Below are 55,351 nucleotides of genomic sequence, written 5' to 3' on the forward strand. Positions count from 1 at the left end.
GGTCGTTCGCAGCTGCCGCTCGCGCCGCCGCGACGGCGTGGAAGTCGTCGACCCCTGCACTCAATGAGGACGCGCGTCGAGCGGCTCCATATCGGGGCCGTGGCGCGTCGCTGCCCTTTTGCCTCCCGACCGAACACGCCGAGAGCAACCTCTTGCCCGACGCCCGCGAGATCGCCCTCGAGCGGTTCGCCGCGGCGGGGATTCCGTGGCATCAGGGAATCGACGCCGGCCCTTCCAACCACCTCCTGTCCTCCCAGGTCATGTGCGCGAACGCCCTCGCCCCACTCGTGGACCAGCCCGACGCCCTCCGGCGACTGTTCGAACCCCATCTCTCGATTGGCGAGGTGGTTCCCTTCGACGCCAGCACTCCGTCACCCTTCGATGCGACCGACCACGTCGTGTTCGAGTGGAACGGTGCGCACGACCACCTCGGCGAGCGAGGCGGAACCGCCGGCACGCGAGGCGCGCACTCGACCGCAGTCGACGCCGCGATTCGCTACCGCACCGAAGCAGGCGACATCGAGGTCGCGCTGATCGAATGGAAGTACACCGAGCAATACCGGGGGCATCGCCTCTCCGGCGGAGCCGCATCGATGCAGACACGCTACGGGCGGTACCGGCGGCTCTTCGACGACCCCGACGCGCCCATCCGAAACGATGTGGTCGACTACCACTCGTTGTTTCGGGAACCGCTGTATCAGCTGATGCGTCAGCAGCTTCTCGCCTGGCGCATGGAGCAGGCGCGGGAACTGGGCGCCGAGCGAGTGAGGCTGGTCGTCGTTGCGCCGTCTCTCAACCACGAGCTCGCCACGTCCTACGAACCGGAAGCGCTCAAGGGAGCGGCGGAGCTGGGTGATGACCCCACCGTCCACGAGATCTGGCGGCAGCTGCTGCGCCGGCCCGACCGGTTCGTCTACGTCGACGGCACCGACTTTGTGGCTCCCGGAGCCCCGACCTCTGACGAGTTCAAAGCGAGATACGGCCACATCCGAGTCGATGCTGGCCCTCGGATCCCAGGGCCGGCTCCCGAGGATCTGAGAAGTGCCGCGTCGTACGCCCAGATGGTCCTCTCCCGGGTAGGCGGCGAAGGGGGCGTTATCGCGCAACTTGCCGATCTCGATGACCGCCGCCTGCGGTCACTCGATCCCGTGCTTGCTCGGCGACTGGTCGATCGACTCCACCACCTGGCCGAAGACGCCCGTCGGCTCCGCGCCGAGGACGTCTTCGAGGCCCTGCACAGGAGCGAGTGAGCGGACAAGCGCTCACCGAACGACGCGCGCCGACTCGTTCCTTGGGCCAGTGCAGGTTGGACGAATCAGCCCGATCTCGGCGGATCGATCGCCAGCGGGAGCATGTGGTAGCGGCGTTCAGGCTGCTCGGGGTCGTGGAACGACACCCGCACCCGCGGATCGCCGACCTCGATCACGAGCCGGTTGCTCCTGAGTTGCCGTAGCAGCGCGAGGAGCGTCCACATATGCAACCCGACGGTGCAGGCGTCGCCTTCGAGCTCCGCCTTGCATGTCTCGCGGCCGGAGCCGACCTGCCGGTCGAGAGTTCGCACGCCGACGGTGCCAGGCTCGAGATCGAGCCACACCCGAGCCGGACGATCCCCGCCGGAGAAGGGCGACACGTGTTCGACGGCGCGCCGCAGCCGCGCCCGTTGCACGGTGGCCACTCGGGTCGTCGGCGTGGTGCGCAGCGGCTCGTAGTCCGGGAACCCTGAGGGTGTGTGATCGACGCGGATCGAGGTGTCGCCGGCGACGAAGTCGATCTGGTGCGCGCCGATCCGCACCTCGACCCGGCGTCGCTTGGGCATGGGCCGGCCGAGGTCGTCCATAGCCTCGGGCGGGACGATGAGCGGGGCATCGAGGGGGTCCTCTGCCGACCGGTCGCGGAACTCGGCGATCGCCAGCGTCTCCAGATCGGTTGCCGCGAACCGGAGGATGTCGCCACGCGCCGTGATCTCGAGACCGGCGAGGTCGGGCCGCCAACCGTAGCGGTGCGACATCGACAGCACCGTGTGATCGAGGCCCGCTCGGAAGGCGTCGCCGCCGAGACTCGCGCCATGCAGCGGGTGGACCGGGCCGTTGGGCGGGAGGACGAGATCGGCCGGGATGGCGAGGAGTTCGGCGCGATACGCCCGTGACCGGAACTCGATCGACGCGTCATCGCCCTCGAACTCGGCATCACCCGAACGTCTCGACAGGACCACCCGCCGCAGCGGTTCGAGCGGCAGCACCAGCGACCCGCTCCCGGTCCCGTCGATCGGGATCCGCTGCTCCAGCGTGACCGGAGGCCGCGTCACCGTGAGTGTCAGCCAGCCGTCTTCGATCGTCGTCCACACACCGCTGTAGGCGAGTGCTCGGCGGCCGGTCCCTACGACCCGCGCGGCTGAACGCATCGCTCGGGCGAGCGTGTGCCGGCTGCATGAGAACCGATACCCCATCGCCGTCATCCTGTCAGCCATGTCAAGCGGCCGATCACCGCAGGGTCACCAGCACCCACCGGAGCTCCCCCCGCCTGTCCTCACAGCCCGAGCCGGCGTCGATCCTCGCGTTCGAGCACGCCTATGAGCGGGCCCAGCGTCGTCCGGGCAACCCAGGTGGCCTCTGCGCTCACCTGCGACGATTTGCGAAGCCCCGCTTCGCGCCAACGGAGCAGCCGGCGGCCGGAGTCCGACTTTCGCACCGTTGTTCCCGATCCGTAGATCGGGCAGACGCACGCGTGCTCGCCGTCGATCTCGACGACGACACACGGCCTCACCTTGGCGGTTGCGCCCCGGTCACGGCCGGACGTGGCGTACGAGTTGAACGCGATGACCGCGGTGCGAACCTGGCCGACCGCGACCGGCACATCCGGCGGAGACGTTTCCAGTGGTTCGCCGTTGATCGTCACAGGGGGCACATGGTCCGAGTCGATGGGCTGCAGATCGTCGGCCGACAACGGTGGGGCCGGCTCGACGACGCGAGTCACCCGCGCCTTCGCACCGATGATCTCGAGATCGATCACAGCCTCCATCCCGACCACAAGGTGCGACTCGCCGATGGTCGCCTTTCCTCGTGCTCCGGTGACGACGTTGCGGAACTCCAGAGTGGAGTCGCGCAGGTCGAGCACGCGGACTCTGATCACTTCGTTCATCGGGCCCTCTTTCGTTACCGACTCTCGTACCGGACCGCCGTGACGGGCGCTCGCCGCCAGTCTTCGTGTCACGGCGCGACCGTACCTAGAGGGTGACGAGCGAGGGAGAGGCAATGACCAGGATGGAAGAGTCGTGGTTGACGGCAGGACCGGATTGGTACGGATTTCACGGGCGGCTGGTCCACACGCTGGCAAGCCTGGCGGAGGACGAGTTCCTCGTGATCTCGCGGCGTGACGTCAATCGGTACGTGCAGTTCGCGGCGCAGGGGAGCGACGGGATGCGGGTCGAGACCACGGCCAACACCTATCTCGAGCCATGGGAACAGCTAGCCGTGGGCGACCTGTTGGCGCTCGACCGTCTGGGCTGGACGCCCCCAACCTCACCGCTGGCGACGTCGCCCGAACACGACCCGCACGGCTCGCCGAACTACTTCCGTGACTGGCCGACCCCGGTCCCTCACGGCGAGATCGCGTGCCTCGCGGTGGCGACGCTCACGGTGGTACATCGGGTGGACGACTTCGACCTCCTCGCGTACGACGCCTTCCACGCGACCGGGCGTCCCATCGATCTACCCGAGCTCGGACTCGCGAGGCCGGGGACCTGATCTTCGGCGAGCGACGTGACGGGTCCACGCGACCCGGCACGGCACGGCGGCGCCGACACAACGACGATCATGAAAGGCTCACACCATCGACGTCTTCTTCAACACGAACTACACGGGCGCGACGTACGCGTTCGACACAACCCGCAAGTCGGCCCACGTCGCGGACGCGATCCGCACGCGCCGTCCGGCCGGCGTGGAGCTCGTCGAGCCGCCCGGCTGGGCGGTCGACGCGGCGATCGCCGGCATCGAGGCCATGCACACCGCCGACTACGTCGACGCGCTGCGCACCGGCGCCGACGCATGGCTGGCGTCGTCGCAGGGATTCGACTGGGACCCGGGCATCTGGGCGATGGCCGTCCACTCCACCGCGGGTGTGATCGCGGCGACGGAGTCGGCGTTGGCCGATGGCGTCGCCGGCTCGCTGTCGTCGGGGCTCCACCACGCCAAACCCGGCACCGGCGACGGCTTCTGCACCGTCAACGGCCTGGCGATCGCCGCCCAACGCCTCGCCGGGCCGGACAGCCAGGTCGTCATCCTCGATCTCGACGCCCACTGTGGCGGCGGCACCCAGCAGATGCTGGCCGCGCACGACCTCCACGACCAGGTGCGCAGCTACGACCTCTCCACGAGCGCCGTCGACACCTACATCCCCACCCACCCGGACGACCGGTTCGTGCTGATGGACGGCGACGACGACACCTATCTCTCCGCCGTGCAGACGATGCTCGACGACATCGCGTGGGACCGCACCCGCATCGTGCTCTACAACGCGGGAATGGACCCCCATCCCGAGATCACCAAGCTGGCGCTGACGATCCGTGAGCGGATGGTGTTCGAACGGGCCGCGGCCGAGCGGGTGCCGATCGCGTGGGTACTCGCCGGTGGCTACACATGGGGCACGACGACGATGGACGATCTCGTCGACCTCCACTGGTTGACGATCGACGCCGCGGCGACCGTCGCCCGCTGAGCGCCACTCACGGCAGGTCGAGCAGGCGCAGCGAGTCGTCGGTCGCAGCTTGCTCGACGATCGCCCACCAGTCGTCGGCGTTGTAGTGCACGACGGCATGGATCCCGGCGAACGCCCGCAGCAGCTCGGCGTCGGTCGGAGCCGGCGGATCGTTGCTCGCCGTGGAGCGTCGCCGCAGCGTGACCCCCTCGGCGGAGAACTCGACCTGCCACAGCACGTCGACGTCCCACAGGCAGACGTCGCCGTCTCCATCGTCTTCGCGCCGATACGGGTAGCGCTCGAGGAGACGCGCGATCACCGGCTCGGCCCAACCGGCGGGCGGTGTCCAGTCGGACGCACCCGTTTCGACGACCTCGTCGCTCGCTTCCCAGCCGTCGTCCGTCTCGTCCCAGCTGATCCGCAGGCCGCCGCCGCAGATGCGCGCGATCGCGGTCGGCGGGCTCTCGTCCGGCCCGATCGGCGTGATGCTGAACGTGATCCCCATGCCCGTCCTCCGCTGCGTCCCTACCCTCTCTGTACCGGTCGGCCGTGACGCGTGCGGGTGCGGCGGCCGCCCGTCAGGCGGCGTCGAGCAGCATCAGGAGCCGGGTCACCTCGGAGGCCGGCAGCCGGACCCGTTGCCCGGCCGATTCGAAGCGGGCCTCGAGGACGATCGAACCGTCGACGGGGCGCACGGGAGCGGCCCGCACCCCGGCCCAGTGCTCGTCCACGCGCGGGTAGCGGCGACGTTCGGGCGCCTCGGTCACCTGTGCCTCGCGGACCAGCGCGGCCAGCGCACGGGCATGGTTGGGCCGGAGCCGGCAGACCAGCGGCGGCCAGTCGCGCTCCATGAACGTGAGCTCCAGCCCGTCGTCCGTCGGCGTGATGCGGACCATGCTCGCGGCCATGTTGCCGGCACCGTCCGACACGGTCCGGGTGCCGGCCCGCTCCTGGTAGTCGGTGATGCTCCGCAGCCACTCGTGGGTGATCCCGAGCGCGGCGGCGGTCGACTCACCCGCCACCCAGCACCGTTCCAGCGCGTGGTCCTGTCGGCGCCGTTCGATCGCGTCTCGCATCGAACGGCCGCGGTCGAACATCTCGAGCTCGGGGCGACTCGGGTCGTCGGGATCGGGCTCGTCGCGCTCGTGGTCCGGCGGCTGCGCTCGGATCTGGTCAGCCAGGCGTTGGAGGCGTGGGTCCAGGTCGGCGAGCCGGTAGCGGGGCTCGTCGCCGGGTTCGTCGTACTCCGGCGAACGTCCGATCTGGTCGACCAGGTCGTCCCACACCCGGCGGTGGGCGTCGGTCATGGCGACCGTGCTCTCCGATCGACGCCGTCCCGCCAGGATCTCCGCCGCCATGGTGCGGACCTCGTCCGCCGTCACCTCGTCACCTTCGGTCATGCTCCCGCCTTGCCCCGTGGGCTCGGCTGGTCCGAACCCGTCGCGCCGTCCGGTAGGGGCCCGCCGTGACACGCCCGCCGGTCACTGTCACACCCCCTCGGCATCATGGAGACCGTTGGCATCGGCGGATGTCACGGACTTCCCCGACAGAGGAGATGCAATGGCTGAAGAGGCAATGAACGAATCCGACGACCCCCTGAATCGGGTGATGGCCGGCATGGCCGCGGGTGACGCCGCGTTCCTGTTCGCCTTCATCGAGGAGTTCGCTCCCAAGGTGCGCTGGGTCGTGCGTTCGATCCTCGAAGGGATGGGCCGCCACGACATCGTGCGCAACGCCGACGAGCTCGATGGGTTGACGCTCGACGCGTGCGACGTCATCTTCCGTCGGGCCGGTGGCTGGGCTCCCGGTGGCGCGGCGCCGTGGAACTGGGCGTTCAAGGCGATCCGGGCCGAGGTGGCTCGTGCGATCGGCCATCGGGTGGTCGAGCTCGACGACGACTTCGACGGTGAGGTGGGCTCCCGCAGCGACGTTGCGGCGGTCGACCTGAGCGTCGACGACCTGTCGGTCCTGATCAGCCGCCACCCGCGGGTCGGTGTGCTGGACCGGGCGATCCGCTCGGTCGGGTCCGAACGTGACCAGCTCGTCTACTGGGAGTACCGGATCCAGCAGGGCATGGGCGATCCGTCGCCGGCCCACACGGTCGGGGCCCGCTTCGGGTTGAAACCCGACAACGTGCGCCAGGTGTGCCGGCGCCACGGCCGGAAGGTGTGGTTGGTCATCGAGACCGACCCGGCCTTCGCCGAGTTGCGTGACCACGGATGGTTCGCCGCATGACCGCCATCGACCCCACCGTCGTCATCGAGCGCATGGCGCGACGACTCAGATCCGATGGTGTGGCACACCCGGTCGCCGCCGCGATGTCGGTGGCGGCCAGGGGCCACGCGCGGCTTGCGGTGGACGAGTTCGCGGCGGCTGTGTCGCTGCCGGTCGCCGTCGTGCGGTCGGCCGAGCGTGGGGTCGTCGCGTTCGGCGAGCTCCCACCGGCGATCGGATTGCAGGTGGGGGAGACCGGCGCGGATCTGCTGGCGCTCGCCGATCTCGAGGCATCCTGGCGCGACGGTCCACCCGTGCGGGCGACGGGGCCATGAGCGAGCGTCCTGCTCGGTGTCCGTCGTGTGGCGACGACGCGGTCATCCCGATCGAGTACGGCATGCCGGGCCCCGAGATGCAGGCCGCAGCAGAACGCGGCGAGATCGCGCTCGGCGGCTGCGTGATCGGCCCCGAGAACCCGAACTGGCGCTGTGTGGTCTGTGGGCAGAACGGGTGAGAGTAGGTGTGAGCCTGTCCGACGATGAGGTGAAGTTCCTCGACACCTACGCCGAGGAGCAAGGATACGCATCGCGGTCGGCGGTGCTGCGACACGCCGTGCGACTGCTCCGGGCCAACGAGCTCAGCGCCGCGTACGAAGACGCATGGTCGGAGTGGAACGAGGATGGCGATGCCGACGCGTGGGACGCCACCGTGGCTGACGGTGTGGGTTGATGCGTCCAGTTCTCCCGGTCGACCCGGTCAGCGAACTCGACGAAGCGCTCCGCCTCCACCTCGCACTCTGACTCGTTCTGCGTCAAAGAAGAGGTCGCCCGTCGCAACTCCCGAAGATCTGGGCGCCGGTGTCTCAGCCGACGTCTACCGTTGGCTCATGGCCACCACCGACACTCCGCCAGAGATTCGGCGCCGCGTCTCGGCCGTCTTCGGGTCGATGAGCGGCGCCCAGCGGGTGGCCTGTGCAGCGGAGATGGCCGAGGAGAGCAAGGCGATCGCGCTGGCCGGAGTCCGGTCCCGCCACCCTGAGCTCACCGACGCAGAAGTCGCCATCGAGTGGATCCGCCTTCTGCACGGCGACGAGATCGCCGGCTACGCGGCTCGATGCAGCTCGAGTTCCTGAGCTTCATCGTCGCGTCGCTCGACGACGCGGCGATCCCTCACATGCTGGTCGGCTCCATGGCGAGCACCTTCCACGGTGAGCCGCGAATGACCCGGGATATCGACCTCGTGATCGACCCCACGCCCGACGCGATCCAGCGGTTCGCCGATGACCTCGACCGCTCCCGCTACTACGTCGATGACGCCCTCGGAGCGGTCCGCACCCGAGCCATGTGCAACGTCATCGACACCGAGACCGGTTGGAAGGCCGATCTGATCATCCGCAAGGATCGGCCGTTCAGCCGGGAGGAGTTCAGGCGCCGCCAGCAGGTGGTCATCGGCGACGTGGAGTTGTTCCTCGCCACGGCCGAGGACACGGTCCTGGCCAAGCTCGAGTGGCGGTCACGGTCGGGTTCCGAGCAGCAGCTCCGTGACGTTGTCGCGATCTTGACCGAGCGGAACCTCGACACCGACTACCTCCGACGGTGGGCCACCGAACTCGGGATCGGCGAGGCTCTCGACGAGGCGCTGGCGGCGGCCGGCCGCTGACCGTTGTGGTCACCGCTGACTTGTTCCGTGTCAGCGAACGGCACCCGGCGATCGGCCCAGGCCCCACCCGGCGGTGTCACAGGGTGCTGTTACCGTGGCCTCATGGAGAAGTTGCCCAAGCTCAGCGCAGCCGAGATGGAGCAGATGACGCCGGACGAGCGTGCACAGGCTGTTCGGGATCGGCAGCTCCAATCGCTGGACCAACTCGACCCGAAGTTCCGGGACCAGGTTGAAGCGACCGGCCGAAAGCTGCTGGAGGAGCGGGGTCTGCTCGACGTCGAGCCGACCTGACTGGTGAACCCGTCGAGCGAGCGCCGGGAGGTTCGCGTCTCGTCGGCTTTCTTCGAGATGCTCGACCTCCAACTCCGGCCCGACCGCGGGCCGAACGGAGAGCCCTCGGCGACCGACTTCTTGGTGATTGACCTTCCCGAGATCGTCGACGCCTTCGTTGTTGGCTTCGACGAGCTTCCCGAGGTGGTCGAGGGGCTTGGATCGGCGAGGGTCTACATCGGTGCCGGCGCGCTCGTTTCCGGCGTCGCGGTGTACGGCGTCGAAATTGCCGATGGTGTCGTCGAACTCATCGGTGTCGAGATCGACCCGTAGGCTCGACCTGTTCCTAGGGTGAGAACACCTCGCGACCGTTCGTTCCCTGATTTGAGCGGTCTGCGTAGAGGATGAGGTCGCCGGTCGCAACCGCCGAAGATCTGGGCCCCGGTGTCTCAGCCGACGTCTACAGTTGGTCCATGGCCACCACCGACACCTCGCCAAAGATTCGGCGGCGCGTCTCGGCCGTCTTCGGGTCGATGAGCGGCGCCCAGCGGGTGGCCTGTGCGGCGGAGATGGCCGAGGAGAGCAAGGCGATCGCGCTGGCCGGAGTCCGGTCCCGCCACCCTGAGCTCACCGACGCAGAAGTCGCCATCGAGTGGATCCGCCTTTTGCACGGCGACGAGATCGCCGGCTACGCGGCTCGATGCAGCTCGAGTTCCTGAGCTTCATCGTCGCGTCGCTCGACGACGCGGCGATCCCTCACATGCTGGTCGGCTCCATGGCGAGCACCTTCCACGGTGAGCCGCGAATGACCCGGGATGTCGACCTCGTGATCGACCCCACGCCCGACGCGATCCAGCGGTTTGCCGATGACCTCGACGGCTCCCGCTACTACGTCGATGACGCCGTCGGAGCGGTCCGCACCCGAGCCATGTGCAACGTCATCGACACCGAGACCGGTTGGAAGGCCGATCTGATCATCCGCAAGGATCGGCCGTTCAGCCGGGAGGAGTTCAGGCGCCGCCAGCAGGTGGTCATCGGCGATGTGGAGTTGTTCGTCGCCACGGCCGAGGACACGGTCCTGGCCAAGCTCGAGTGGCGGTCACGGTCGGGTTCCGAGCAGCAGCTCCGTGATGTTGTCGCGATCTTGACCGAGCGGAACCTCGACACCGACTACCTCCGACGGTGGGCCACCGAACTCGGGATCGGCGAGGCTCTCGACGAGGCGCTGGCGGCGGCCGGCCGCTGACCGTTGTGGTCACCGCTGACTTGTTCCGTGTCGAGAACGTTCGGTGAACCCGTTCCTCGTCTGGAAATCAGTCGAGATGCTGCAACGAGTCATCGCCCAGTGCCGGCGCAAGCAGGTCAGGAATCGATCAGCCAGGCACTGATTGTTCCCACGTCCATGAACGGCAGATTGAAATTGCCGGTGAACTGAGTGCCAGTGGGGTCCAGCGTGCCGTTGAAAGTCAACGCCTCGTCGCTGTTGCCGAGTCTGACGGACAGGCAATCGATCACACCGGTGATGTTCGCATCAAGTACGACTGGGCTGCCTTCGAGTTCGAGCGTGCCATCGAATCTTTCGCCGTCTCGCTCGATCTCGACACTCAGAGTGCCGGCTAGGTCGGTCTGGTCGCTCTGCCAGGTCCCGGTCCAATGCCCACTCGGTACGGTCGGGCACGGTCCCGCGAGCGCAGGCGTGTGGAGTTCCCCCGTTTCGTGAGGCATCTGAGCCTGGGAGACTGTTCCCGGGAAGGAGTCCACGATGGGCACACATCGATATCCTGAGGAGTTCCGTCGCGAGGCGGTGCAGCTGTATCGCCGCTCGGATCGGCCACGAGTCGAGATCGCGCGATCGCTCGGCATCGCCGATGGGTCGTTGGCCGCCTGGGTCAACGAGTTCGAAGCTCGTGACGCGGGCGGCCTCGATGAGGACGAACGCGCGGAGCTGATCCGGCTCCGCAAACGCGTCGTCGAGGTCGAGGAGGAGAAGGAGATCCTTCGCAAGGCGGCGCAGTATTTCGCGAGAGAGACGAACCGGTGACCCGCTGCTGGTTCGTTGACGACCATCGAGCGGACCATCACGTGAACAAGCTCTGCGAGCTCGTCGAGCTGCCGAGGGCGACCTACTATCGCTGGACCGGCGGCGCCGTGTCGGATCGGCTCGTTGACGACGCCTACCTGGCCAACGAGATCGTCGACATCTACCGGCAGTCCCGCGGCACCTACGGCTCACCGAGAGTCTGGGGTCAGCTCCGCCGAGCCGGCATTCGCGTCGGCGAGAAGCGGGTCGCGCGGATCATGGCCGAGCTCGGCCTCGTCGGCGCGCACAGCCGCAAGAAGTGGCGGCGCGGCGCGAACACGGCACCGGCCGGAGATCTCCTCGAGCGGGACTTCACCGCCGAGGCGTCAGACCTGCGCTGGGTCGCCGACATCACCGAGTTCGGCTGCCTCGATGGCAAGCTGTTCCTCGCGGGGATCGTCGATCTGCACGATCGAGGGATCGCCGGCTGGTCGATGGGCGAACGCCAAACCACCGACCTCGTCGTCAACGCACTCGTCATGGCGCTCGCCCGCAGAGACCCCGACGCCGAGCTGATCCACCACGCCGACCGAGGCGCCCAATACACCGCGGTGGAGTTCTCCAACCGTCTCGCCGACTGGGGCCTGCGCGCCTCGTACTCCTCGACCGGCGATTGCTTCGACAACGCAGCGATGGAGTCGGTCTGGGCCGCACTCAAGCGCGAGATCCGACACCTTCACGGCGACTGGCGCCAGATCACCCGCTCCGAACTGCGCACGATCCTGTTCGACTACATCGAGACCTTCTACAACCGAGCCCGGCACCAGGCCGGGCTCGAGCACCGCACCCCCGCTGAGACCTACGCTGCCTCACGAGCAGCATGAACTGACAACCACCCCTGTCTCACGTAGCGGGGGAACGCCAGTGTGAAAGGTCAGGGTCGACGCAGCCGTCCTCCCATCGGGAGTCCTGACCTCGATGGTGTAACCGTAGTCCTGGTCTGGGTCCAGCAGACCGGTCAGGTGGGTGGAGTGGAGATTCACTCCAAACTCACAACTAGGCGAGCTGAGCGGTGGGGGAGTGACTCTCCCAATCTCGTCTCCGGTGGCATCAAGGAGTCTGTGGGTTCCGTAGCCGCAATTCTCGGAGGTTGTGTTGACCCGACCGCCCTCGGCAGTGAGGGCGAGGAGCTCTGGTTCGGAGAGCGCCAATTCGAGTGGGTTCGACGGTGCCTCGTAGCAATCGTCTCTGTGCGCTGCGGCCACACACCCGAGCGAGGCGACCCCCAAGTCACCCCTGAGGACCGGCGCGGCAAATACCCCAGCGAGCTGGCCTTCCCCCAGGTTGATGGCTTCTAGGCGGAGCCGCTTTGCTCCCGAGACGTCGAGCTCGAGATCGACCGAAACGCCTAGGGAGAGGTCTCGCGTCCATACCTCGGTGTCGTCGAGTAGTACGCGGAAGCGGGCACTCTGTTCCGCGGCAGAGTCGTCCGCGACTCCGACTGTCGCTTCGAAAGTCTGCCACCCTCCGCTCAAGTCGTACTCCCAGAAGGTGAGGCCCCGGTTTGGCGTGATGCCCGTGAGTCCGTAGGAGTAGAGCGCTTTGTCGTAGAGCTGTCCGTTGACCGTCGCCGGACCGGCCGTGGGATCGCCAAACGTGCCGGGCCTCCCCGCCTCGAGCAGGGGAGCGGGATCGGCAACAACGAGCCGCACCGCTCGGTCGACGGTCTCCCCAGGTGCTGGGTCAGTCTCCAGGACCTCTCCCGTGCTGCCCGAACTCAACCGAATCTCTACGGTGTAAGGAACCCCTAGCTCATCGAGACCCGCCTGGGCCTCGAGAAGCTCAGCGCCGACAAGATCAGGCATCGAAATGCCCAGTCCCCACGGAGGGTTCGTGAGGTTTCTGGCGATACAGCCTTCGAAGAGCGTCGAATCGGTTGGGAGATCAGAACAGAACGCTTCTGCCCCAGCGGCATCCGGGTACGGCCCGGCGGCGATCGCAAGGTAGGAGTCGCGAAGTCCCAGGTACTGCCTTGAGTCGTACAGACCCAACGGTCCGGAACGGTCCTCAAGTTCGCTGAGTCGACCGTCCACAGTGCCCGCTTCGGAGACCGGAATACTTGCCACGACTGCGATCCATCCCTCAGCGCGCTCGACGATAGGCCGAGTTGGCTTCCCGTTCGGGTAGTCCCCGCACATCAGGATCGGAAGGTAGGTCTCGATGGCCGTCGCGGAGTCCGTGGTATCGGCGCAATCCGTGACGTCTGTCGTCTCTTCATTGGGGCCGTCCGGCCGGTCAGGAACGGGGGACGTCACGTCCGGGGTTGTGAAGGTATCTGGGTCTCTGCCGGTGTCGTTCGCTGCCCAGAAGGTTGCTCCCACTGCGGCAACGAGGATGAGCGCGGCCGCAAGCGCAAGAACTGTCGACCGGCGGCCAGGCGGGATTGCTGGCGTTGCATCTAGCTCGACCTCGGCGCGGGGGTCACCGGCTACAAGCGATGGCTTCGCGACATGGTTCGCCTCCAACCTTCCTATTCGGCCATCGGAGAAATCCAGTTCACGGGTGGGCTCGGGACGGGCATGTCCCTCCTCTTCTCGCGGGGTGCGGTCGCGGTCCATGCTGGCCCGCAGCCGATTCTCCCAGCCGTTTTCCAAGCCCTGCGGACGGTCCGTGCTGAGTCTGCGGAGCAGTCGGCGCGTCTCGCGACCAGCTCGTAGAGGCACCCATCGCTCAAGAGACCATTTCATAGGTTCTCCCGTTGTGCGCGTCGCACCGCATGTTCCACACGCGGCCGAGCTCGACGAAAGATCGACCGGACCCCGCTCGGGCTGCGGTTCGTGATCTGAGCGATCTCATGGCTCTTGAACTGGCCATCGGCAACCAGGAGGAATATCTCCCGCTCGTCGTCGCTGAGCACACCGGCGAGCACATCCTCGAGCAAGAGTCGGTCATCGACGGAGCCAAAGGCCGCCGGCTCATAGGTGTCGCCATGCCCGAATTGCGGGTCGACTGGCAGCGGGACGACCCTTCGTCGGGAGTTGAGGCCACAGTTGCGGACGATGCGATAGAGCCAGGTATCGAAGCTCGCGTCCGCGCGAAACTCGCGGCGGGCTCGCCAGGACCGAAGCAGTGCCTCTTGGACGACGTCTTCGGCGCCGGACGTGCCATAAGTGCGGCCGATGGCACCGCTGGCGACGCCCAGAAGTCCCTTCTGGCGTCCGGGGTTGAGTAGCGCTGTGAAAGCGCGGATCGCGTCGTCGTCGTCCGCTGTTCTGAAGATCTCAACCAGCTCATCTTCGGACCGCAGCGAAAACGCCCCCTAGCTCCTGTCCTACCTGGGCGCGGCGAGTCAATCACGCAGCCCGGGGTACTGCAACGCGTACGTAGACGCCTGGAGACGGACCTCACAGATCAATAGACACAGATCAGAGACGAACTGACGCAACTTATTGCTCTTCTCGAGACTCACGTCGGCGCCGCCTGTTCGTCGGGTCAAAGGGTGGGCGGTCGATCGTCGGCCGTGTGACAACAGAGGAAAAAGGTGAGTGCGATGAAGAGACTGACGAAACACCAAGGCCAGGTCGAGAGCGAGGAGCGGGTGGAGGGTCAGCCCTCGGTCACTCCCGGTTCGGTACGAGTCAGGTCGAGGCCGAAGGGAGCAGCCATGACCGCAGCCCCAGTTCGCCGGCTGCACAGTTCCGGGCTTGCCGAGAATGCCGGAGCCCCCCCGGACCAGAGGCGACCTCGGCGATCGGCAGCGATACGACAGATTCGTGCGGTCAGCGTCCATGCTGCGGCCGTTCTTGCGACCATCGCAGTCGTTTCCTCCGTGGTGTTCGCCGCCGACGTCGATCGCGCGAATGCGGCGCCGGGTGGCGGAACAAGCATCAACCACACGCTATGCAGTAACGGCGCAAACAGGATTCTCGAGCACGCGCCTTCGCAACTCCCGGTCGACGTGTGCTTTGACGACCAGGCGAGTGTGCTGGTCGTCAAGAACGTCGCGCCCTATTGGATCGACGTCGGCTTCCCACGCGCCGTCGAGCTACGAAGTCGGACGATTCTAGGTGTGTCAGATACGACGGATGCTGCGCTGGCGCTGTTTCTTGGTACGGATGGACGCTCCATCCCGCCTGGCGGCGTCCACGAGTACGACGTGCCATCTGACGACAGCACGCTCACAATGAGTTTCCTATTCTCGACTCGATTGTTCGAAGCGGAGACGGCGGCCTCAGCGATCTTGGGAGTCGTGGGTGGCGATACGACGCAGGCAGCCCAGATCATCGCGTTCGTGATGAACGCGCTCTACGGGGGCGATCTCGCTGCGAGCGTGGCCGACCTCAGCCTCGGCCAGATGCTCGACGCGCTCGTCGACATCGGTATTGTTTCCGCCGAGCATGCGGGACGACTCGCGTCGCAGTACGACTCAGTCGCTCTTCTGCTCAAGTCTGTCGATGACTTCGTATCGGTCGTCAAGCTGGCATGGGTGGCCAAATTCGTCACAACGCTGTCGGAGCTAGCTGCGCGCAACGTCGACTACTACTCCGCTCTCAGCATCTACGACGCTGGCAGTCTGATCGTCCATCCTAGATATGTCGAGGAACCGGTGTTGCCTCCGCCTCCCCCGACCCCAAAGTGCAAGGGAAGGTCGGCGACTATTGTCGGTACGAACGGCGCGGACACGCTCCGCGGTACGAGCGGCGCCGATGTAATTGTCGCGTTCGGCGGTGACGATGTCATCTACGCCGGAGGCGGGAACGACACGATCTGCGCCGGCTCTGGTTCGGACAAGGTGTGGGGTGGCACGGGCAATGACTACATCAATGGCTACTCAGGCAATGACACGCTGCGCGGAGAGGCCGGTCACGACGAGATTCGGGGTGGTGATGGCAACGACGTGATCGCGGGTCATGCCGGCAACGATGTGATCTACGCGGGAGCTGGGGCGGATCGTGTGTCCGCCGGCTCTGGTTCGGACAAGGTGTGGGGTGGCACGGGCAATGACTACATCAATGGCTACTCAGGCAATGACACGCTGCGCGGAGAGGCCGGTCACGACGAGATTCGGGGTGGTGATGGCAACGACGTGATCGCGGGTCATGCCGGCAACGATGTGATCTACGCGGGAGCTGGGGCGGATCGTGTGTCCGCCGGCTCTGGTTCGGACAAGGTGTGGGGTGGCACGGGCAATGACTACATCAATGGCTACTCAGGCAATGACACGCTGCGCGGAGAGGCCGGTCACGACGAGATCTGGGCTGGTTCGGGTCACGACCAAGTCTGGGCCGGATCCGGCAACGACAGAGTGTGGGGCGGCTCAGGCAATGACAAGCTTGACGGTGACGCCGGCAACGACAGGTTGGACGGCGGTTCAGGCGACGACAGTGTGACGGGGGACAGCGGCACGGATACATGCTTCAACCGAGAGTCCGGCAAGGGCTACTGCGAGGGTGGTCTCTCGCACAACACCATCATAGAGCTCACTGGAACTAATCGATCAGTCAACCCGTCGTTCCTAGTGTGGGAAGGCGTGATGTACCACATCGGTTCCGGGGCTGACTACTGGCAGTGCTACGGCCAGACGGGCGGGAAGGTGACCAAGAAGTCGTTGAACTATGCGCGATCACGCGGCTGGGAGATGCACTGGGCCTCATACATCGACCGGTGTTGGTGAGCAATGAGCCGGGGACAGGTCGTGCGTCCCCGGCTCGACGCTCTCGGCAGGGAGCTATGTACAGCCAGTGGTCGCACGGGCTGACATTGAGTGCGCAGCCGACTCTCGGCTGCGCTCTTCGAGCTGCCCTGACGACCCGTTCTTAGGTTGAGAGCAGGTTGCTGTCAGTCACCGGTGACGGCTCGTCGCTCTCGTTAAAGCCCCGCCTCGCCGTGGACGGCGGCCGAACCGTTGTGCGCCCCGCGACTTGAGCCTCGAGCTGACCGCGCGCCTATCGTCCGGCCATGGGTGGCGGACGCAGGGGCAGGACGGGCGGGATTCTCGTCGTGTTCGCGTTCGTCCTCGCCGTTGCTGCGCCGGCGAGTGCGAGCTGGGAGCGCACGTTCGGCGGGACTGATGGCGGCAACGTCTCGTCTGCGCACGGCGTGGAGTTCCTGACCGACGGCTCGACGGTTGTGGTTGGCATCTTCCAGGGGACGTTCCTCGGGCTCACCGCGGTCGACGGCTGGGACTTCTTCATGATGAGGATCGACGTCGATGGTGACGTCCAGTGGTCGCGATCCTGGGACGCCGACAAGGAGTACGACCAGGCCCCCGGCCACGACTTCGTCTTCGCCGTCGACGGCAACGACCGCTCGTACCTGTCGGTTCAGGGCGACGTCGAGAGTGGCACCTGGGTTGTCGAAGGCGACGGCACCGTCGTCGGCGCGCCGCTCGCCAGCTCGTCCGATCCGGCCGGAAGATACCCGGAGGCGATGTTCTCGCGCGACAGCGGCATCGCTGTGCTCGAACGCGTCGACGGCTCGAGCGACGATGCCCCGTACTCCCTCACCTTCCGGGACGAGGATCTCGCTCTGGAGTCGACCATCCGTCTGGACCTGGGTCAGCCGGACTTCGGCGTGATCCAAGGCGGAGACGGATGGGGACGGGACCTCCTGCTCGTTCGTGCCATCGAGACGGACGTCCTCTTCCCGGAGCAGGGCGTCGACCTGGAGCTCACGCGGTTGACCGCTGACGGTGACGAGGTCTGGAGCCGAACCTACGAGGATTTCGCGGAGCGATTCAGCGATCCGTATGTGCTGCTGCGAGCCGACGACTTCCTCGTTCCGACCGAGATCTCGGGCGCCCGCGGCGTGTCGTCGTTCAGCTCCGCGAGCGGCGCCCTTCGAAACGCCGCGTTGTCGGGAGCATCGACCAGTTCCCTCGTCCTGACCCCATCGACGTGTGTCGGCCGCAACGGGCCCGTCTTCGTCGCGGCGACGGCAGCCTGCGACGAGTTCGCCGTCTTCCGCAGGGACTACTGGTCGAACTCCCACATGAGTCGCCATGTCGCCCCGATGCCGGATGGGCGGTTCGCCGTGATCGGGCGTATCGACCGCGGCAACGACTACGAGTCCGACTCGGTCGCGATACTCGACTCGGATGGTGACGACCTCCTCAGCCTGGTTCGCGCCGCGATCGTCATCGAGGAGTCGAGCTCGGCGAGTGTGCTCACCGCGGTCGCGGCCGACCCCGCGACCGGTCGAGTCGTCGCCGTCGGACGCGAAGGCGAGCCGGGTGTGGGTGCGTCGGCGCTTGTCGTGTCGGACCTCTGGGGTCACGGATTCGTGGACGTCACCCTCGACGGTTGGCAGAGCGAACCGATCGAATGGCTCCGGGCCTCCCGGCTGACAACCGGGTGCTCCGCGTCCGAGTTCTGTCCGTCGGACGAGATGCCGCGCGAGCAGTTGGTGACGTTCCTCTACCGGTACCGAGGGGAGCCTCCCCCCGGGTCGAGCGCGCCCTTCGTCGACGTGCCGAACGGCAAGTACTACACCGACGCGATCTCCTGGGCGTACAACAGCGATGTCACGACCGGGGTCGGCGGCGGGCGATTCGGTACGGGGGAGACCGTGACTCGGGCGCAGGCGGTGACGTTCCTGTGGCGCGACGCCGGGAGCCCGTCCCCCGACGCCGACGCCGATTTCTCGGACGTGCCGTCCGGCGAGTTCTACTCCGACGCGGTGGCATGGGCCGCCGAGTCGGCGGTGACGACCGGGTTCCCCGACGGGACCTTTCGCCCCGGCGACCCGGTCACCAGAGAACAATTCGCCGCGTTCTTCCAACGCTACGACCGCGTCGCGTGACGCTGGGGCCGCCGACGTGGCGGAGCAGTTCGACATCCGGCTCGCTCCCCGGCAGGAAGCCGTGCAGGACCGTCGCCGGCGTGGACCCGCGGAGCTCCGGGCCGGCCATCGCGTCACACCCGCTCCCTACTCTCGGTTCCATCAACCGAAGCGAGGAAGTGGAGCTGGAGATGAAGGTGTTGGTGGCGACGACCGAGGGGCAGGGCCTCTTCGACGATGACTACTGCTGGACCGTCGAGGGCGAGCTCGTCTACGTCCAGGCGACGATGTGCTCGAATCCCAGGTGCGGGTGTGACCGCGGCTTCGCAGGCATGAGTAGCAGTCGGGCGACCACGACGGCGAAGGTGGTCGACCGTCCGGATTTCTCGGCCGCCGACTACCAGCGAGCCCTCGTCGACTCCCTGACTCGAGGCGGCTGGATCGAGGCCGGCGATCAGAGCGACGAAACCGTTGGCTTCGTCGCAGAGGTGTTCGCGCTGCTCACATGGATCACGGACCGTTCAGAGGTCGGTTCCCACGTTCGCCGCAACGGTGACGAGGTCTTCTTCGATCGCCCCGCCGATGCTGCCTAGCACTTGTGTATGCATATAGGCATGCATCTGGCGCTTGCCGTACGTCGTCTGCGTCAGGAGCGCATGGGGGCGCAGCTTTCGGCCGATCTGTCCGGCGAGGAGATCGACTGGCTCGATGCTGACCTCGGGTGACGTCATCGATCTCGACCTCGGCTCACCGACGGGACGAGAGGTAGGTTCCCGCATCCGGCCATCGTCGTGACCGCCCAGCGGGTGCTCGAGCCGGACGCTGCCAACGGGCTGTCGGCCCGCTCCGCAGCCCAGTGTCAGCACGTCCGCGCCGTGTCGACCAGCCGGACCGACGAAGTCCGGGGAACGATCGGGGCTGTCGAACTCCGTCAGATCCGGGAGATCATCGGCACACTGCTCGACATCGACGCCTGACTCGTTCTTCCCGCCGGTCAGCCATCGACGAGGAGGAGGTGTCCGCCGCCGAAACTCAGTCGAAGACCACTCGCTCGCGAAGCCAATCGGCGAGCGCTGCTTCGTCGATCTCGCCTGCCGCGACCGCGAGCATGGTCTGCTCGGCGTCGTCGACATCGGGGGGATCAGGATTCCAGTAGCCATCGTTGAGGTCAATGAACATCACGAGCGCGGCCCATGCAGCACGCTTGTTGCCGTCGGGCAGCGGATGATTGCGGGCAAGCCGCCAGCAGAGAACCGCCGCCTTGTCGGCGACGTCGGGATAGAAGTCCTCGTCCCCGAAGCCGGCCATGGGCGCGTGGAGCGCCGAGTCGGCGAGGTCGATCCGGCCGGACTTGGCGAGAACCTCAGCTGACACGCCGGTGACCTGTTCGGAGAGCCACAGATACTCGGCGAGGTCGATGTAGCGGGTCACTTGGCCAGGCGTTCGAGGAGCTCCTTGTCGCGTTCGATGAGTCGCTTGGCCCGCGACGTGAAGTCGTCGTCCGCCCGAACTCGTTCGATCTCCGCGCTCAGGGAATCGATGATGAGTTGGTTCACGCTCGTGCCCTTCACTCGCGCGACGGCTTCCGCCTCGTCTGCGAGTTCGTTGGGGAGTCGGACGGTAGTTTGCTTTGGCATGACATCATGATGTCATGATGGCCTGAAGATGGCAAGCAAGCGCACCGCCGCCGGCACCGGCGGTCAATCCTGGAAGAACGTCTTCGTCGGGGTGATGCGGAGTACGGTGCGCCGCTGCTCGTCGAGCATGGGGACGATGGTCGTCGGGTCCGGCGGGTCGCCGCCGGACAGCACGCCGAACACCGCAGCGGTGAGTTCGGCCCGCAGCGGATCGGCGTCGATCGTCTCAGCGTCTCCGTAGACAACCAGGTGGACCCGCCCGTCGGGGACGGTCAGCGACACCTTCGGTTGCCGCACGGCGTTCTTCCACTTGGCGGTGTAGTCCTTCGCCGACACGACGAGTCGGCCGTCGTCGTCCACCGCGTAGCCGACCATCGACTGCTGCGGGGAACCGTCGCGGCGGCCGGTGGCCAGGACGGCCCAGGTGTGCGACTCGAGGTACTCGCGGTGATCGGGGTCCCAGTCGAAGGTCATGGCGTGCGCGTTCCTGTCGGTCCGGAGTGTTGACGGATCATTGCTCGTTCTCCTGGGTGTCGGTGGCGTGCTTGCCGGGCGTCCATCCCTGCTCGCCGAGGTGACGGCCGGCGGCGGCGGTGGGGGTCGGTTCGAGGGTGGTGGCGAGGGTGTCGTTCCAGCGGTTGAGGAAGCCGAAGAGGGAGCAGACGGCGACGATCGCGGTGATCTGGTCGTCGGTGTAGTGGGTTCGGCAGTTGTCGATGTGGGTGTCGGTGACGGCGTTGGGGTGTTGGCCGGTGTGGAAGGCGAGGGTGAGGGCGGCGCGTTCGGCGTCGGTGAAGTGGTTGCTGGTCTGGTAGGTCCAGAGGTCGGCGAGTTTGTCGGGGTGGATGCCGAGGTGTTCGGCGTGGGCGATGGTGTGGGCTTGGCAGTAGCGGCAGCCGGCGGCGGCGCTGGAGAGGTGGCCGCACATCTGGGCGAGCTCGGGAGTGATGAGCCCGTTCATGGCCGCGGCCAGTGCGGTGCTGGCATGACTCTCCATCAACCCGGGCACCCGCGCCATCGTGAGCACGGTTTGGGGAACGAACCCCATGATCTGCTCGTAGGCCGTGAACAGCCCGTCGTGTTCGGCCAGGTCCTCCCGGGGAACGGGATCGATACGGCTCGGCATGCGGCATCCTTTCACTGGTCGCTCGAACAGTGAGCCTGTCGGAGTCCGATTCGCTTGTCAAGTGACCAGCTACACTGGCGTCCATGAACAGGGCTGATCAACGGGAGCAGACGAGGGAGCGGATCCTCGACGCCGCGGTCGAGGAGTTCGCCGCCCACGGTTTCGAGGCCGCCGGCACGCGGGCGATCGCGGCCCGGGCCGAGGTGACGCAGGGACTCGTCACGTATCACTTCTCCAGCAAGGACGAGCTGTGGCGCGCCGCCGCCGATCGGATCTTCGGTCGGATGAATGAGCTGGTCCCGCCCGAGGAGGGCAGGCCCGGCGCGGCGGCGATCCGCGACTATGTCGAGTTCTCCGCTCGCCACCCGGAGGTGTTCCACTTCATGGTCGACGCCGGCCGCCGCGACGACGACCGGCTCCGCTGGCTGGTCGACACGCATCTCGAGACCCGATTCGCCGCGCTCGCCGGCTCGGGTCTCGGCGCCGCGGCGGCCGCCCACCTGTACTACGCGGTGGTGGGCGCGGCGTCGCTCATCTTCGCCGTTGCTCCCGAGTGCCGGGCCCTCACCGGCCGCGATCCGGAGACCGCGGCGGAGATCCGCGCCCACGCCGACCTGGTCGTCGACCTGTTCGTCCCGCCCGGCTGAGTCGCTGGTCACTTGACAAGGGAATCTGCACTGGGCACAGTTGGCTGGTCGAACGAACAGTGAACTGAGGCAGGCATGGAGACGATCACGACCGATGTGCTGGTGGTGGGGGCGGGCCCGGCGGGGCTGACGGCGGCATCGCTGCTGGCCCGGCTGGGGATCGACGCCGTGACCCTCACCAAGTACGGCACCGCGAATTCCCCTCGAGCCCACATCACCAACCAGCGGGCCGTGGAGGTGCTGCGCGATCTCGGCATCGAGGCCCGGGTCCAGGCCCGGGCGCTGCCCCACCATCTCATGGGGAAGCAGGTGTTCGCGACGTCGTTCGCCGGCCGCGAGCTGTCCCGGATGATGACGTGGGGCACCGGCGACGACCGGATCGGGGAGTACCGGGCGGCCAGCCCCTGCGAGATGTGCAACGCCCCCCAGCACATCCTCGAGCCGATCATGCTCGACCGGGCCCGAGACCTCGGTGCGGACATCCGGCTCCACCACGAAGTGCTGACGCTCGAGCAGGACGCCGACGGGGTCACCGCCCGGGCGCGGCCCCGCGACGGCGGCGAGGAGTTCACGGTCCGGGCTCGCTACGCGATCGGCTGCGACGGTGCCCGCACGGTCGTCGGTCGCGACGGCGGCTTCGAGTTCGAGGGCGAAGCCGGCAAGGGCAACGCGATCACCGTCTGGATCGAGGCCGACCTCTCCCGCTACACCGCCCATCGCTCGGGCGCGCTGTTCGTCACGGTCACCCCGGGGAGTGAGGACTTCATCAGCCTCTGGACCTGCATCGAGCCGTGGGACGAGTGGAGCACGATCTTCGTCCGGCCCGGCCTCGCCCCCAACGACCTCGACGAAGCGACCGTGATCGACAGCGTGCGGGCCGCCATCGGTGACGACGACGTCGAGTTCTCCATCAAGCACGTGAGCCCGTGGGAGTTCAACCATGTCGTGGCGGCGGGCTACCGGCGCGGGCGGATGTTCATCGCCGGCGATGCCGCCCACCGTCATCCCCCCGCCAACGGGCTGGGGAGCAACACGTCGATCCAGGACACCTACAACCTCGTGTGGAAGTTGGCGCTCGTGCTGCGGGGCGCGGCCGGCGACGGGCTGCTCGACTCCTACGACGCCGAGCGGCAGCCGGTCGGTCGCCAGGTGGTCGACCGGGCGAACCTCAGCGTCGACGAGATGATCAGCTGGTTCGCGCCACTCGGCCTGCGGCCCGACATGACCGACGACGAAGCCGAGGCGCGCCTCGCCGAGCTCTACGGTCCCGACGGCGAGCAGGAGCGGGCCGAGCTCCTGGCCGGGCTCGACCTGATGAACAACCAGTTCAACGCGCACGGGGTCGAGCTCGGTCAGCGCTACCGCTCCTCGGCGGTGGTCGACGACGGCACGCCGCCGCCCGAGCCCACCCGTGACCCGGTGCTGCACTTCGAGCCGTCGACCCACCCGGGCAGTCCCGTGCCCCACGCCTGGCTTGCCATCGGCGACGACGACGTCTCGACCCTCGACGTGTGCGGCTACGACCGCTTCACCCTCCTCGTCGGCGCCGGCGGCCAGGCGTGGCTCGACGCCGCCGCCACGGTCTCGGCCGAGTTCGGCGTGGACGTGGCCGGGGTGGCGGTGTCGCTCGGGCTCGACGTCAACGACGTGTACGGCGACTGGATCCGGCGGCGCGAGGTGTCCGACGGGGGCTGCGTTCTCGTGCGCCCCGACCGCATCGTCGCGTGGCGTTCGGTCGGCCCGGTCGAGGATCCGGCGGCGTCGCTGCGGTCCGTGCTCGCCGCGGTGCTCGACCGCGCGTCGTGATCACGACGGTCTCCGTCAGCGGGAGACCGGTTCGGTCCTCGTGAGGTCGTCGGCGTGGAGCATGGCATCGGCCAACCCCGTGACCAGGCCGGACCGCAGGGCCGGATCCGCCCCGAGGACCGACAGGTTGTCGAGCTCGTCGGGGTCGGCGTCGAGGTCGTAGAGCATCTCGAACCCGTCGCTGTCGCGGGTGAACCGGTACTGCTCGGTGACGAGGGTGCGGGTCTTGATCGGCACCGGCCGGCTGTCCTTCGACGACGGGAAGTCGTCCTCCACGAGCACCTGGTCGCGCACCGTCGCCGTCGGGTCGTCGAGCACCGGCACGAGGCTCGTCCCCTGCATGCCCTGCTGTCCGGCCACGCCACACAGATCGAGGAGCGTGGCCGGCAGGTCGACACCGGCCGCGAGCGACGAAGTGCGTTGTCCGCTCCCGCCGGGGGTCCGCACGACGAGGGGCACCCGCAGGCAACCCTCGAAGTGCATCGCCAGCTTCATGATGAGGCCGTGGTCGCCCATCATGTCGCCGTGGTCGCTGGTGAAGACGATGATCGTGTCGTCGAGCGTGCCCAACCGTTCGAGGGTCGCCAGGATGCGGCCGACGCCGTGGTCGATGGCCTCGACCATCCCGTAGGTGGCGGCGATGGCGGCTTGCGCCTGCTCCGGCGTGGGTCCGAACGGCACGACATAGGCGCCGTGGCTGTTGGCATCGGCGGGGAGGCCCCGGATCATCTCGAGGTGGGCGGGCCAGCCGTGACCGGGGTCGTCGTAGGTGGTGGGCAGCTCGATATCGGCCGGATCGTGACGGCTGTACCACGGCTCCGGCGGCGCCAGCGGATGGTGCGGGTCCGGGTAGGAGCACCAGACCATCCACGGTTCGTCGCGGGCCTCGGCCCCCTCGATCACGTCGATGGTGCGCTCGGTGACGAACGACGTGGAGGAGATCTCCTCGGGGTAGGGCGCGGGGAAGAGCTGCCACCACAGCGGTGACCGGCCGGGAATGTCGGCGGTGGGGTCGAGGCCGCAGCGCAGCAGCTCGTGGGACACACCCTTCTCGCGAGCCCAGCGATAGTGGTGCGCGCCCACGGTCGCACCGTGGCCGACGCAGAACTCGACGTGGGCGAAGCCGTAGTAGTCCTCGGGGTCCGTCACCTCGTCGAGCTCGTAGCGCTCGTGGTGTTCGATGGTGTCCCAGCGCTCCCCGAACGGTGAGACCCGGCCGGGAACGGTGCCGAGATCGCGGACCGCATCGCGGCTCTCGCCGTGCTGGAGATGCCCCTTGCCGACGAGGGCCGTGTGCCAGCCCTCGTCGCGCAGCCGGGAGACGAACGTGGTGTGGTGGGGTTCGAGCGAACGATCGTTGAAGATCACGCCGTGGGCCGACGGCATGAGGCCCGTCATGATCGTGGACCGGTTGGGCATGCAGACGGGGTTGTTGACGAAGGCCCGGTCGAACACCGTGCCCTCGGCCGCGATGCGGTCGATGTTGGGGGTGCGCACCACGGGGTTGCCGGCGAAGCCGACGTGGTCGGCCCGGAGCTGATCGCAGATCACGAAGAGCACGTTGGGTCTGGTCGGCTTCGGGTCCATGTCGTTCTCCTCGGATCAGGGCGCCGGGTCCGCGAAGAGCGTGGCGAGCGCCTCGGCGGCACCGGCGGTCGGCCCCCGGAACGCCACGTGCTGGTCGGGGCGCACGATCATGGCGTCGTCCTCGTCGAGCGCGAACGCACCCGTCCAGACGGGGCGGGGCACCGCGGCGACGACGACCGGGGTGGCATCGCCGATCGCCGGGTCCGGGTGGCCCTCGCAGACCATCACCGTCGGCACCGCGGGGTCCACCAGGTCGAGTGTGGAGGTGTCGCCATCGAGCCAGGCGTGGGGCAGCCGCCCGCCCGGGTGGGTGGACGGCACGTACTCCCGGGGCGCGTCGTGCACCGGCGGCGGCTCGGTGCCGTCGTCGAGCACCAACGGGCCGTGGTAGGCGTGACCGAGTTGCAAGCCCAGGTTGTCGAAGTGCATCGCCTGGTCGGCGACGGCGGTTTCGACGGCGCGTCGACGCGTCGGGTCGCCCAGCACCTCGTGCATCGTCGCGGTCGTGCGCCGGGCCGGGTCGTCGAACCCGAAGGCCGCGGGGACCGCCGCCATGGTGAGTGCGTTGTGCAGCGACTGGTCGCAGTTGACCTGCGCCACGGGACGGCGTTCGTGTTCGTACGTGTCGAGCATCGGCGGCGACGCCCACCCGGCCTCGACCGCGGCCAGCTTCCAGATCAGGTTGTGGGCGTCGGCCACGCCGCTGTTGAGCCCGAGCCCGCCGGTGGGTGGGAAGCGGTGGGCGGCGTCGCCCACCAGGAAGACCCGGCCGCGGCGGTACTCGCGCGCCACCTGGGCGCTCATGTGCCACGTGGCGGCCTCGAGCACCTCGAACTCGACCTGCTCCGCGGCGTGCGGGTCGAGCGCTCCGGTGACCAGGGCGCGGCAGCGGGCGTCGTCGAAATCGTCGATCGACTCGCTGTCGGAGTCCCACTCGTGCATGTAGACCCATTCACGGTCGGGCCCGTGGCTCACGAACACGCCGCCGTGTTCGGGATCGACGAGGAAGTAGAGGACGCCCGGCTGCGGGCCGAGGAGCGGACGGAAGTCGGCCGCGAGGTGGATCATCACGAACGACTGGATGGTGCGGGGTCCGTCCATCTCGATGCCGACGGATCGCCGCACCGCGCTGGCCGCCCCGTCGGCGCCGAGCAGGTAGCCGGCATCGATCGTGACGTCGCCGTCGGGGCCGGCGGCCTCCACCGTCACCCGGTCGTCGGCCTCGGTCGCCCGTACGAACGTGTGGCCGAGCCGCACGTCGAGATCCGGGTCGGCGAGGATCGGCTCGAGCCGGTGCTGGCTGAGGTTGCGCAGCGGGAAGGGCGTGACGTCGTACATCTCATCGCCCTGCCGTTCGTAGGGCAGGGAGCCGACGAACTCGCCACCGAACGTCGTGACGAAGTGCGCCCAGCCGGCCTCGGCCGGGTCGAGCGTCGCGGCCAACACCGGGTCCATGGGCACGCCCGCCTGGCGCCAGATCTCGAACGTGCGGGCGTTGACCACATGGGCGGCCGGTGCTCGTTGCGGCCCGTCACGACGCTCGAGCACCACCGCCGAGAGGCCCAGCCGACGGCACAGGTGGGCGGCGGTCAGCCCGGTGGGTCCGGCACCGACGATGGCGACGTCGACCCGCTCGGTCGTCATCAGAACAGGCCTTCGTAGCTGCCACCGTCGAGCTGCAGACTCTGGCCGCTCAGGTAGCCCGCCTGGGCCGAGCAGAGGAAGGCGAAGGCGTCGCCGAACTCCTCCGGTCGACCGAGGCGGCCGGCCTTGATGCTCGCTTCCTGCTCGGCGCGGGCCTCCTCGTAGGTGATGTCGCGCAGGGCCATCACGAGTTCGGCCATCTGCTGCTGGCGGCCGGTGTCGAAGCGCTCGGGGAGAAGCTGGTTGATCGTGACGTTGTCGCGCACCGCCTCCTTCGACATGCCCTTGAGCACGCCGGCCAACCCGAGCCGGGTGCCGTGGGAGAGGCTCATGAGCGGGTTCGGCGACTTCACCATCGCCGAACTGATCGCCACGATCCGACCGAAGCGACGTTCGCGCATGCCCGGCAAGACCCGCTGGAGGAGGGCGAGCGGGCCGAGCAGCGACTGCTGGAGTGCGGCCTGCCACGCGTCCTCGTCGATGCGGTCGAACGGCGTGGGCGGCGGTCCGGCGCCGTTGAGCAGGAGGATGTCGGGGTCGGGACAGGCGGCGAGGAGGGCGTCGTGCACCTCTGCGGTGGACGAGTCGCCCACGACCGCGGTGGCGCGCACGCCGTGCTCGGCCTCGATCTCGGCGGCCGCGGTGTGCACGTCGTCCTCGGTGCGGCCGTTGACCACCACGTGCACGCCCTCGCGGGCGATGCTTTCGGCGCAGGCCCGGCCCAGTCCGCGGCTGGAGGCGAGCAGGATGGCGGTTCGACCGGTCAGTCCGAGATCCACGGTCCGCTCCTCAGACCAGGCCCCGGGTGGCCCGGGCCGCGGCGATGGCATCGAGGTCGGTCGGGGCGAAGAACTCGGGGGGCGGGTCGGTGGGGCCCCACACCGAGAACCCGGCGGGGCCGTCGCTGCCTTCCCAGTCCCGGCGACAGTGGTCCCGCTCCCACGCGTCGTCATCGACGATCTGGTCCATGTCGGTGAAGAACTCGAACGTGTTGCCGGCCGGGTCGGTGAGATACCAGAACACGTTGGATCCGAGGTTGTGGCGCCCGATGCCGACCACGCTGGCGTCCGGCCGCTCGGCCACGACCGCGGTGCCGGCCGCACCGACCGCGTCGACGTCGTCGACCTCCATCGCGTAGTGGTTGAGGTAGCCGGTGGGGGCGGGGTGGATGAGCAGGTTGTGGTGGTCGGCCTCGATCCGGGCGAAGGTGGCGAAGCCGTTCAAGACCGAGTCGGAGATCTTGAAGCCGAGCCCGTCGAGATAGAAGCGCACCGATGCCTCCGGGTCGGGAGTCCCGAGCACGACATGGCCCAGCCGGCGGGGAGCGCGGGGCGTGTGTCGTTCGTCGACCGCTCCGGCCCGGGCGGTGGTGCGGCCCTGCTCGCCGGGGCGGTTGGCCGGCCGGACGGGGACGGGGGTGAGCGGAGCGGGCGCGCCGACGTCGATCACCACCGTGTGGCCGAGCACCGGATCCGTGCACGTGAGCGTGGTGTCAGCCGTGGTCGCGGCGACCCCGAGGGTGTCGAGCCGGGCGGCGATCGCGGCGAGATCCGCTTCCTCGGCGCAGCTCAGATGGAGCTCGGCCAGGTGGCGGTGGTCGCCCTCGGCGATGCGCAGCTGCACCGGCCGGTCGACGGTGCCGTAGACGCCGTCGGCGCTGCGTTGCATGCCCCGCCGTTCCCAGAAGTCGCCGAGTTCGGCGGGGTCGGGGACCCGCAGTTCGATGTCGAGGAGTCCGTTGAGAGCCATTCTGGACAAATTAGATCAATTGATAGAGAATAGTCAACACGATGGCCGACACGACCGAACCAGCGCCGCCGCGCCGCCGCCAGGCCCGAGCCGACGCCACCCGGCTGGCCCTGCTCGACGCCGCCGTGCACGAGTTCGCGGCCCACGGCTTCGAGGGCGCCACCACGCGGGCCATCGCCACCCGGGCCGGCACCCACCAACCGCAGATCAACTACCACTTCGCGTCCAAGGACGAGCTGTGGCGGGCCGCCGTCGACCACGTCTTCGGCAAGCTCGACGCCGCACTGTTCGCCCAACTCGGGGACGAGGCGACCGAAGGACTGGACACCCGGGAGGGTTTCGCCGCGCTCCTACGCGCCATCGTGCGGGCGGTCGCCGGACTGCCCGAACTCAATCGGATCATGATGCAGGAAGCGACCGCCGACTCCGAGCGGCTGGCCTGGATCGTGGAGCACCAGACCCGGGCGCGCTACGACCTGCTCGCGGGGGCGTGGCGGGACCTGCGAGCCCGGAAGTTGGTGGCGGATCTCGACGAGACGGTCGTGTACTACGCCCTCATCGGGTCCGCCTCGCTGGCCTACGTGAACGCGCCGGAGGCGCGGAGGCTCCTCGATCGTGACCCGATCGACGACGGGTTCGTCGAGGCCCACGCCGAGGCGATGGTGACGATGTTCCTCGGTCCGGATCCGGCGTAGCGAGCAGAACGAGCGGCGCCGCCCTGTCGGGCAGGATCGGTCCGTTGATCTTCCCCGATCCGCGCGAACTGCGAGGTTGACCGGCAAGGAGCTCGCGGCGTGAGGGTCCATCGGCCGGCGGGAGATGGGATAGTTGACGCATGGCCGATCCACTCCCTCCCGCCCCCTCGTGGCGGGGTATCAATCACCTGGCCCTCGTCACGCCCGACATGGAGGTGACCACGCGCTTCTATGCCGGGGTGCTGGGCATGCCGTTGGTCATGACGCTCATGGCGGGGCCCATGCGCCACTACTTCTTCGAGATGGCTCCGGGCAACACCGTCGCCTTCTTCGAGATTCGCGATGCCGAGACCTTCCGGAAGGGCGCCGGGTCGCCTGCCCCCCATCCCGTGCAACTCGACCACCTGTCGTTCAACGTGGCCGACGAGGACGCACTCCATCAGTTGCGGGAGCGGCTGGTGGCGGCCGGCACGGAGGTGACCGAGATCGTCGATCACGAGCAGATGAAGTCGGTGTACTTCACCGATCCGAACGGCATCGCCCTGGAAGCCTCGTACTGGGTTATCGACGGAACCGGTCGGCCCATGAACATCCATGATGCTCGGGTCTTCGCCGACCCCGACCCGGTCCCCGCGGTCGCCGAGCTCGCGGCGGGTGCCATTGCGGCGCTTCCGACGACATCGCTGGTCTGACGCGGTGTCGCGTCGGCCGGCTCGACGACGCGACGAGCCGCTCAGGGTGGCGGCAGGCTGTCCATCCCCAGGAGGTCCGGGTCGGTCGAGGGGTCGTAGTCGTTGTCGGCACTGAAGTCGATGCCGGCCGTCTGCTGTTCCCGATATTCGACCTCTTCCTCGAACGACGAGAACGTGCGGCGTTCGGGCGGGGGCAAGTCCGCGCCGTCGGGCGTCAACCCGGGTGGCCCGTCGCCGGATCCCTGCTGCGCCGCCGCCTCGGCGTAGGCGCTCGACGGGGGACCGGTGCCGCTCGCGCCGTCGTAGGCGTCGTTGTACATGTCGAGTACGGCTTCCAGGTCGGCTGCGCCGCGGCCCCCGAGGACGCTGTCGGCGCTCAGGTCGGCGCCGTTCAGCGCGTTCCCCAGTTCGGTGAGGGCACTGAGGGCGTCGCGATGGGCCTTGGCGAGCTCCTCGAAGTCGTCCCCGTGGTTCTGCCGCAGATCCTCCATCAGATCCTGGGCCCGCCACGTGAACTTCGTCCGCTGGTACTGCTCGAACGGCGAACTGAACCACGCCAGCATCTGGTCGGCCGCCCACGGGGCGAAATCCCCCCATTCCGCGTCGCCGTCGATCGAGCCGGTCATGCCGAACTCGGCGACGAAGCCGGAGACGTTCACCTGGGTGCCGAGCGGGCCGACGGCGTCGTAGATGCCCGCCGCCGCGGAACCCGTTGCCGGTGGCGGGCCGGATCCTCCCGCACCCGGATTGAGGACCGACCCGAACGATGCGTCGAGGGCGGCGCCGACGCTCATCAACCGAACGTAGATCTCGGGATCGAGGTAGTCCATGTCCAGACGGACGTTCCCGTCCTCGCCGGTCTGCAACGAGTGCAGCCACTCGTACTGGCGGCTGAGGTTCTCCCGCATCTCCTCGATCGCAGCCTTGATCCGCGCCAGTTGAGCCAGCTTCTGGGAGATGTGCGCGTGCTTCTCCGCGATGTCGAGCGCGTGCTCGGCCTTCCATCCCGTCCGGGTGTCGCTCATGTTTCCCCCTCGATGTGGAGGCCCTCGAGGACGGCGACGCGCAATGGGCCGATGTCACGGGCGACCCCGGAACCGTCACCCCGGTGGGCGACGATCGCGCGCAGCAGATCGATGTCGGCCTCCTCGAACGGACGCACCACGCCGTGCGGTGACACGATCACGCCGTTGGCCAGTTGTGCCCATGTGCCCGGAGCGGCTGCGAGTTCGTCGAGTTGCGCCAACGTCGGTGCAGCGCAGGCGCGCCGGTGGGCGACGCACCCCCAGGCTTCGGTGATGGCTGTGTCGACGGCGGCGACGAGGTCGGCCGGAAGCGGCACCCACCCTCTGCGCAAGCCGATCAGCTGGATGAACTCGGCAAACGAATCGTCGATGCTGCTGCCGATGCGGGCGATCAGCCAGAGATCGAGGTCGATCCCGACCTCGGCGGCGTCTTCCCAGAGCCCGCCTCTCGCGTCGGCGGTCGGGGGGCCGACCTCACGGAGCAGTCGGGCGAGCTGATGCTCACTGCCCCGGAGCGCCCGAGCGGCGATGGTCAGCTCCTCGCCGTGGGCCCGGCCAGACCCGACCCCGCACGGGACCGTAGGCCACGAACCGACCTCATCCGCGAGCGGTCCGGCCACGTCCGACCTCACCACGACCACCGGTGTGGGTTCACGACCGGCCAGCGCGGCCTGCCCGACCGCGTTCGCCACGCGCAACACCTGGCCGACCAGATCGTCCTCACAGACCACCACGCCCTGACCAGCCCCCACCTCCGCGGCCGCCTCGAGGACGACCGCGCTCGCGCCGGCGCGGGTTGCCGCCGGGCCGACGCGATCGACCTCCCCTTCGTGCACGATCACCGCGTCGGCAGTCACCCCCCGCAGCGGGCGCTCGGCCATGACCGCTGACGCGTCGCCGCCGACCGCCACCGCGCAGACTCCGGCGCCGGTCAACGCCGCCTCGTCGCCCACCATCCGGGCCGGCCCCGACCCGACGGCGACGACCGCGTCAGCGGCGACGCTGTCGGGACGGCCGTCGAGAACCGGTCGGACCACCACGGCCGACCCGTCGATCGGATGTGGTCCGCTCGACACTGCGACGGGCAACCCGTTGTCGTCCTGAGCTTCACCGAGGTGATCGTCCACGCCGGGCGCGACCCGGCGCATCACCAACACGGCCGGATCGACCGAGCTCAAGAGGTCGGCCGACCACAGCTCGACGGCGTCGTGATGGTGGCCCGCCGCCGAGTCGAGGAGCAGCCGCAGGAGCGAGAGGTCCCGGCGGGTGTATCGCTGCGCCACGAGCGTGCCGCCTGGATCCACGCTGCCGACGGCGTCGGCGAGGTGACCGAAGAACGCCGGATCGACGGCCCAACGCCGGACTCGGAGCACGTCGGCGAGAGCCACCCGTGTCGAGTCCTGGCCGCGTTGCACCGCAACCCGCATGGCGCGGACGATGCGATCCACCGGTCCGGCAATGGCAGCGGAGAGCGAGTGGCCGCCTCGGTGGCGGACCAGCCTTCGGGCGAGGGCACGGCCCGCCGCCGCGGTGTCGCCGTCGAACCGGGCAGTCCACTCGGCGGGCGACACGCCGGCTTCGGCCGCGAGCCGGAGGTAGGCCTCGTCTGTTCGCTCCTTCCACGCGTGCTCGAGGGCCTCGTCCCGAGCGAGCGGTGTCTCGGTCGTGCTCATGGCGCGGCGTCCTCCTCGCCAAGTCCCGCATCGAAGTCGAACGTCATGTCAGGATCGGACGGCTCGCTCATGGCCAGGGCTCCGGACTCGAAGAACGCGGCGCCGGCGTCGCCGAGCTCCTCGTCGGAGAGATCGGGCACCCGCCACTGGTTGGCGGCCATGTGGGCGACTGCGGCCTCGTCGACAGTCATCGGATGGCGGCGAACCAGCCCTCCCAGCTCGGCGGGCCAGCACCACACGCCGTCGGTCAGCACGCCTGCATCGAGCGGGAGGGGCCGATCCGGTTCGAACGGGTCGAAGCCCGGTGCGGGGATGTGGGCCAGGCGGTGACCGGCGTCGAGGTAGTCCGCGATCCTGGCGCGGTCCGGGTGGACCTGTGCGGAGAGCGCCATCGCCGCCGGCGGTTCTGTGCCGCCCAGCTCTGCGTAGAAACCCATCGTCTTGGTCATGGCAGCTTCATCCATCCGAACCCATAGTTGACATAGCGCAGCACGCCGTTGGGATCGAAGGCCCGGTAGAACCCTGCTCCCTCGTGGGCGATGTAGCCCCGACCTTGCTGTGAGATCCCGATGATCAGGCGATCGGTGGGTGCCACCACCCACGTCTTCAGGTTCGCGGCGAGCGCTGCGCCCGTACCGTTGGATCCGCTGAAGCACGACATCAGCTGGATCGGCTGGCCCTCGCGCCAACCCGACCGCCGGACCTGGGCCGCAACCTTGCCGACAGTTGTCGGAACCCACGACGCATCGGCCGACCGCTGGACCACGAATCCGCTGTTCCTGGAACCGTGGATGACCACCGGGTGTTGGCCACCCTTGGCCGTGTAGTAGCCGCCCATGTACATGCGGACGAAGCTCTGTTCCTCTGCGGCGGTGACCATCGCCGGCGTGGGGGTTCGGGCTGCACCGGCGGTCACGTCGTCGGCCAGCGTGGCCACCCCCCGTCCGCCGACCGCCGTGGCGCCGGCCCGAGCGGGACCTTTCCCGCCGGTGGCGATCATCCGGCCGGTGAGCGTCGACCGGTGCCAGGGCACGTGGGCGGCGCGGTTGATCCAGCCCGACAGCTTCCCCGCAGCGGCACCGCCGCTCAGTACGAGGCTCACGATCGCGAACGCGATGTCCTGCTTCTGGGCGATGTCCTGCACCTCCGCCCACTGTCGGAGCATCCCCTGGAGTTCGGTGGAGGCCGACATCACCTTCACGAACTTCTCGCGGAACAGTTCGACGGCCTCCAGATAGTCCTGGTACGCCTCCATCGCCGGTTCGAGCGCTTCGCGGACGGCCGCCTCGATCTGCTCCTGCACCCGGGTCTCGGCTGCCGACGCCTGCGCCCAGAGCTCGGAGGTCTCCTCGTCGCTCCGGCCGTCCACGGTCGCGGCGGACGGCGCGCCCAACGAGAAGAACGCGTCGAGGAAGTCATCGGCCGGGCCGCGATCGGTCGTTGCGACGGGCGCGGATGGTTCCTCCGGTGTTGTTTCGTGCCGCGACCACCACCAGCCGAGTCCGGCGAGCAGTCCGCCGATCACGCCGACCGTGGGAAGCACCGGGAACCCACCACCGGCGTCTCCGCCATCGTCCGAGGTGGTGGCCGCACCGCTCGTGTCGCCGGTGGTGTCGGACCCACCGTCATCCGCTTCGGTCTCGGTGCCCCCGCTGTTCGTCTCGCTCCCACCACCCGGCACGAGGACGACGCTGGTCTGGTCGTAGTAGCCGGAGGACAGCGGATCCGTCGAGGCGGCAGCGAACACCGTCACGGTCGATCCCGGCGGCACGTCCACGCCCGAGGCCGAGATGCATGCGGTCTGTCCGTCCTCGGACCAGTCCAGCGCAACGGCCGCGCTCTCCGAGATGCTCTCCGCGCCGTTGTTGGCGCCGGCGTCGAACGAGCCTTCGTTGTTGCGTACGGAAAGCGAGTACGAGGTGCCCTCCGGGGTCGTCACGGAGACCGACATGTCCCAGCGCGATGGCCCGCTGTCGAACAACTCCCGGCCGTTGCCCACCATTCGGACCTTGAACGTCGCGCGTCCGTCGACGAGTCCGGCGTACGAGATCGAACTGATGTCGATGCCGGCGAAGTCTGCCGATATCTCCGGTCCGGCCTCGTTGCCCTCGTACGCGTCGATGACATCGAGTGAAGCGTCGCTCTCCTCGGCGCTCGGACCGATGTCACCCCCGCCCGCCGCGTAGGGCACGACGGGCGGAGGAGGCGGATTGTCGGAGCTGAACTCGACCGTCCCGTAGCAGCCCTCTGCGTCGCAGATCGTGGCGGTGGTCTCGCCCGCGGCGGTGGGTGTGACGGTGAACGTCACGTTGCCGTCCGCGTCGGTCACCCCCTCGAGGCGTTCCGTGGAACCGTCGGCGTGAACCACATCCAGGTAGACCGCTCGCCCCGAGATCGGTCCGTCGGAGTCGGTGAAGCACGCCGCCACGTCGAACGGGCTCGCGGCGGAGTTGCGCAGGACGTCGCTGCCGTCGCTACACGTTTGGCCCGGAATGAAGACGATGCCGACGTCCACCTCGTGGTTCGACGCCGCGGCCGGTGATCCGAGCGCCAGCAGCGCGAGCCCCGCCCCGGCAGCAATGATCGACCGGTGCCAGATTCGTACGGTGAGTGTGCGCCTCGACCCCATGATCCCCCACGCGAGCGCGTCGATCGACGGTACCACTCATCCCTGAACCGGTCTCCGGAGCCCCTTCCGTGTCCCCGTCGAGAAGCGCGGGCAGCGTGGTCGTCAGCCGAGCTCGGCGGACAAGGCGGTGAGGATGTCTGTGGCGACGGCCGCGCCGGCGGCGGCGTCCATGCGTTCTTCGAGCTCCTCCGCACTGTCCGCGAGGCCGCCGGACGCGAAGTCCGGGGAGACCTGCACGGTGATCAGGTTGGTGCCGTCGTGGGTGATGGCCCGGTAGGAGTTGGTGGTGGCCCGGCTGCCGCCGTCGTCGACGAAGCTCCGGAAGTAGATGACCAGCGCGGTCCGTCCGGCGAGCTCGACCGGACCGATCTCCTCGATGAGGTCGGGGTTCTCGATGTGCACGGTCGCCAGGAGACTGCGGGCGTTCTCGCGGCGCTGCTCGTCGATCTCGGCGGTGAGGTCGGTGCAGACGAACGGGTCGCACGCCTGGAAGGTGACGAGCGCGGACAGGGCGACCGGCCCGGCCGGCGTGTCCTCGATGTGCTTCACGGTGGCGTTGCCGAACTCGGACACGTTGCCGCTCTCGAGCGTGTAGCCGTCGATCTCGATGGCCACCGGCCGTTCGAGGTCGGCGTCGGTCCACGCCGTGCCCGTCGCGTCGGCGTCGCCGCCATCACCGGTCGGTTCGACCGTGCCGTCGGTGTCGGCGGTGCTGTCGTCACCGCCGCAGGCACCGAGGGCGAGGCCGCCGATGGCGACCATCGCCACGAGTCGGGTGAACGGTGATGTTTTGCGCTGCTTCTCAGTCATCGCCTGAAGGTAGTCCCGACGGTGACGGGTGCGATCGATGCCGGATGAGCGCCGGCGAGTTCGCGCTCAGCGGCGGCCCTCCACGCACGACCTCGAGTAGTCCGCCAGCCGTTCGGCCCCGCTGACCAGACCCTTCACGCGAGCTCGTGCGCCGGCGAACAGTGAGACCGCCTCCGCCACCACGTCCTCCTCGGCCCGGCCCCGTCCGGCCTCGATGTTGCCCCGGATCGTCGCGGTCATCTGCTCCTCTTCCTCGCGCTCGTCGGTGGCGGTGCGGCGATCCGGCTGGGGGACCCACTGGCCGTCGACGCAGCGTTCGAGCCGCTCGCAGCTGGCGAGGACGTGGCGGACCCGAAACGTCAGCGTGATCGTGATCTGCTGGACGGCGCCGGCCCCGACCGTTTCCCAGATCGCGGCGAGGCCCCGCTCGCCGGAGAACGCGTCGCGGAACTCCTCGTTCGTGGTCGACGCGAGCGTGTTGACCGTCACCGAGCGGGACTGTCCCCGCGGGTCGAGGGTGGTGAAGCTGCTCGCATCGAGGCTGCCGAGACGGTCGAACCGCCGGGTCCCCGCGATCAGAGCGAGCCGGATGTCGACCCGCCCGTCGCGGCCCGGCACCTGGAACGGGTGGGGACCGTCGTAGGCCATCCACCGCTCGTCCCCCTCGGTGCACCGCCGGTCGGGGTCGGACGGATCGGGGTCGGGCTGACCGCGGCCCACAGGCGCGGGTTCGCCGACGGGCGCGGGCTCGTCGCCGGGCGTCGGCGTGGCCGGCTGTTCGGCCGGTGGGGCCGGCGGGGGAGCGGCGGCGTCGGCGGCCTGGCCGAGGCATTCGTCGAGCTGACGCTTGGTGTCGGTCGCTCGCGCGCAGGCGTCCTGCTCGGCCGTCCGGGCCTCGGCCAGGCGCCGTCCGAGGTCCTCGGTCTCGGCCTCGGCGGCCTGTGCGGCGCGCTCCAGGTTCTCCACCCGTTGCCGATGGGCCCGGCGCCGCTCGTCGCGCCATTCCGGAGTCGCCTGTTCGTTCCACGCGTCCTCGGCATTCTTGGCCGTCTCGGGGGAGGGGTCCGCCAGATAGGCGTCCCACGCCGCCCCGGCCGCCTCGCGCCGGAACTCGAGGTCGAGTTGGCTGAGCGACGTGCCGTCGGGAAGCTCGACCCGGGTCTCCTCCGAGGGGAGCCCGTCGAGCTCGCGGCGGGCCCGATCCCTTCGTTCGACGGCGTCGTCGAACTGACGGCTCAGCCCCTCCGACGCCGTACGACGCCGGTCGCAGTCCCGCTGGGCGGCCTTCCAGGCCGCCATGAGCTCCTCGCAGCCTCCCGAACGGGTGAGCTCCTCGATGTCCTCCCCGGCCAGCGGCGGCGGGGCGACGTATTTCGGCTCGGGGTCGCCGTCGCCGGGCGGCTCGCCCCGGTCGGACCCGCCGATGCGAGGCGTCTTGCCCCGTCGCCAGAGGTAGATCACGGGCACGGAACCCGCAAACAACACGATGACGATCACGGCCCACGGGAACCCGCCGCTGTCGTCGCCGCCCGTCGTGGGCTCCGTGGTCGCGACGTCGCCCGTGGTGGGCTCGTCGGGCGGGAGCGAGCTCGTCCGGTCCTGCGGGTCTTCGACCGGGCCAGGTTCCGGGGGCGCCAGGAGATCGAGGATCGCGGGGTCGACGGCCAGCTCGAACTGGAGCGGCGGAATCTGACTCGTGATCGTGCCCTCGGCGCGGTCGAGGCGGGCGACGAATCGTCCCTCGTCGGGGTCGAAGGTCCGGGTGAACTCGACGTTCTCGCAGGCGCCGACCGTCTGCTCGACGACCTCGAGGTACTCGCCGGTGAACTGTCCGGTCGCCGGATCGAACTCGCCTGCGACCGTCCACTCGTGGCTGGAGTCGAAGCGGCACTCCCGGTCGCGGAAGTCGTGGCCGATCGACAGCGACACCGAGGCCTCGAACGGCCCCCCGGCGGTGTCGAATCTCAGCGTCACGATGTTGGTCGTCACCGATTCGTCGACCACGGAAGTCGACAAGGGCTCGTACGCGAGCGGGCCCTCGACCACCGCTGGGTCGGCGGCGGCCGGCTTCGCGGAGGCGAGGATCGCCGCGATCGCGACCGCCGTCGCCAGGGCGGCCCGGCCGGACGTGCGCAGAACGCGGCGTGGACGCAACATCGATCCTCCCGAGTGGTTGCGTCCCGCCAGACTAGTGACATCCGTTCGCGGCGTCCGGGCCGGTCTGCCTGCTTTGTGAGTGAGCGCTCACTCACTAAGGTGTTGGTCATGTCGCCCGCCACCTCTGTATCCGCACGGCGGGCCGCGGCCATGCCGGCGGAGCAACGACGAGCCGCGATCGTGGAGGCGGTTCGGCCCCTGCTGATCGAGCACGGCGAACGAGTCACCACCCGCCAGATCGCCGAAGCGGCGGGCATCGCCGAGGGCACGATCTTCCGGGTGTTCGCGGACAAGGACGAACTGCTCGCCGCCGCCCTCGACGCGGCCGTCGATCCCGCCGTGCTGGAAGCCGCCCTCGCCGCGATCGACGCCGACGCGCCGTTCGAGCAGCGGATCATCGAGGCCACGGCCGCCGTGCAACGCCGCGTCGCCGACGTCTGGCTCCTCGTCTCGAACCTTCCGCCCCGATTCCATGATCGCCTTCCCGGTCCGTTCGGTCCCGCCGACTCGCTCACGTCCCTCTTCGTCGGGGAGGAGGATCGGCTGTCGGTCGAGCCCGCCGCCGCGGCCCGCATGCTGCGGGCGCTGACGCTGTCGCTCAGCCATCCGATGCTCGCCCAGGATCCGACCTCGGCCGAGGAGATCGCCCACGTCCTGCTGCACGGGATCGAGAAGACCCCGTGAGCCTGCGCCGGCTGCTCGTCCGCAACCTCGCGCCGTACCGGAAGATTCTCGGGCTCGTCGTCGTGCTCCAGACGATCCAGACGTTCGCCAGCCTCACCCTGCCGAGCCTCAACTCCGACCTGATCAACAACGGCGTGCTCACCGGCGACAACGGCTACATCCGCCGCACCGGCGTCGTGATGATGGGGTTCACCGCCCTCCAGATCGTGTTCGCCGTCGTCGCGATCTTCTTCGGGGCGAGGGTCGCAATGCGGTTCGGACGCGATCTACGGCGCGACCTGTTCGGGCGGGTCAACGCGTTCTCGACCCGCGAGGTCGGCACGTTCGGCGCGCCCTCGCTCATCACCCGAATCACCAACGACGTCCAGCAGGTGCAGATGCTCGTCGTGCTGACCACGACGCTGATGATCACGGCCCCGCTGACGATGGTGATCGGCATCGTGCTCGCCACCCGTGAGGATGTGGGCCTCTCGTGGGTTCTCGTGGTCTCGATGCCGGCCGTGGCTGTCGTGCTGGGCTCCATCGTCAGTCGGATGGTCCCCGCCTTCGACCTCATGCAGGTCCGAATCGACCGGGTCAACGGCGTCCTGCGCGAGCAGATCACCGGGGTCCGGGTCGTGCGGGCGTTCGTGCGCGAGCCGGAGGAGGCCGAGCGCTTCGCCGGCGCCAACGCGGACCTGACCGCCACGTCGTTGCGGGCCGGGCGCCTCATGGCGGCGATGTTCCCGACCATCATGTTCACCATCAACGCCGCGAGCGTCGGCGTGCTGTGGATCGGTGCCGATCGCGTCGGCGCAGGCGAGACCCAGATCGGCTCGGTCGTCGCCTACCTCAGCTACCTCGTGCAGATCCTCATGGCGGTGGCGATGTCGACCTTCGTCCTCAGCCAGGTGCCCCGGGCGTCGGTTGCTGCCGGCCGCATCATGGAGGTGCTGGAAACCGACACGACGGTGACCCCGCCGAGCGACCCGGTCACCGCACTCCGCGAACGGGCCACGCTCGAGTTCCGCGACGTGGGCTTCCACTACGCAGGCGCCGCTCGGCCGGTGCTCCACGATCTCGGTTTCCGGGTCGGCCCCGGCGAGACCACCGGCATCATCGGCAGCACCGGCGCGGGCAAGACCACGCTGATGAACCTGATTCCTCGGCTCTTCGATGCGACGTCCGGATCCGTGCTCGTCGGGGGTGTCGACGTGCGTGAACTCGACCCGGGCCTCCTGGCCCGCACCGTCGCCTACGCACCCCAGCGGCCCTACCTGTTCTCCGGCACGGTTGCGTCCAACCTCCGGTTCGGTCGCCCCGACGCCACGGACGAGGAACTCTGGGCCGCGCTCGAGGTCGCCCAGGCGGCCGACTTCGTCCAGGCCATGCCCGACGGCATCGACAGCTCGATCAGCCAGGGCGGCACCAACGTGTCCGGCGGACAGCGTCAACGGCTCACCATCGCCCGGGCCCTCGTGGTCGATCCGCAGATCTACGTGTTCGACGATTCGTTCTCGGCCCTCGACGTGGCCACCGCGGCTCGGCTCAACGCCGCGCTCCGTCCCCACACCGCCGACGCCGCGGTGGTCGTCGTCGCCCAACGCGTGTCGACCATCGTCGACGCGGATCAGATCCTCGTGCTGGAAGACGGCGCCCTGGTCGGTCGGGGTACCCACGACGAGCTGGTGGCCGACTGTCCGACCTACGCAGAGATCGTGGAATCGCAGCTCGGCGAGGGGGCCGCGGCATGAGCGACCACCCCGCCGAGAGCAACGGTCGCACCAGCGAGGAAGACCGCAAGATCATCGCCAGTGCCGGCCCGGCCGCCAATCGTGGCGGCGGACGGTGGGGCGCGATCGGCGTGCCGACCGAGCAGAGCGGCGATTTCAAGGCCGCGTTGCGCCGGCTCGGTGAGCTCCTCGGGCGCGAACGCATCCGACTCTGGTTCGTGCTGTTCCTGACGGTCGGGAGTGTCGTCCTCATCGTCGTCGGTCCGCGGCTCCTGGGTCAGGCGACCGACATCATCGTGCGCGGCGTCGTCAGCGGGCAGGGCATCGCCTACGGCGAGCTCCACGACAAGCTCCTCTTCATCGTCGGCCTCTACATCGGCTCGTGGGTCCTGTCGTTCGCGCAGGCCTACATCCTCGCCGGGATCGTCCAGCGCTCGATGTACTCACTACGCGAGCAGGTCGAGACGAAGCTCAACCGACTCCCGCTCAGCTATATCGACAAGCAGGCCCGCGGCGATCTCCTCAGCCGGGTGACCAACGACATTGACAACCTCGCCCAGAGCCTTCAGCAGACAATCAGCCAGATCCTCACCTCCGCGCTCATGCTGATCGGCGTCGCGGTGATGATGTTCACCATCTCGCCGCTGATGGCGGTCATCGCCCTCGTCACCGTGCCGGTCTCGGTGTGGCTCATGAAGATGATCGGCGGGCGCGCCCGACCCCGTTTCATGTCGCAATGGCGACACACCGGCGAAGTCAACTCCCAGGTCGAGGAGGTCTTCACCGGCCACATGGTGGTGCGCAGTTTCGGTCGCCAGGACGAAGTGGAGGCGCGCTTCGCCGAGGAGAACGAGGAGCTCTACGAGGCAAGCTTCGGCGCCCAGTTCATGTCGAGCCTGATCCAGCCGGCGATGCTCTTCACCGGCAACGTCCAGTACGTCCTCATCGCCGTCGTCGGCGGACTCCGCATCTCCAGCGGCGCCATCACGGTGGGCGACATGCAGGCGCTCATCCAGTACGCCCGTCAGTTCTCCCAGCCCCTCACACAACTCGCCTCGATGGCGACGGTCTTCCAGTCCGGCATCGCCTCCCTCGAGCGGGTGCTCGAGCTGATCGACGCCGAGGAGCAGAGCGCGGAGCAGGAGCCGACCGCCGAACCGCCGGCAGTGCGGGGCCGGATCGTCTTCGACCGCGTCGACTTCTCCTACGACCCGACCAGTCCGCTGATCGAGGACCTCTCGGTCGTGGCGGAACCCGGGCAGACGATCGCGATCGTCGGTCCGACCGGCGCGGGCAAGACAACCTTCGTCAATCTGCTGATGCGCTTCTACGACCTCGACGCTGGGACGATCAGCCTCGACGGACGCGACATCGCGAGCTTCCCGCGCAACGAGCTGCGTTCCCGGATCGGCATGGTTCTGCAGGACACCTGGCTGTTCGGTGGCACGATCCGCGAGAACCTCGCCTACGGCAACCCGATGGCCACCGAGGAACAGATCCTCGAAGCTGCGAAGGTCACCTACGTGGACCGTTTCGTCCACCACCTTCCGGACGGCTACGACACCCTCATCAACGAGGAGGGCGACAACATCAGCGCGGGCGAGCGCCAGCTCATGACGATCGCCAGAGCCTTCCTCGCCGATCCCGCCATTCTCATCCTCGACGAGGCGACGAGTTCGGTCGACACCCGCACCGAGGTGCTGATCCAGACCGCCATGAACCGACTTCGCCAGGACCGCACCAGTTTCGTGATCGCCCACCGGCTCTCCACCATCCGTGGCGCCGACGTGATCCTCGTGATGGAAGCCGGCCGTATCGTGGAGCAGGGATCACACGAGCAGCTGCTCGAGCAGGGCGGTGCCTACTTCCGGCTCTACAACTCCCAGTTCGAGGGCGCCGCCGTCGATCTCGCCTGATCCGGGCCGTTGCCGCGATCAGCTCGCCTCGAACACCACCGCGGATTCCTGGAAGTTCACGACAATCCGGTTGTTGGGTGCCCAGGTCAGAGGATCGAGCGTGAGTACGAAGTCGTCGGTCCGGTACAGAACGTCGAGGTCGTGCGGGTTGACCGGTCCCGTGAAGTTCGCGAGATCGATCACCGAGAACACCGTCGACGCGATTGCTTGACTGGTGCGGACTCGCGGATCGCGCCACGCGAAGAAGAGAAGCCGATTGTCGGGCGAGACCGCGTGCGCAACGGGACCGATCCAGCCGTCCGCTCGTGGTGATGTCTCGAGGATCGGGGTGAGTTCGTCCGCTCCCGCGTCGTAGAGGAAGAGACCGGACGGCCCGCCCGACTGGTGGCCATTGTTGATCACGTGCCGGACGCCCTGGTTGAAGAGAAGGAAGCGGCCTTCACCGAGGCTGGCCACGGGGGGAAGCGTCACCGGATCGGGCATCGCGCTCCCGAGGCTCGGATACAGCTCGGCGTATGGCGCGAACTCCTCGTTGTAGTCGCCGAGAACCTCCACGCCGGAGCGGTCGCGGAGAACTCGGTGGAGTTCTCCTTCGCCGGACACGACCACGGTGCCGTCGGCGAGCACGAGCGGGCGGAGCCAGTGTTGCATCCACTTCGCACGGTGACGCTGCTCGTCGCCGCGGGTGTAGTCGAAGCTCGGGGAAGGGACCGATGAGCGCACCGTGCCATCGAGGGTGATGTCGACGAGATTCGTCCAGCCGTCGTTCGACACGCCCGTCCGCATGAACGCCAACGTGTCGGGGCTCGCCCATGCCGGCGCGACATCACTGTCGGTGTTGCCGATCCCGTCGGGACTCTGATCGACGAACCCGTCATCCGTCACGTTCGTGACCGTGCCGGTGCCGAAGTCGAACAGATAGATGTCGCCGAGTGCGGTGAACGCGACGGCTTCGCCATCGGGATGCCAGACGGGCGGAAAGTTGGTGAACAGGCCGCCGACTTCCGGGATGTTGCCGGAGACACACGAGCGGTCGTCCGTCGCGAGCTCGACGACGCACCACGCGACAAGCTCCGTGCCGTCTTCCGTCGTGCCGAACTCGTCGTCGAGGCCCACCACCCGCAGGCCGTCCGGTGACAGCGAGACGTCGATCAGATCGATCGTGCCGATGGAGACCAGCTCGAGGTCATCGGCGTCGAGTGTGCCCACCGCGTTGCCGTCGCTGCTTCCGGACGGGTCGACCGAGTCGCCGGTCTCGCCGCCGCCGCCGGCGCCGTCCACGCCGCCGCCGTCGCCGCTGCAGGCGCCCAACGCGAGCGCGCCGATGACGAGCATGACGCCGAGCCAGATGAACGGGGACGCCGTCTGCTTCTCTGCCATCGCCCGGGGTTGTTCAGACGGCGATGAACTCGGCGAGGGCGCTGTGGTCCTCCGCGAGCAGCGGGGCGACGTCCTCCTGGCTGACCTCGGCGACGATGACCTCGCCGACCTCGTCGGTGACGTTGCCGAAGATGCCGTTGTTCCGCATGCCCTCGGCCTGCTTGAGGTTGTCGGCCGTGGGGCTGAGGAAGTGGATCGCCGCGATCTTGTAGCGATGGATCAGGAACAGGTGCATCAGGGTCATCAGCCGCTTGCGGCGCATCTCCTGGCGATAGTTGTTCTGGTCCCGCACCAGCAGGATCGGCCGGTTCCGCCGGTCGTGGATCACCGAGAACACGACATTGGCGTAGGTCTCGTCGTCCGCGCCGTTGATCTGGAGCTCGAGGATCTCCGAGCCCGGCGTGTGCGGTCGCAGCTGCACCGAGAGAGGACCGTCGATCCCGTGCACGCTCACCCATTCGGTGAGCCACTCCTCGAGCAGTCGGGGCGGCACCTCGGTCTGCACGAGGTGCTGGAACTGGGTGGAGCCCTTGCCCATCGCCTTGGTGGTGGCCGTGCGGCCGGAGGAGCCCATGAGCGCGGCGTCGAGGCGAGGCCCGCCGACCAGGGTCTGCGGGGTCGAGTAGGGCGACTCCACCAGGCGGAACTTCCGCTGGAGGCGGGCCAGTGCGAGCATCCCGTCCTCCTGGAGCGACGCGGAGAACTCCTCGCTGGCCAGGCCGTCGATCTGGTGGCCGCCATAGGTGATGAAGTTGAAGACGAAGCCGAGCTTGCCGATCTCGGCCGGGAAGTCCCGCATCTCCTCGTCGGTCATGCCGGTGGTGTCCCAGTTGAACGACGGCGAGAGGTTGTACGCCATCATCTTGTCCGGGTAGACGGCCTTGATTGCCTCGGCGAACACCCTGGCGTCCTCGAGGTCAGCGGTCTTGGTCTCCATCCAGATGATGTCGCAGAACGGAGCCACCGCGAGCGACTTGGCGATGGCGAACGGGATGCCACCGCGGATCTGGTAGTAGCCCTCCGGGGTCTTGGCGAGACGGCCGTCCCAGTGGACCTCCAGCCCCATCTCGTCGGCCTTGGCCTCGGCTTCGTGCCACGACGCCCGCTCGGAGAAGACGGCCCATTCCTCCTGGGTCATCGGGAGCTCGGCGCCCTCCTCGGAGCGGAAGGCCATCGCCTCGGCCACGGCCTCGCCGTAGGTCATCAGGCCGGCCGCCGACTGCCACGCGTCCACGAAGGCGTTGCCGACGGTGTCGAGGGCCTGCTCGGCGGTGATGGTGCCGGCGTTGGCCGCCGCCGCGGCGTCGGCGATGTCGGCCGTGAGGCCCCGCGACTCCAGCCACGCCATCGCGTCGGCCTTCTGGTCGTCGGGGATGTTGTAGAGGAGGTGGCCGTTGAGGTCGGTGACGCCGGCGTCGTGGAGGCTCTCCATGATCGCCAGGAAGACGTTCTTGTAGCTCGGCACATCGAGCTTGGTGGCGCCGAGAATGAAGGCCTGGTCGCGCTCGTCACCCGAGCCGTCGAGCAGGGTCGCCGCCTCGGCGTCCGTGCGGGCGACGATGATGCCGCCGACGCCCATGATGTCGAGCTGGAAACGGGCTGCGTTGAGGCGCTTGATCTGCTCGTCGACCGGCACGAGCACCTTGCCGCCCTGGTGACCGCACTTCTTCACGCCGGGCTTCTGATCCTCGATGTGGTAGCCGGGCACGCCGACTTCCACGAAGCGGCGCACGAGATTGCGCACATGGGCGTCGCCGCCGTGGCCGGTGTCGGCATCGGCGATGATGAACGGCAGGAAGTCGACCTCGGGCGTGTTCTCCCGCTCCTCGTCGGTCATCCGGCTGCGGGCGAAGCGCTGGTTCTTGTCCGCTGCGAGCAGGGCCCGCACGATCGGGGCCGCCTCGTCGGGCACCGCGCTCAGCGGGTAGCTGGCGAGGTCGGCTCCCGGGTCCTCCGACATCGAACCCTTGGCCGACGTGGCCCAGCCGCCCAGGTAGATGCCCTCGATGCCGGATCGCTTCATGGCGACGGCCTGACCGGGCGAGTACGGGCCGTAGGTGGTGATGCTCTTGCCCTGGGAACGAAGCTCGCGCAGCCGGGCGTGGAATCGCTCGGCGGCGACGCGGGCCACGCTGTAGTCGTGCTCGATGGTGCCTCGCTGCTCCACGACCTGACGGGCGGTGAAGAGTCGGGTGATCTCGGAGAATCGGTCGGACGCAAACCACGCCTCGGTTGCTTCGACTTCGGAATCGAGAAATGCCATGGATCTGCCTCTTGGGTGCGGGGGCCAGCGAGGGGAAAGGTACGCCAGCGGGCGGGCCGGTGTCGCCTCGGACATCATGCCTCTCGTAGTCTCCCCGCGTGGACGTGCCGGAGATCCGATTCGCCGAAGCCCGTGGCGCTCGCCTCGCCTATCAGACGTGGGGCGACGGCTCCGAGCCCGTGCTCGGCGTCCCGCCGCTCGCCCAGAACATCGAGCATGCGTGGGAGCTACCGATGCTGCGGTCGATGTTCGAGCAGCTCGGCTCGTTCTCCCGCTACGCCCATTTCGACAAGCGCGGCACCGGGAGCAGTGACCGCCACGTGGAGGTGCCCGGGCTCGACGAACGGGTCGAGGACCTGCGCGCCGTCATGGACGCCGTCGGGTTCGAGAGCGCTCACCTCTTCGGGGTGTCCGACGGTGGCTCGATGGCGATCATGTTCGCGGCCACCTACCCGGAACGGGTCCGGTCGCTCGTGCTGCACGGCACCGGCCCGTCACTCACCCCGGCGGATGTGACCGACGAGGAGCTCGAGGCCCGTCGGGGTCTCGCTGCGATGGTGGCCGACCTCTGGGGCACGCCCGACTCGCTCGTCACGTCGATCTTCGCGCCGAGCATGGCCGATGACGCCGAGTACCAGCGTTGGCACCAGCACTACGAACGGATGTCCGCGGATCGGGCGGCGTTGCGGGATCTCCTCGACCTCGGGCTCGACGTGGACGTGCGCGACGTGCTGCCCACCCTCGACGTGCCGACCCTCGTGATGCACAACACCGGCGACCCGCTCATCGACGTGTCGCTCGGCCGCGAGCTCGCCGCCTCGATCCCCGGCGCGACCCTGATCGAGCACGACATCAACGACCACTTCAACTATCTGCACCCGGACGCCTGGATACCGGACATGGAACGCTTCATCACCGGTCGGGTGACGGAGCGGCCCGTGCAGTCGGCCCCGACCACCGCCCGCATCATCACTCTCGGGCGCTTCGCCGTGGAGATCGACGGCGAGGAGGTCGCGGCGTCGGACTGGGGCTCCCGCAAGGCCCGTCTTCTCTGTATGCGCCTCGTTGCCGCTCGCGGTTGGCCGATCACCCGCGAGGCGCTGTTCGACATGCTCTGGCCCGACGAGTCGGACATGCGCCGACTCGGCGCCCGCCTCTCGGTGCAGCTCTCCGCCGTTCGGCGCGTACTGGGCGGGGGAGTGATCGCCGACCGCCGCACGGTCGGGCTCGACCTCCACCAGGTGTCCGTCGACGTCGAGGAGCTTCTCACCGCCGACGACCCGGACGCCGTCGTCGACGCCTATGCCGGCGAGTTCCTTCCCGCCGAGCACGACCAGGCGTGGACCGCCGGCGTCCGTGACGAGGCGCGACTGCGGTTCGTCACCGCCGCGCCGGAGGCCATCGCCCGCGCCATCACCGCCGACGACCCGGATCGGGCCGTCAGCGTCGCCCGGCGCGTGGTCGATGCCGACCCCTACGACGTGGCCGCTCACGAGCAGTTGATCACCACGCTCGAAACCGTCGGTCTGGACGGCGAGGCTCGCCGCGCCCACGCCGCCTACGTCGCGGCCATGGCCGAACTCGACATCGAGGTTGCGCCCTACCCGAGCGCCTGACCGGCGGCCGAAAGGGTTTCGAAAGGGTCGTCCGGCACCGTCCGGACATGCGATCCACCAACCGACCCACGTTCTTTCGGACCCGCCTCGTCGCCCTCGTGGCAATCGCCTCGGTGCTGGCGGCCGCGTGCGGCGACGACGCCGATCTGACCGTCGAGGCCGAGTCGCCTCCCACCACGGTCACCACCGAGGCCGCGCCGCCTGCGCCCGTCGCGCCGCCGGTCGTGCCCATCGTCGTGGCCGACTATCTCATCGACGGCCTGCCGTTCCCCGTGCCGCCCGGTGCGGTCACCCTCGAGCTGACGAACAACGGTGAGGACTTCCACCATCTCCAGCTCTGGCAGGTCGATGACGCCGACGCGGCCGCCGAGGCGATCCAGGCCGGTGACCTCAGCAGCCTTCAGGGCGGCGTCGCGATCGGTGGGGTCGGCGCCATCGAGGGTCTCGGCACGATCGGTCAGGTGTCGACCGTCCTCGACCCCGGTGAGTACGTGCTGTTCTGCCTCATCCACACCCCGGCCGGCGCGCACAACGAGCTGGGCATGGTCGCCCGCCTCGATGTCGCCGGCGAGCCGATCGCCACCGATCTCCCCGAGACGGCCCACGAGCTCTTGATCTCGCCCTACGGCTTCCAACTTCCACAGGACTGGGACGGACGCGCGCCGCTCACCGTCGTGAATGCCCTCGAATGGGCGGCCGACGCGGAGTTCCTCCGCCTCGCCGACGGCGCGACCCGCGACGACTTCCTCGCCTTCATGGACGGCTCCCGGCCCGGCCCGCCTCCCTTCACCGTCGCCGGCGGTGTCGCCGGGCTCGGCGCCAACCGCACCGCCGTCGTCCTCGATCCCCTCGATCCGGGCGACTACCTCGTCGTGTCCTTCTCGCCCGATCCGACCGCCGACATGGCACCCCAGTTCTCCACCGGCCTGCTCGCCGAGCTGGCCATCCGGTGACCCCGGCTCGCGATCAACCAACCAACCAAACCAACCAACACCACAACCAAGGAGCAACCATGACCCTCGACACCCCCCAGGTGATCACCCGGGATGCCGGCGATCACTTCCACTTCCTGAACCAGCTCGCTGTCAACAAGGTGGCCGGCGACGACAGCGGCACCATGACCGTCGTCGAGTTCTACTCGCCCGCCGGGTTCGCCCCGCCGGTGCACTCCCACCGCTACGAGGACGAGCTCGTCGTCATGCTCGACGGCGAGATCGACTTCCTCGTCGGCGACGAACGCACCACCGCCCGCACCGGTGAGCTCGCCTACCTGCCCCACGGCGTGCCTCACTCGTTCGTCGTGCAATCCGACCATGCCCGCTATCTGTCGATCACCACGGCGCGCAGTCGGGTCCCCGAGTTCGACGCGTTCATCGCCGACATGGGTAGCCCGGCGCCCACGGCCGAGCTCCCCGAGGAGGCACCCATCGACGGCGCGCTCGTCGCCGACGTCGCCCGCAGCCACGACATCGACATCCTCGGCCCGCCGCCCGCGTGAACACCCGGTCAGGGGAGGGTGAAGCCCTTCCGGAGCGGGACGAGCGTGAACTCCTCGACGAACCCGAGCCGGGCGTAGAGCGCTCTCGCCGCCGCGTTGGCCTCCCGTACGGTGAGGTGGATGCGCCCGCATCCGCGCTCGCGCAGCGCCGCCACGCCGGCGGCGACCAGGCCGCCGCCGATGCCGGCGCCACGGTGCGACTCCTCGACGCCGACGAAGTCGACATAGCCGGACCCGTCCGCCTGCTCCTCGAGTGCGACATAGCCGACCACGGCGCCGTCGACCTCGGCGACCAGGCGGATGTGGCGCGGGTCGGTGGTCTCGACGATCTGGCGGCCGGTGGTGTGGGTGTCGGGGAAGAGCCGGTCGTGCAGCGCCCCGACGGCGTCGAGGTCGCCCGGCCCGGCATCGCGAGTGTCGATCGCGGCGCCGGCCACCGGCCCGCCGAGGGCGATGGCGATCGAGCCGGGGTCGGCGTGGAAGCCGTGGGTTTCGCTCCAGGTGACGAGGTCGTCGAACCGGCCATCGACCGCGAACTCCTGCTCGGTGATCGCTCCCGGGAGCTGCGCCTCCGCATGGCTCAGGAGCGCATCGGCGACGGTCGACCAGTCGGCGGTGGTGGCGAACGGCCCGAGCCACCACACCCGACCGATCTCCGCGTCGATCTCGCCGACCAGCCACCCGACCAGTTCGCCGTCGAGGTGGGCCACGGCCGACACCGCCTCCCATGCGGTCAGGTCGGCGATCTCGGTGGTGATGCTCGGGGCGTCGACGGACAGGTACGCGATGTGGCGATCCGGCCGGCGCTGGAGCGGTTCGGCCAGCGCCGCCATCGCCGACAGGTCGTCGACCACTGCGCTGCGAATGTCCATCGGCCGATGCCGGGGGGACTCAGGCAGCCTGCGGCTGGGTGACCTGGGCGGCGAGCCGCTCGGCCTCCGCTCGGCTGAGCACGACCTCGCAGTGGTCGCCCCGGAAGAAGCGGCACTGCACGACGATGTGGTCGCCGGCGTCGTCGATGCGCTTGGCCCGGAGTCCGCGCCACGGCAGCTCGCTCTTGATGCGGCGGTCGCCGAGGTCCACCTGTTGTGCGCTGTCGAGGGCGCGTCGGACCGAGACGGAGAACGCGGCGGTCTGCGCGGCGGTGAGATCACACGACATCGGTGCGTGTCCGGGAGTCGAGAAGACGAGGTGGGTGCCGCCGCCGGCACGATGACCGAGCAGCAGGCCGGGCTCGTCCTCTCGGGCATAGCCCGCCGGGAAGGCCGCGACGTCCGCGAGGAGCTCGAGGTGTGCTTCGGCCAGTGTCTGATGATGGTGGTCGATGATCGCGATCTCGCGATTCTGGAGGTTCGGACCCAACCGTTCCCAGGGTTCGGCGATCGGATCGACCAATTCCATGGTGTCGTACATACCGCTCACGACATCCTCTCTACCACGCGCGTGAGACAAGTGTCTCGATGGTCCGACGTGACATGTATCACGGCGTCCCGCGGGCCCCTTCAGCGGTGCGTGATCCTCGCCGGTACGCCGCCGGTCGGGCGGTTCACGACCATCCCGTGGGGCGGGGGGACGGTGTCTGACGCGAGGGTGACGTCGAGCCGCTGCGCCATGCGGGCGAGGATGAGGACCAGCTCCATGTGGGCCATCGCGAAGCCGATGCAGTTCCGGGCGGGTCGACCGAACGGCACCCACGCCGAGTCGTTCGCGGCGCGCTGCTCGTCGGTCGGATCGAGCCAGCGGTCCGGTCGGAACGCGAGCGGTTCGTCCCACACGTCTACGTCGCGGCCGGCGAGATAGGGAGACCACATGACGAGCGTCCCCTTCCGGATCGTGTGGCCGGCGACCTCGATGTCCTGCGCGGCCTCGCGCGGGGAGAACACGCCGGCGGGATGCAGTCGAAGCGTCTCCCGCACCACGCGATCGGCGAGCTCGAGTCCGGCGAGCTGGCTCGTGGAGAGGGCCGCCGTGTCCTCGTCCCCGAGGACGGCGTCGGCCTCGACCCGCAGGGCGTCCCAGACCCCGGGCGTCGACGCGGCGAGCCAGATCGTCCACGCCAGCGACGCGGCGGTCGTGTGGAACCCGGCCCCGATGAGGGTCAGCACCTGGTCGCGGATCTCGGCATCACTGAGCACCCCATCGGCCACCAGTGCCTGGAGCACGTCGCCGCGGTCGTCGGCGATGCTTCCGCTGCGCAGGCGGGCGATCTCGCCGTCGAGGATGTCGTCCATCGCCTTGCGGTCGGCTCGAACCCGGGCCCGACGGGTGAAGGGGAACGGGTGGGGAAGCTGCCGGAGGGCGGATGACTCCAGATAGGCCTGCGACGTGTCGAAGCGGGCCTCCAGCTCCGGGATGTGCTGCACCAGGCCCTCGCCGAAGAAGGCGCGCACGGCGATCTCGAAGACGAGGGAGCGGCCGGCCGGGTACAGGTCCGTGTCGCCGTCGGTGAGGTCGTAGATCACCGCATCGGCCTGTTCCACGATCATGGGGATCCAGCCGTTCAACCGACGGCGACCGAACGCCGGTTGCACGGCACCACGCCGACGGCGGTGGTCGTCGCCGTCGGACACGATCATCGAACTGTCGCCGACGACGAAGCCGAGCACGTTGAACTTGTGTCCCCACCGGAAGTGATCGGTCGGGAGGGCGTGGACGTCCGCGATCGCCGCCGCCGAACCGACGATCGCCAAGCGAGCGGGTCCGCCGCCGAGCCGCACGACGGGACCCCACCGTTCGCGGAGCTCGTCCAGCGCGGGCGCGGGGTCGTGGAGCAGGCGGCGAGCGAGACGGATGTGGTCGCGCAGGCCGGGGCGGGGTGGGGCGGGAGCGGTCACGTCCGAACCTCCTCGGGGTGGGATACGTCGAACGCCTCGGCCTCGGCGTCGAGGTCGGCGTAGTCAGCATCGTCGATCGCGGAGGCGTCCGCCTCGGTGGGCGGGCTCCAGTCCGTGGACATCGTCACCGAGGCGGCCAGCACCAGCAGGGTCGCCGCGACGGCCAAGCCGGCGAGCAGGCGAGCGCCGTCGTACTGCACGCCGGGTGCGCCCGCGAACTGAAGGGTGACCGGCCGGGCCCGCACGCCGACCTCGTCGCTGGCCACGACGATGCGGCACACGGTGCGGCGAGCGCACGACACGCCATCGGCACCGACCTCGTCGACATCGAGCGTGAGCCCGACCTCCGCTCGCCCATCGCCGTCGGTCGTGAACGTCTGCTCCGGACCCGGCGCGCCGCATCGGTCGCCACTCGTCGCCGGCCAGGCGCAGACCATGACGGTGATGGCGGCGTCGGCCGGGAACCCCTCGGCTGTCACGATCACCTCGTCGCCCGGCCGGACGTCGCCCGACGGGCCGATTGTGAGCCGCCCGAGCGGCGGGGCGGCGTCGACGAACACCGTGTCGACGACCGCCGTGCCGTCGCCGGCGACGACTTCGAGGGTGCACCGGTCGCCGCCGAGCCGGCACCCCGTCTCGCTGATCGCGTCGGACACGAGGTACTGGATCGTGGCGGAGCCGTCGTCGTCGAAGCGAACGGGAATCCGGTTGTCGCAGACCCGAAGCGCGCCGAGTACGCACTGCATCACCACCCCCGTCGTGTCCGCGTCGAAGCCGACGATGCGAAGCGTGAGCACCGTTGACGGGGCGAGTTCGTCGACGAGCGGCGGCACGTCGATGACGTCGGCGTCCTCGCGCTCGATGACGAGCGCCGCGGTCGACACCTCCTCGGGCTCCTGGCCGGATGCGCCCGTTGCGAGCACGGCGGCGGCGATGAGGAGGACGAGGAGAACCGCGAAGGCGACGCCGGTGCCGACGACGATGCGCTCAGTTCGAGACACCGACCGCGTCCTCGTCCAGCTGCCGGTTCAGCGTGAAGATCCGACCCATCACGGGCAGGGTCAACACGTTGAGACCGTGCAACAGCCCGACGATGAGCAGGATGCCGCCGGTCCGCACGGTCGACGCCTGCAGCTGGTTCGCGTTGACCGTGTTCTCCCAGTCGCCCGCGGGCTCGAACTGCACCGTGAAGAGGATGTACGCCGTGAAGATCAGGTAGTACGCCACGTCCATCAACACGATGAAGCTCTTGCCGGTGCGCGGGTTCGCCCGGAAGACGTCGGCCGCGTAGGCCTTGCCGAAGCGGCGAATGAACGGCCCGAGCCACACGGCCAAGCCGGCCATGACGCCGAACCACACCAGTTCCAAGATCCACCAGTCCATGTTCCATTCTCCTTGTCGTCGTTCTGTCGTGCCGAGCGCGACCGCCAGGGCCGCGCCGACAAAGGCCGCGACCACGGTGGTGCGGGCCTGTCGTTGTCGTCGGATTCGTCGGTCGTCGTCGATGCTCGACCGGACCCGGATGAAGAGGTCGGCGGCGGGTCCGGTCCGCGCCATGCCGGTCCGCAGCGCGTCCGTGAGCCGTTCGGCGATGCTCATGGCGCGTCCTCGGTCGGGGCGAGCAGCCCTTCGAGCGCTCGCATGCCGCGGGTCAGATGGGTCTTCACGGAGTTGCGGGAGATCCCGAGGGTGGCGGCGATGGCGTCGATGTCGAGTTCGTCGTAGTAGCGAAGGATGAGGCAGTCCCGCTGACGGCCCGGCAGATCCCGCAGCGCATCGAGCACGGCGGCGTGCTCCTCGGACAAGACGATGGTGTCCTCGACCGACGCCACGGCGGGGTCCGTGGGGAGCCGGTGGCGCAGCGAGACCAGCCCGCGGCGATTGTGGTCACGCGCCAGGTTCAGCGCGATCGAGCGCAGGTAGGCGGCCGCCTTCGACGGATCCTTGATGCGATGGGCCGAGCGGGCGAGCCGGATGAAGGCCTCCTGCACGACGTCCTCCGCGGCGTTGCGGTCGTCGACGAGGAGACGAACGAGCCGGACGAGCCCGGCGCCGTGCTCCTCGAACATCGTCGCGACGAACGCGTCGACGTCGACAGGCCGCGCCGCGGTGGCCGGGGGTGCCGTGATCGGCGTGACCTCGACCATCGCGAAGAGCGACGGCAGGCTGCCCACCAGGGTGGGCACGGCGGTCATCGTCATCAGCCTCCCACGCGTCCGTCCGGCTCGTCAGCCGTCCTGCCCGCAGACCAGGAAGCCGTAGTTGCGTGCTCGACTGTTGACCCCGGCCATCGGATCCGTGTCGTCCAGTTGGATACGGGCCAGTTCGTCGCCGGCGACGGCGGCATCGACCAACCGGTCCATCTCGTCGACCGCGTCGCGGAGATCGTCGACCAGGTCGGCGATCAGTTCCTCGTCGTCCTCCGGCACGCCCAGGCTTTCGACGTCGTCGGCCATGTCGCGCCAGATCGGTGCGACGACTTCGATGACCTCGTCCATTCCCTCGAAGATGCTCTGTTGTCCCGCCTCGGTGTCCGAGTCGACGTCGCCGAGCGACGTCCAGAACGCGTCGAACGTCGGTGCTGCTTCGACGTCGGCCGCCTGGCAGATGGCGTCGGCCTGTTCGATGAACTCGGCCTTCGTCAGCGCCGGCGTGTCGTCGTCACTGCAGGCGGCGAGTGTCGTGGCTGCCAACATCACGGCTCCGGTGATGATGAGTTGCGTCCGCATGGTGTCTCCCTCGCAGGCCGGGATGGCCCTTTCATGGAGACAGACGAGCGGGGCCGCCCCGCGGGTGACTGCGGTGCGGGGATTCTCAGCGGCGGTCGGCGGCGGCGAGCACGGCGCGGCTGAGGCTGACGACGCGGGCATCGCCGACGGGTGTTCCGCCGCCCCGGTTGCAGGTCATCGCCATGGTGAGATTGCGCCCCGGATCGGC

General features: G+C 68.7%; 60 protein-coding genes (2 of these 60 running past the window's edge). 30 read left to right on the forward strand and 30 right to left on the reverse strand.

Going from position 1 to position 55,351, the window contains the following annotated elements; genetic code table 11:
- Positions 1-1,250, forward strand: the 3' portion of a protein-coding gene (locus R8F63_00750) for a hypothetical protein (GenBank protein MDW3217111.1). It extends 1,054 nt beyond the left edge of the window; 1,250 of the gene's 2,304 nt are visible here — the last part of the coding sequence; its start codon lies beyond the left edge, outside the window; it ends in the stop codon at positions 1,248-1,250.
- Positions 1,251-1,315: 65 nt separating this feature from the next.
- Here R8F63_00750 and R8F63_00755 read toward each other — a convergent pair whose 3' ends face one another.
- A complete protein-coding gene (locus R8F63_00755; protein ID MDW3217112.1) occupies positions 1,316-2,401 on the reverse strand; it encodes a hypothetical protein in 1,086 nt (361 codons plus the stop codon).
- Between the two features lie 125 nt (positions 2,402-2,526).
- Positions 2,527-3,138, reverse strand: a complete 612-nt coding sequence (locus R8F63_00760) for a hypothetical protein (GenBank protein ID MDW3217113.1) — start codon at positions 3,136-3,138, stop codon at positions 2,527-2,529.
- A gap of 113 nt (positions 3,139-3,251) precedes the next feature.
- On the opposite strand from R8F63_00760, the gene R8F63_00765 reads away from it, so the two are divergent.
- The gene (locus R8F63_00765; GenBank protein MDW3217114.1) at positions 3,252-3,743 is read left to right on the forward strand and encodes a hypothetical protein; all 492 of its coding nucleotides are present in this window, start codon (positions 3,252-3,254) and stop codon (positions 3,741-3,743) included.
- 193 nt (positions 3,744-3,936) lie between these two features.
- Positions 3,937-4,713 (forward strand): hypothetical protein, encoded by a 777-nt coding sequence (locus tag R8F63_00770; protein ID MDW3217115.1) that lies wholly within the window; start codon positions 3,937-3,939, stop codon positions 4,711-4,713.
- A 7-nt stretch (positions 4,714-4,720) separates the two neighbouring features.
- Here R8F63_00770 and R8F63_00775 read toward each other — a convergent pair whose 3' ends face one another.
- Both R8F63_00775 and R8F63_00780 read right to left on the reverse strand, forming a co-directional pair.
- On the reverse strand, positions 4,721-5,197 hold the full coding sequence (locus tag R8F63_00775) for a hypothetical protein (GenBank protein MDW3217116.1): 477 nt from the start codon (positions 5,195-5,197) through the stop codon (positions 4,721-4,723).
- Between the two features lie 73 nt (positions 5,198-5,270).
- Positions 5,271-6,092, reverse strand: coding sequence for a hypothetical protein (locus R8F63_00780; GenBank protein MDW3217117.1), 822 nt, complete (start codon positions 6,090-6,092; stop codon positions 5,271-5,273).
- A gap of 160 nt (positions 6,093-6,252) precedes the next feature.
- Between R8F63_00780 and R8F63_00785 the strand changes: the two genes are divergently transcribed.
- The 10 genes from R8F63_00785 (at position 6,253) to R8F63_00830 (ending at position 10,081) form a co-directional block, all read left to right on the forward strand.
- Positions 6,253-6,927, forward strand: coding sequence for a hypothetical protein (locus R8F63_00785; protein ID MDW3217118.1), 675 nt, complete (start codon positions 6,253-6,255; stop codon positions 6,925-6,927).
- On the forward strand, positions 6,924-7,241 hold the full coding sequence (locus R8F63_00790) for a hypothetical protein (protein ID MDW3217119.1): 318 nt from the start codon (positions 6,924-6,926) through the stop codon (positions 7,239-7,241). Before R8F63_00785 ends, R8F63_00790 begins: the two co-directional genes overlap by 4 nt.
- A complete protein-coding gene (locus R8F63_00795; GenBank protein MDW3217120.1) occupies positions 7,238-7,420 on the forward strand; it encodes a hypothetical protein in 183 nt (60 codons plus the stop codon). The genes R8F63_00790 and R8F63_00795 overlap by 4 nt, the downstream gene beginning before the upstream one ends.
- Before the next feature lie 8 nt (positions 7,421-7,428).
- A complete protein-coding gene (locus tag R8F63_00800) occupies positions 7,429-7,635 on the forward strand; it encodes a ribbon-helix-helix domain-containing protein (protein ID MDW3217121.1) in 207 nt (68 codons plus the stop codon).
- Between the two features lie 157 nt (positions 7,636-7,792).
- Entirely contained in the window at positions 7,793-8,038 is a 246-nt protein-coding gene (locus tag R8F63_00805) for a hypothetical protein (protein ID MDW3217122.1), read from the forward strand.
- Positions 8,020-8,565, forward strand: coding sequence for a hypothetical protein (locus R8F63_00810; GenBank protein MDW3217123.1), 546 nt, complete (start codon positions 8,020-8,022; stop codon positions 8,563-8,565). Before R8F63_00805 ends, R8F63_00810 begins: the two co-directional genes overlap by 19 nt.
- A 102-nt stretch (positions 8,566-8,667) precedes the next feature.
- Entirely contained in the window at positions 8,668-8,856 is a 189-nt protein-coding gene (locus tag R8F63_00815; protein ID MDW3217124.1) for a hypothetical protein, read from the forward strand.
- 3 nt (positions 8,857-8,859) lie between these two features.
- Positions 8,860-9,168 (forward strand): hypothetical protein, encoded by a 309-nt coding sequence (locus R8F63_00820; GenBank protein ID MDW3217125.1) that lies wholly within the window; start codon positions 8,860-8,862, stop codon positions 9,166-9,168.
- A gap of 140 nt (positions 9,169-9,308) precedes the next feature.
- On the forward strand, positions 9,309-9,554 hold the full coding sequence (locus tag R8F63_00825; GenBank protein ID MDW3217126.1) for a hypothetical protein: 246 nt from the start codon (positions 9,309-9,311) through the stop codon (positions 9,552-9,554).
- Positions 9,536-10,081 carry a hypothetical protein gene (locus R8F63_00830; protein ID MDW3217127.1) on the forward strand — a complete coding sequence of 182 codons (546 nt, stop codon included), beginning with the start codon at positions 9,536-9,538 and terminating at the stop codon, positions 10,079-10,081. Before R8F63_00825 ends, R8F63_00830 begins: the two co-directional genes overlap by 19 nt.
- 116 nt (positions 10,082-10,197) lie before the next feature.
- Here the strand turns inward: R8F63_00830 and R8F63_00835 are convergent, their stop codons facing one another.
- On the reverse strand, positions 10,198-10,605 hold the full coding sequence (locus R8F63_00835; GenBank protein MDW3217128.1) for a hypothetical protein: 408 nt from the start codon (positions 10,603-10,605) through the stop codon (positions 10,198-10,200).
- Here R8F63_00835 and R8F63_00840 point away from each other — a divergent pair.
- A complete protein-coding gene (locus R8F63_00840; protein MDW3217129.1) occupies positions 10,598-10,876 on the forward strand; it encodes a transposase in 279 nt (92 codons plus the stop codon). The genes R8F63_00835 and R8F63_00840 overlap by 8 nt on opposite strands.
- A 41-nt stretch (positions 10,877-10,917) precedes the next feature.
- Positions 10,918-11,739: an IS3 family transposase gene (locus R8F63_00845; protein ID MDW3217130.1), complete on the forward strand. Its 822-nt coding sequence runs from the start codon at positions 10,918-10,920 to the stop codon at positions 11,737-11,739.
- On the opposite strand, the gene R8F63_00850 is transcribed toward R8F63_00845, so the two are convergent.
- Positions 11,725-13,473 carry an NPCBM/NEW2 domain-containing protein gene (locus tag R8F63_00850; protein MDW3217131.1) on the reverse strand — a complete coding sequence of 583 codons (1,749 nt, stop codon included), beginning with the start codon at positions 13,471-13,473 and terminating at the stop codon, positions 11,725-11,727. The two genes, R8F63_00845 and R8F63_00850, sit on opposite strands and share 15 nt — an antisense overlap.
- Before the next feature lie 236 nt (positions 13,474-13,709).
- On the opposite strand from R8F63_00850, the gene R8F63_00855 reads away from it, so the two are divergent.
- The 5 genes from R8F63_00855 (at position 13,710) to R8F63_00875 (ending at position 19,611) form a co-directional block, all read left to right on the forward strand.
- Positions 13,710-14,087 (forward strand): hypothetical protein, encoded by a 378-nt coding sequence (locus tag R8F63_00855; GenBank protein ID MDW3217132.1) that lies wholly within the window; start codon positions 13,710-13,712, stop codon positions 14,085-14,087.
- A gap of 432 nt (positions 14,088-14,519) precedes the next feature.
- Complete coding sequence (locus tag R8F63_00860) at positions 14,520-16,529, forward strand: calcium-binding protein (GenBank protein MDW3217133.1); 2,010 nt, start codon at positions 14,520-14,522, stop codon at positions 16,527-16,529.
- Between the two features lie 284 nt (positions 16,530-16,813).
- On the forward strand, positions 16,814-18,655 hold the full coding sequence (locus R8F63_00865; GenBank protein ID MDW3217134.1) for an S-layer homology domain-containing protein: 1,842 nt from the start codon (positions 16,814-16,816) through the stop codon (positions 18,653-18,655).
- A gap of 182 nt (positions 18,656-18,837) precedes the next feature.
- Positions 18,838-19,227 carry a hypothetical protein gene (locus tag R8F63_00870; protein ID MDW3217135.1) on the forward strand — a complete coding sequence of 130 codons (390 nt, stop codon included), beginning with the start codon at positions 18,838-18,840 and terminating at the stop codon, positions 19,225-19,227.
- Positions 19,228-19,425: 198 nt separating this feature from the next.
- The gene (locus R8F63_00875; protein ID MDW3217136.1) at positions 19,426-19,611 is read left to right on the forward strand and encodes a hypothetical protein; all 186 of its coding nucleotides are present in this window, start codon (positions 19,426-19,428) and stop codon (positions 19,609-19,611) included.
- A gap of 55 nt (positions 19,612-19,666) precedes the next feature.
- Here R8F63_00875 and R8F63_00880 read toward each other — a convergent pair whose 3' ends face one another.
- The 4 genes from R8F63_00880 to R8F63_00895 form a co-directional block, all read right to left on the reverse strand.
- Positions 19,667-20,065 carry a Fic family protein gene (locus R8F63_00880; protein ID MDW3217137.1) on the reverse strand — a complete coding sequence of 133 codons (399 nt, stop codon included), beginning with the start codon at positions 20,063-20,065 and terminating at the stop codon, positions 19,667-19,669.
- Positions 20,062-20,271 carry a YlcI/YnfO family protein gene (locus tag R8F63_00885; GenBank protein MDW3217138.1) on the reverse strand — a complete coding sequence of 70 codons (210 nt, stop codon included), beginning with the start codon at positions 20,269-20,271 and terminating at the stop codon, positions 20,062-20,064. The genes R8F63_00880 and R8F63_00885 overlap by 4 nt, the downstream gene beginning before the upstream one ends.
- 63 nt (positions 20,272-20,334) lie before the next feature.
- Entirely contained in the window at positions 20,335-20,745 is a 411-nt protein-coding gene (locus R8F63_00890; protein ID MDW3217139.1) for a TIGR03618 family F420-dependent PPOX class oxidoreductase, read from the reverse strand.
- A gap of 37 nt (positions 20,746-20,782) precedes the next feature.
- Positions 20,783-21,397, reverse strand: coding sequence for a carboxymuconolactone decarboxylase family protein (locus tag R8F63_00895; GenBank protein ID MDW3217140.1), 615 nt, complete (start codon positions 21,395-21,397; stop codon positions 20,783-20,785).
- A gap of 83 nt (positions 21,398-21,480) precedes the next feature.
- Here R8F63_00895 and R8F63_00900 point away from each other — a divergent pair, with 83 nt between their 5' ends.
- Complete coding sequence (locus R8F63_00900; GenBank protein ID MDW3217141.1) at positions 21,481-22,044, forward strand: helix-turn-helix domain-containing protein; 564 nt, start codon at positions 21,481-21,483, stop codon at positions 22,042-22,044.
- Positions 22,045-22,119: 75 nt separating this feature from the next.
- On the forward strand, positions 22,120-23,850 hold the full coding sequence (locus R8F63_00905; protein ID MDW3217142.1) for an FAD-dependent monooxygenase: 1,731 nt from the start codon (positions 22,120-22,122) through the stop codon (positions 23,848-23,850).
- Between the two features lie 15 nt (positions 23,851-23,865).
- On the opposite strand, the gene R8F63_00910 is transcribed toward R8F63_00905, so the two are convergent.
- Genes R8F63_00910 through R8F63_00925 form a run of 4 tightly spaced genes read right to left on the reverse strand, consistent with a single transcriptional unit; the run spans position 23,866 to position 28,830 of the window.
- Positions 23,866-25,437: a sulfatase-like hydrolase/transferase gene (locus R8F63_00910; GenBank protein ID MDW3217143.1), complete on the reverse strand. Its 1,572-nt coding sequence runs from the start codon at positions 25,435-25,437 to the stop codon at positions 23,866-23,868.
- 15 nt (positions 25,438-25,452) lie between these two features.
- Positions 25,453-27,081: an FAD-dependent monooxygenase gene (locus R8F63_00915; protein ID MDW3217144.1), complete on the reverse strand. Its 1,629-nt coding sequence runs from the start codon at positions 27,079-27,081 to the stop codon at positions 25,453-25,455.
- Positions 27,081-27,860 carry an SDR family oxidoreductase gene (locus R8F63_00920; protein MDW3217145.1) on the reverse strand — a complete coding sequence of 260 codons (780 nt, stop codon included), beginning with the start codon at positions 27,858-27,860 and terminating at the stop codon, positions 27,081-27,083. The genes R8F63_00915 and R8F63_00920 overlap by 1 nt, the downstream gene beginning before the upstream one ends.
- Before the next feature lie 10 nt (positions 27,861-27,870).
- Positions 27,871-28,830: a VOC family protein gene (locus tag R8F63_00925; protein ID MDW3217146.1), complete on the reverse strand. Its 960-nt coding sequence runs from the start codon at positions 28,828-28,830 to the stop codon at positions 27,871-27,873.
- A 41-nt stretch (positions 28,831-28,871) separates the two neighbouring features.
- On the opposite strand from R8F63_00925, the gene R8F63_00930 reads away from it, so the two are divergent.
- Entirely contained in the window at positions 28,872-29,525 is a 654-nt protein-coding gene (locus R8F63_00930; protein ID MDW3217147.1) for a TetR/AcrR family transcriptional regulator, read from the forward strand.
- 140 nt (positions 29,526-29,665) lie between these two features.
- Entirely contained in the window at positions 29,666-30,217 is a 552-nt protein-coding gene (locus R8F63_00935) for a VOC family protein (protein ID MDW3217148.1), read from the forward strand.
- Between the two features lie 41 nt (positions 30,218-30,258).
- Here R8F63_00935 and R8F63_00940 read toward each other — a convergent pair whose 3' ends face one another.
- From R8F63_00940 to R8F63_00965, 6 genes are all read right to left on the reverse strand, one after another.
- Complete coding sequence (locus R8F63_00940) at positions 30,259-31,242, reverse strand: hypothetical protein (protein ID MDW3217149.1); 984 nt, start codon at positions 31,240-31,242, stop codon at positions 30,259-30,261.
- Positions 31,239-32,915, reverse strand: coding sequence for a hypothetical protein (locus R8F63_00945; protein ID MDW3217150.1), 1,677 nt, complete (start codon positions 32,913-32,915; stop codon positions 31,239-31,241). The genes R8F63_00940 and R8F63_00945 overlap by 4 nt, the downstream gene beginning before the upstream one ends.
- Positions 32,912-33,364 carry a hypothetical protein gene (locus R8F63_00950; GenBank protein MDW3217151.1) on the reverse strand — a complete coding sequence of 151 codons (453 nt, stop codon included), beginning with the start codon at positions 33,362-33,364 and terminating at the stop codon, positions 32,912-32,914. Before R8F63_00950 ends, R8F63_00945 begins: the two co-directional genes overlap by 4 nt.
- Entirely contained in the window at positions 33,361-35,580 is a 2,220-nt protein-coding gene (locus R8F63_00955; GenBank protein MDW3217152.1) for an Ig-like domain-containing protein, read from the reverse strand. Before R8F63_00955 ends, R8F63_00950 begins: the two co-directional genes overlap by 4 nt.
- 66 nt (positions 35,581-35,646) lie before the next feature.
- The gene (locus R8F63_00960) at positions 35,647-36,354 is read right to left on the reverse strand and encodes a hypothetical protein (GenBank protein ID MDW3217153.1); all 708 of its coding nucleotides are present in this window, start codon (positions 36,352-36,354) and stop codon (positions 35,647-35,649) included.
- A 66-nt stretch (positions 36,355-36,420) separates the two neighbouring features.
- Positions 36,421-38,511: a hypothetical protein gene (locus R8F63_00965; GenBank protein MDW3217154.1), complete on the reverse strand. Its 2,091-nt coding sequence runs from the start codon at positions 38,509-38,511 to the stop codon at positions 36,421-36,423.
- Positions 38,512-38,619: 108 nt separating this feature from the next.
- On the opposite strand from R8F63_00965, the gene R8F63_00970 reads away from it, so the two are divergent.
- From R8F63_00970 to R8F63_00980, 3 genes are read left to right on the forward strand one after another with little or no spacing between them, the layout of a single operon-like run.
- Positions 38,620-39,195: a helix-turn-helix domain-containing protein gene (locus R8F63_00970; GenBank protein MDW3217155.1), complete on the forward strand. Its 576-nt coding sequence runs from the start codon at positions 38,620-38,622 to the stop codon at positions 39,193-39,195.
- The gene (locus tag R8F63_00975; protein MDW3217156.1) at positions 39,192-40,928 is read left to right on the forward strand and encodes an ABC transporter ATP-binding protein; all 1,737 of its coding nucleotides are present in this window, start codon (positions 39,192-39,194) and stop codon (positions 40,926-40,928) included. Before R8F63_00970 ends, R8F63_00975 begins: the two co-directional genes overlap by 4 nt.
- Positions 40,925-42,823 (forward strand): ABC transporter ATP-binding protein, encoded by a 1,899-nt coding sequence (locus tag R8F63_00980; GenBank protein MDW3217157.1) that lies wholly within the window; start codon positions 40,925-40,927, stop codon positions 42,821-42,823. The genes R8F63_00975 and R8F63_00980 overlap by 4 nt, the downstream gene beginning before the upstream one ends.
- An 18-nt stretch (positions 42,824-42,841) precedes the next feature.
- On the opposite strand, the gene R8F63_00985 is transcribed toward R8F63_00980, so the two are convergent.
- Both R8F63_00985 and aceA read right to left on the reverse strand, forming a co-directional pair.
- Positions 42,842-44,203 carry a hypothetical protein gene (locus R8F63_00985; protein ID MDW3217158.1) on the reverse strand — a complete coding sequence of 454 codons (1,362 nt, stop codon included), beginning with the start codon at positions 44,201-44,203 and terminating at the stop codon, positions 42,842-42,844.
- 13 nt (positions 44,204-44,216) lie between these two features.
- Complete coding sequence (gene aceA / locus R8F63_00990) at positions 44,217-46,466, reverse strand: isocitrate lyase ICL2 (GenBank protein ID MDW3217159.1); 2,250 nt, start codon at positions 46,464-46,466, stop codon at positions 44,217-44,219.
- Between the two features lie 98 nt (positions 46,467-46,564).
- On the opposite strand from aceA, the gene R8F63_00995 reads away from it, so the two are divergent.
- Genes R8F63_00995 through R8F63_01005 form a run of 3 tightly spaced genes read left to right on the forward strand, consistent with a single transcriptional unit; the run spans position 46,565 to position 49,580 of the window.
- The gene (locus R8F63_00995) at positions 46,565-48,082 is read left to right on the forward strand and encodes an alpha/beta fold hydrolase (protein MDW3217160.1); all 1,518 of its coding nucleotides are present in this window, start codon (positions 46,565-46,567) and stop codon (positions 48,080-48,082) included.
- Between the two features lie 47 nt (positions 48,083-48,129).
- Entirely contained in the window at positions 48,130-49,035 is a 906-nt protein-coding gene (locus R8F63_01000) for a hypothetical protein (GenBank protein ID MDW3217161.1), read from the forward strand.
- Between the two features lie 59 nt (positions 49,036-49,094).
- Positions 49,095-49,580 (forward strand): cupin domain-containing protein, encoded by a 486-nt coding sequence (locus tag R8F63_01005; protein ID MDW3217162.1) that lies wholly within the window; start codon positions 49,095-49,097, stop codon positions 49,578-49,580.
- An 8-nt stretch (positions 49,581-49,588) separates the two neighbouring features.
- Here the strand turns inward: R8F63_01005 and R8F63_01010 are convergent, their stop codons facing one another.
- The 8 genes from R8F63_01010 to R8F63_01045 form a co-directional block, all read right to left on the reverse strand.
- Complete coding sequence (locus tag R8F63_01010) at positions 49,589-50,452, reverse strand: GNAT family N-acetyltransferase (GenBank protein MDW3217163.1); 864 nt, start codon at positions 50,450-50,452, stop codon at positions 49,589-49,591.
- 19 nt (positions 50,453-50,471) lie between these two features.
- Positions 50,472-51,002, reverse strand: a complete 531-nt coding sequence (locus R8F63_01015) for a hypothetical protein (protein ID MDW3217164.1) — start codon at positions 51,000-51,002, stop codon at positions 50,472-50,474.
- Between the two features lie 80 nt (positions 51,003-51,082).
- A complete protein-coding gene (locus R8F63_01020; GenBank protein MDW3217165.1) occupies positions 51,083-52,414 on the reverse strand; it encodes a cytochrome P450 in 1,332 nt (443 codons plus the stop codon).
- Entirely contained in the window at positions 52,411-53,415 is a 1,005-nt protein-coding gene (locus R8F63_01025; GenBank protein MDW3217166.1) for a hypothetical protein, read from the reverse strand. The genes R8F63_01020 and R8F63_01025 overlap by 4 nt, the downstream gene beginning before the upstream one ends.
- Complete coding sequence (locus tag R8F63_01030) at positions 53,402-54,013, reverse strand: hypothetical protein (protein MDW3217167.1); 612 nt, start codon at positions 54,011-54,013, stop codon at positions 53,402-53,404. The genes R8F63_01025 and R8F63_01030 overlap by 14 nt, the downstream gene beginning before the upstream one ends.
- Positions 54,010-54,609 (reverse strand): sigma-70 family RNA polymerase sigma factor, encoded by a 600-nt coding sequence (locus R8F63_01035; GenBank protein MDW3217168.1) that lies wholly within the window; start codon positions 54,607-54,609, stop codon positions 54,010-54,012. Before R8F63_01035 ends, R8F63_01030 begins: the two co-directional genes overlap by 4 nt.
- Positions 54,610-54,642: 33 nt before the next feature.
- Positions 54,643-55,143: a hypothetical protein gene (locus R8F63_01040; GenBank protein ID MDW3217169.1), complete on the reverse strand. Its 501-nt coding sequence runs from the start codon at positions 55,141-55,143 to the stop codon at positions 54,643-54,645.
- 85 nt (positions 55,144-55,228) lie between these two features.
- A protein-coding gene (locus tag R8F63_01045) for a serine hydrolase domain-containing protein (protein MDW3217170.1) crosses the window boundary here: on the reverse strand, positions 55,229-55,351 show its end. Its footprint extends 1,068 nt past the window's final position; 123 of the gene's 1,191 nt are visible here — the last part of the coding sequence; its start codon lies off the right edge, out of view; the stop codon is at positions 55,229-55,231.

This window comes from Acidimicrobiales bacterium (assembly GCA_033344915.1).
Classification (GTDB): domain Bacteria; phylum Actinomycetota; class Acidimicrobiia; order Acidimicrobiales; family Aldehydirespiratoraceae; genus JAJRXC01.

Excerpts from the sequence above, each read along its gene's own strand:
- R8F63_00915 (MDW3217144.1), bottom strand. The coding sequence starts at position 27,081 with ATGACGACCGAGCGGGTCGACGTCGCCATCGTCGGTGCCGGACCCACC.
- R8F63_00815 (MDW3217124.1), top strand. The coding sequence starts at position 8,668 with ATGGAGAAGTTGCCCAAGCTCAGCGCAGCCGAGATGGAGCAGATGACG.
- R8F63_00805 (MDW3217122.1), top strand. The coding sequence starts at position 7,793 with ATGGCCACCACCGACACTCCGCCAGAGATTCGGCGCCGCGTCTCGGCC.
- R8F63_00985 (MDW3217158.1), bottom strand. The coding sequence starts at position 44,203 with ATGGCAGAGAAGCAGACGGCGTCCCCGTTCATCTGGCTCGGCGTCATG.
- R8F63_01030 (MDW3217167.1), bottom strand. The coding sequence starts at position 54,013 with ATGAGCATCGCCGAACGGCTCACGGACGCGCTGCGGACCGGCATGGCG.
- R8F63_00775 (MDW3217116.1), bottom strand. The coding sequence starts at position 5,197 with ATGGGGATCACGTTCAGCATCACGCCGATCGGGCCGGACGAGAGCCCG.
- R8F63_00855 (MDW3217132.1), top strand. The coding sequence starts at position 13,710 with ATGGCTCTTGAACTGGCCATCGGCAACCAGGAGGAATATCTCCCGCTC.
- R8F63_00865 (MDW3217134.1), top strand. The coding sequence starts at position 16,814 with ATGGGTGGCGGACGCAGGGGCAGGACGGGCGGGATTCTCGTCGTGTTC.
- R8F63_00910 (MDW3217143.1), bottom strand. The coding sequence starts at position 25,437 with ATGGACCCGAAGCCGACCAGACCCAACGTGCTCTTCGTGATCTGCGAT.
- aceA (MDW3217159.1), bottom strand. The coding sequence starts at position 46,466 with ATGGCATTTCTCGATTCCGAAGTCGAAGCAACCGAGGCGTGGTTTGCG.
- R8F63_00790 (MDW3217119.1), top strand. The coding sequence starts at position 6,924 with ATGACCGCCATCGACCCCACCGTCGTCATCGAGCGCATGGCGCGACGA.
- R8F63_00925 (MDW3217146.1), bottom strand. The coding sequence starts at position 28,830 with ATGGCTCTCAACGGACTCCTCGACATCGAACTGCGGGTCCCCGACCCC.
- R8F63_00980 (MDW3217157.1), top strand. The coding sequence starts at position 40,925 with ATGAGCGACCACCCCGCCGAGAGCAACGGTCGCACCAGCGAGGAAGAC.
- R8F63_00945 (MDW3217150.1), bottom strand. The coding sequence starts at position 32,915 with ATGAGCACGACCGAGACACCGCTCGCTCGGGACGAGGCCCTCGAGCAC.
- R8F63_00890 (MDW3217139.1), bottom strand. The coding sequence starts at position 20,745 with ATGACCTTCGACTGGGACCCCGATCACCGCGAGTACCTCGAGTCGCAC.
- R8F63_00850 (MDW3217131.1), bottom strand. The coding sequence starts at position 13,473 with ATGGACCGCGACCGCACCCCGCGAGAAGAGGAGGGACATGCCCGTCCC.
- R8F63_00830 (MDW3217127.1), top strand. The coding sequence starts at position 9,536 with ATGCAGCTCGAGTTCCTGAGCTTCATCGTCGCGTCGCTCGACGACGCG.
- R8F63_00935 (MDW3217148.1), top strand. The coding sequence starts at position 29,666 with ATGGCCGATCCACTCCCTCCCGCCCCCTCGTGGCGGGGTATCAATCAC.
- R8F63_01040 (MDW3217169.1), bottom strand. The coding sequence starts at position 55,143 with ATGCGGACGCAACTCATCATCACCGGAGCCGTGATGTTGGCAGCCACG.
- R8F63_00780 (MDW3217117.1), bottom strand. The coding sequence starts at position 6,092 with ATGACCGAAGGTGACGAGGTGACGGCGGACGAGGTCCGCACCATGGCG.
- R8F63_00785 (MDW3217118.1), top strand. The coding sequence starts at position 6,253 with ATGGCTGAAGAGGCAATGAACGAATCCGACGACCCCCTGAATCGGGTG.
- R8F63_00825 (MDW3217126.1), top strand. The coding sequence starts at position 9,309 with ATGGCCACCACCGACACCTCGCCAAAGATTCGGCGGCGCGTCTCGGCC.
- R8F63_00965 (MDW3217154.1), bottom strand. The coding sequence starts at position 38,511 with ATGTTGCGTCCACGCCGCGTTCTGCGCACGTCCGGCCGGGCCGCCCTG.
- R8F63_00950 (MDW3217151.1), bottom strand. The coding sequence starts at position 33,364 with ATGACCAAGACGATGGGTTTCTACGCAGAGCTGGGCGGCACAGAACCG.
- R8F63_00885 (MDW3217138.1), bottom strand. The coding sequence starts at position 20,271 with ATGCCAAAGCAAACTACCGTCCGACTCCCCAACGAACTCGCAGACGAG.
- R8F63_00765 (MDW3217114.1), top strand. The coding sequence starts at position 3,252 with ATGACCAGGATGGAAGAGTCGTGGTTGACGGCAGGACCGGATTGGTAC.
- R8F63_01035 (MDW3217168.1), bottom strand. The coding sequence starts at position 54,609 with ATGACCGCCGTGCCCACCCTGGTGGGCAGCCTGCCGTCGCTCTTCGCG.
- R8F63_01000 (MDW3217161.1), top strand. The coding sequence starts at position 48,130 with ATGCGATCCACCAACCGACCCACGTTCTTTCGGACCCGCCTCGTCGCC.
- R8F63_00760 (MDW3217113.1), bottom strand. The coding sequence starts at position 3,138 with ATGAACGAAGTGATCAGAGTCCGCGTGCTCGACCTGCGCGACTCCACT.
- R8F63_00895 (MDW3217140.1), bottom strand. The coding sequence starts at position 21,397 with ATGCCGAGCCGTATCGATCCCGTTCCCCGGGAGGACCTGGCCGAACAC.
- R8F63_00840 (MDW3217129.1), top strand. The coding sequence starts at position 10,598 with ATGGGCACACATCGATATCCTGAGGAGTTCCGTCGCGAGGCGGTGCAG.
- R8F63_00755 (MDW3217112.1), bottom strand. The coding sequence starts at position 2,401 with ATGCGTTCAGCCGCGCGGGTCGTAGGGACCGGCCGCCGAGCACTCGCC.
- R8F63_01005 (MDW3217162.1), top strand. The coding sequence starts at position 49,095 with ATGACCCTCGACACCCCCCAGGTGATCACCCGGGATGCCGGCGATCAC.
- R8F63_00930 (MDW3217147.1), top strand. The coding sequence starts at position 28,872 with ATGGCCGACACGACCGAACCAGCGCCGCCGCGCCGCCGCCAGGCCCGA.
- R8F63_00905 (MDW3217142.1), top strand. The coding sequence starts at position 22,120 with ATGGAGACGATCACGACCGATGTGCTGGTGGTGGGGGCGGGCCCGGCG.
- R8F63_00970 (MDW3217155.1), top strand. The coding sequence starts at position 38,620 with ATGTCGCCCGCCACCTCTGTATCCGCACGGCGGGCCGCGGCCATGCCG.
- R8F63_00795 (MDW3217120.1), top strand. The coding sequence starts at position 7,238 with ATGAGCGAGCGTCCTGCTCGGTGTCCGTCGTGTGGCGACGACGCGGTC.
- R8F63_00940 (MDW3217149.1), bottom strand. The coding sequence starts at position 31,242 with ATGAGCGACACCCGGACGGGATGGAAGGCCGAGCACGCGCTCGACATC.
- R8F63_00860 (MDW3217133.1), top strand. The coding sequence starts at position 14,520 with ATGACCGCAGCCCCAGTTCGCCGGCTGCACAGTTCCGGGCTTGCCGAG.
- R8F63_00900 (MDW3217141.1), top strand. The coding sequence starts at position 21,481 with ATGAACAGGGCTGATCAACGGGAGCAGACGAGGGAGCGGATCCTCGAC.
- R8F63_01010 (MDW3217163.1), bottom strand. The coding sequence starts at position 50,452 with ATGGACATTCGCAGCGCAGTGGTCGACGACCTGTCGGCGATGGCGGCG.
- R8F63_00960 (MDW3217153.1), bottom strand. The coding sequence starts at position 36,354 with ATGACTGAGAAGCAGCGCAAAACATCACCGTTCACCCGACTCGTGGCG.
- R8F63_00810 (MDW3217123.1), top strand. The coding sequence starts at position 8,020 with ATGCAGCTCGAGTTCCTGAGCTTCATCGTCGCGTCGCTCGACGACGCG.